The 57239-nt window shown below is 59.2% G+C and carries 55 protein-coding genes and 1 tRNA gene (2 of these 56 running past the window's edge); 17 read left to right on the top strand and 39 right to left on the bottom strand.

The annotated features are described in order from the left end of the window. From ASC74_RS19260 to treP, 3 genes are all read right to left on the bottom strand, one after another. Positions 1–472, bottom strand: the beginning of a protein-coding gene (locus ASC74_RS19260; RefSeq protein WP_156400832.1) for a maltoporin. Its footprint begins 752 nt before the window's first position; only the first 472 of its 1224 coding nucleotides appear in the window; the start codon lies at positions 470–472; its stop codon lies off the left edge, out of view. 95 nt (positions 473–567) lie between these two features. Then, positions 568–2217, bottom strand: coding sequence for an alpha,alpha-phosphotrehalase (gene treC / locus ASC74_RS19255; RefSeq protein WP_056743222.1), 1650 nt, complete (start codon positions 2215–2217; stop codon positions 568–570). A 119-nt stretch (positions 2218–2336) separates the two neighbouring features. Then, positions 2337–3779 carry a PTS system trehalose-specific EIIBC component gene (gene treP, locus ASC74_RS19250; RefSeq protein ID WP_056743220.1) on the bottom strand — a complete coding sequence of 481 codons (1443 nt, stop codon included), beginning with the start codon at positions 3777–3779 and terminating at the stop codon, positions 2337–2339. A gap of 237 nt (positions 3780–4016) precedes the next feature. Here treP and treR point away from each other — a divergent pair, with 237 nt between their 5' ends. Then, a complete protein-coding gene (treR, locus tag ASC74_RS19245) occupies positions 4017–4721 on the top strand; it encodes a trehalose operon repressor (RefSeq protein WP_056743218.1) in 705 nt (234 codons plus the stop codon). Between the two features lie 137 nt (positions 4722–4858). Then, positions 4859–7948: a membrane-targeted effector domain-containing toxin gene (locus ASC74_RS19240; RefSeq protein ID WP_056743216.1), complete on the top strand. Its 3090-nt coding sequence runs from the start codon at positions 4859–4861 to the stop codon at positions 7946–7948. A gap of 79 nt (positions 7949–8027) precedes the next feature. Here ASC74_RS19240 and guaA read toward each other — a convergent pair whose 3' ends face one another. The 4 genes from guaA to ASC74_RS19220 form a co-directional block, all read right to left on the bottom strand. Continuing rightward, positions 8028–9605, bottom strand: coding sequence for a glutamine-hydrolyzing GMP synthase (gene guaA / locus ASC74_RS19235; protein WP_046046047.1), 1578 nt, complete (start codon positions 9603–9605; stop codon positions 8028–8030). Positions 9606–9698: 93 nt separating this feature from the next. Then, the gene (gene guaB, locus ASC74_RS19230) at positions 9699–11168 is read right to left on the bottom strand and encodes an IMP dehydrogenase (protein ID WP_056743214.1); all 1470 of its coding nucleotides are present in this window, start codon (positions 11166–11168) and stop codon (positions 9699–9701) included. Positions 11169–11285: 117 nt separating this feature from the next. Beyond that, entirely contained in the window at positions 11286–11834 is a 549-nt protein-coding gene (locus ASC74_RS19225) for a hypothetical protein (protein ID WP_056743212.1), read from the bottom strand. Positions 11835–11894: 60 nt separating this feature from the next. Then, positions 11895–12662: a sulfite exporter TauE/SafE family protein gene (locus tag ASC74_RS19220; protein ID WP_056743210.1), complete on the bottom strand. Its 768-nt coding sequence runs from the start codon at positions 12660–12662 to the stop codon at positions 11895–11897. A gap of 184 nt (positions 12663–12846) precedes the next feature. On the opposite strand from ASC74_RS19220, the gene xseA reads away from it, so the two are divergent. Both xseA and ASC74_RS19210 read left to right on the top strand, forming a co-directional pair. Further along, entirely contained in the window at positions 12847–14226 is a 1380-nt protein-coding gene (gene xseA / locus ASC74_RS19215) for an exodeoxyribonuclease VII large subunit (protein WP_033061484.1), read from the top strand. A gap of 3 nt (positions 14227–14229) precedes the next feature. After that, positions 14230–15051 carry a peptidoglycan DD-metalloendopeptidase family protein gene (locus ASC74_RS19210; RefSeq protein ID WP_056743208.1) on the top strand — a complete coding sequence of 274 codons (822 nt, stop codon included), beginning with the start codon at positions 14230–14232 and terminating at the stop codon, positions 15049–15051. A 135-nt stretch (positions 15052–15186) separates the two neighbouring features. Here the strand turns inward: ASC74_RS19210 and ASC74_RS19205 are convergent, their stop codons facing one another. After that, positions 15187–15543 carry a hypothetical protein gene (locus ASC74_RS19205; protein ID WP_056743205.1) on the bottom strand — a complete coding sequence of 119 codons (357 nt, stop codon included), beginning with the start codon at positions 15541–15543 and terminating at the stop codon, positions 15187–15189. A gap of 398 nt (positions 15544–15941) precedes the next feature. Between ASC74_RS19205 and leuA the strand changes: the two genes are divergently transcribed. Then, a complete protein-coding gene (gene leuA, locus ASC74_RS19200; protein WP_008147766.1) occupies positions 15942–17621 on the top strand; it encodes a 2-isopropylmalate synthase in 1680 nt (559 codons plus the stop codon). Between the two features lie 204 nt (positions 17622–17825). On the opposite strand, the gene ASC74_RS19195 is transcribed toward leuA, so the two are convergent. The 21 genes from ASC74_RS19195 to trmJ form a co-directional block, all read right to left on the bottom strand. Continuing rightward, positions 17826–18617 carry an amidohydrolase gene (locus ASC74_RS19195; protein ID WP_056743248.1) on the bottom strand — a complete coding sequence of 264 codons (792 nt, stop codon included), beginning with the start codon at positions 18615–18617 and terminating at the stop codon, positions 17826–17828. Further along, positions 18605–19753 (bottom strand): pyridoxal phosphate-dependent aminotransferase, encoded by a 1149-nt coding sequence (locus ASC74_RS19190; protein ID WP_056743204.1) that lies wholly within the window; start codon positions 19751–19753, stop codon positions 18605–18607. The genes ASC74_RS19195 and ASC74_RS19190 overlap by 13 nt, the downstream gene beginning before the upstream one ends. 170 nt (positions 19754–19923) lie before the next feature. After that, on the bottom strand, positions 19924–21393 hold the full coding sequence (gene der / locus ASC74_RS19185) for a ribosome biogenesis GTPase Der (protein WP_056743201.1): 1470 nt from the start codon (positions 21391–21393) through the stop codon (positions 19924–19926). A gap of 139 nt (positions 21394–21532) precedes the next feature. Further along, positions 21533–22684, bottom strand: a complete 1152-nt coding sequence (bamB, locus tag ASC74_RS19180) for an outer membrane protein assembly factor BamB (protein ID WP_056743199.1) — start codon at positions 22682–22684, stop codon at positions 21533–21535. After that, positions 22677–23318, bottom strand: coding sequence for a tetratricopeptide repeat protein (locus tag ASC74_RS19175; protein WP_056743197.1), 642 nt, complete (start codon positions 23316–23318; stop codon positions 22677–22679). The genes bamB and ASC74_RS19175 overlap by 8 nt, the downstream gene beginning before the upstream one ends. A 40-nt stretch (positions 23319–23358) precedes the next feature. Further along, complete coding sequence (hisS, locus tag ASC74_RS19170; protein WP_056743194.1) at positions 23359–24648, bottom strand: histidine--tRNA ligase; 1290 nt, start codon at positions 24646–24648, stop codon at positions 23359–23361. Positions 24649–24672: 24 nt separating this feature from the next. Further along, entirely contained in the window at positions 24673–25782 is a 1110-nt protein-coding gene (ispG, locus tag ASC74_RS19165; protein WP_046046035.1) for a flavodoxin-dependent (E)-4-hydroxy-3-methylbut-2-enyl-diphosphate synthase, read from the bottom strand. Between the two features lie 3 nt (positions 25783–25785). Beyond that, positions 25786–26796: a RodZ domain-containing protein gene (locus tag ASC74_RS19160; RefSeq protein ID WP_056743192.1), complete on the bottom strand. Its 1011-nt coding sequence runs from the start codon at positions 26794–26796 to the stop codon at positions 25786–25788. Continuing rightward, positions 26796–27554: a type IV pilus biogenesis/stability protein PilW gene (gene pilW / locus ASC74_RS19155; protein ID WP_056743190.1), complete on the bottom strand. Its 759-nt coding sequence runs from the start codon at positions 27552–27554 to the stop codon at positions 26796–26798. The genes ASC74_RS19160 and pilW overlap by 1 nt, the downstream gene beginning before the upstream one ends. 12 nt (positions 27555–27566) lie before the next feature. Next, a complete protein-coding gene (rlmN, locus tag ASC74_RS19150; RefSeq protein WP_033061468.1) occupies positions 27567–28715 on the bottom strand; it encodes a 23S rRNA (adenine(2503)-C(2))-methyltransferase RlmN in 1149 nt (382 codons plus the stop codon). 28 nt (positions 28716–28743) lie between these two features. Continuing rightward, complete coding sequence (gene ndk, locus ASC74_RS19145) at positions 28744–29169, bottom strand: nucleoside-diphosphate kinase (RefSeq protein WP_007916882.1); 426 nt, start codon at positions 29167–29169, stop codon at positions 28744–28746. A 92-nt stretch (positions 29170–29261) separates the two neighbouring features. Next, the gene (gene iscX / locus ASC74_RS19140) at positions 29262–29462 is read right to left on the bottom strand and encodes a Fe-S cluster assembly protein IscX (protein ID WP_008147746.1); all 201 of its coding nucleotides are present in this window, start codon (positions 29460–29462) and stop codon (positions 29262–29264) included. A 14-nt stretch (positions 29463–29476) separates the two neighbouring features. Beyond that, positions 29477–29818, bottom strand: a complete 342-nt coding sequence (gene fdx / locus ASC74_RS19135; RefSeq protein WP_046046032.1) for an ISC system 2Fe-2S type ferredoxin — start codon at positions 29816–29818, stop codon at positions 29477–29479. A 2-nt stretch (positions 29819–29820) separates the two neighbouring features. Then, the gene (gene hscA / locus ASC74_RS19130; RefSeq protein WP_056743188.1) at positions 29821–31683 is read right to left on the bottom strand and encodes a Fe-S protein assembly chaperone HscA; all 1863 of its coding nucleotides are present in this window, start codon (positions 31681–31683) and stop codon (positions 29821–29823) included. A gap of 51 nt (positions 31684–31734) precedes the next feature. Further along, positions 31735–32256, bottom strand: a complete 522-nt coding sequence (gene hscB, locus ASC74_RS19125) for a co-chaperone HscB (RefSeq protein WP_008070981.1) — start codon at positions 32254–32256, stop codon at positions 31735–31737. Between the two features lie 8 nt (positions 32257–32264). Next, positions 32265–32588: an iron-sulfur cluster assembly protein IscA gene (iscA, locus tag ASC74_RS19120; RefSeq protein ID WP_007903589.1), complete on the bottom strand. Its 324-nt coding sequence runs from the start codon at positions 32586–32588 to the stop codon at positions 32265–32267. A gap of 34 nt (positions 32589–32622) precedes the next feature. Further along, a complete protein-coding gene (iscU, locus tag ASC74_RS19115) occupies positions 32623–33009 on the bottom strand; it encodes a Fe-S cluster assembly scaffold IscU (RefSeq protein WP_003443374.1) in 387 nt (128 codons plus the stop codon). A gap of 84 nt (positions 33010–33093) precedes the next feature. Continuing rightward, positions 33094–34308, bottom strand: a complete 1215-nt coding sequence (locus ASC74_RS19110; protein WP_046046030.1) for an IscS subfamily cysteine desulfurase — start codon at positions 34306–34308, stop codon at positions 33094–33096. 50 nt (positions 34309–34358) lie between these two features. Then, a complete protein-coding gene (iscR, locus tag ASC74_RS19105; RefSeq protein WP_007903581.1) occupies positions 34359–34850 on the bottom strand; it encodes a Fe-S cluster assembly transcriptional regulator IscR in 492 nt (163 codons plus the stop codon). 265 nt (positions 34851–35115) lie between these two features. Then, positions 35116–35892 (bottom strand): serine O-acetyltransferase, encoded by a 777-nt coding sequence (gene cysE / locus ASC74_RS19100; protein WP_056743187.1) that lies wholly within the window; start codon positions 35890–35892, stop codon positions 35116–35118. A 2-nt stretch (positions 35893–35894) separates the two neighbouring features. Continuing rightward, positions 35895–36665: a tRNA (cytosine(32)/uridine(32)-2'-O)-methyltransferase TrmJ gene (gene trmJ / locus ASC74_RS19095; protein WP_056743185.1), complete on the bottom strand. Its 771-nt coding sequence runs from the start codon at positions 36663–36665 to the stop codon at positions 35895–35897. A gap of 145 nt (positions 36666–36810) precedes the next feature. On the opposite strand from trmJ, the gene suhB reads away from it, so the two are divergent. Further along, positions 36811–37626: a type III secretion system regulator SuhB gene (gene suhB, locus ASC74_RS19090; RefSeq protein ID WP_033061458.1), complete on the top strand. Its 816-nt coding sequence runs from the start codon at positions 36811–36813 to the stop codon at positions 37624–37626. A 253-nt stretch (positions 37627–37879) separates the two neighbouring features. Here the strand turns inward: suhB and ASC74_RS19085 are convergent, their stop codons facing one another. The 6 genes from ASC74_RS19085 to queA all read right to left on the bottom strand — a co-directional run bounded on the left by ASC74_RS19085 (position 37880) and on the right by queA (position 43966). After that, positions 37880–38431, bottom strand: a complete 552-nt coding sequence (locus ASC74_RS19085; RefSeq protein WP_046046026.1) for a glycine zipper 2TM domain-containing protein — start codon at positions 38429–38431, stop codon at positions 37880–37882. A gap of 120 nt (positions 38432–38551) precedes the next feature. Beyond that, on the bottom strand, positions 38552–39466 hold the full coding sequence (secF, locus tag ASC74_RS19080) for a protein translocase subunit SecF (protein ID WP_056743183.1): 915 nt from the start codon (positions 39464–39466) through the stop codon (positions 38552–38554). A gap of 9 nt (positions 39467–39475) precedes the next feature. Next, a complete protein-coding gene (gene secD, locus ASC74_RS19075) occupies positions 39476–41344 on the bottom strand; it encodes a protein translocase subunit SecD (RefSeq protein ID WP_056743181.1) in 1869 nt (622 codons plus the stop codon). Positions 41345–41407: 63 nt separating this feature from the next. Further along, positions 41408–41743 (bottom strand): preprotein translocase subunit YajC, encoded by a 336-nt coding sequence (gene yajC, locus ASC74_RS19070; protein ID WP_046046023.1) that lies wholly within the window; start codon positions 41741–41743, stop codon positions 41408–41410. A gap of 43 nt (positions 41744–41786) precedes the next feature. After that, positions 41787–42902 carry a tRNA guanosine(34) transglycosylase Tgt gene (gene tgt / locus ASC74_RS19065; protein ID WP_161990833.1) on the bottom strand — a complete coding sequence of 372 codons (1116 nt, stop codon included), beginning with the start codon at positions 42900–42902 and terminating at the stop codon, positions 41787–41789. A 14-nt stretch (positions 42903–42916) separates the two neighbouring features. After that, on the bottom strand, positions 42917–43966 hold the full coding sequence (queA, locus tag ASC74_RS19060) for a tRNA preQ1(34) S-adenosylmethionine ribosyltransferase-isomerase QueA (protein ID WP_046046021.1): 1050 nt from the start codon (positions 43964–43966) through the stop codon (positions 42917–42919). Positions 43967–44073: 107 nt separating this feature from the next. Between queA and ASC74_RS19055 the strand changes: the two genes are divergently transcribed. Together ASC74_RS19055 and ASC74_RS19050 are read left to right on the top strand one after the other, a co-directional pair. Next, positions 44074–44158, top strand: a tRNA-Leu gene (locus tag ASC74_RS19055). 162 nt (positions 44159–44320) lie between these two features. Continuing rightward, positions 44321–44650: a hypothetical protein gene (locus tag ASC74_RS19050; protein WP_056743176.1), complete on the top strand. Its 330-nt coding sequence runs from the start codon at positions 44321–44323 to the stop codon at positions 44648–44650. Between the two features lie 90 nt (positions 44651–44740). Here the strand turns inward: ASC74_RS19050 and ASC74_RS19045 are convergent, their stop codons facing one another. Continuing rightward, the gene (locus ASC74_RS19045; RefSeq protein ID WP_056743174.1) at positions 44741–45100 is read right to left on the bottom strand and encodes a potassium channel family protein; all 360 of its coding nucleotides are present in this window, start codon (positions 45098–45100) and stop codon (positions 44741–44743) included. Between the two features lie 377 nt (positions 45101–45477). Between ASC74_RS19045 and ASC74_RS19040 the strand changes: the two genes are divergently transcribed. From ASC74_RS19040 to ASC74_RS19025, 4 genes are read left to right on the top strand one after another with little or no spacing between them, the layout of a single operon-like run. Then, positions 45478–45954 carry a formate dehydrogenase subunit gamma gene (locus ASC74_RS19040; protein WP_056743172.1) on the top strand — a complete coding sequence of 159 codons (477 nt, stop codon included), beginning with the start codon at positions 45478–45480 and terminating at the stop codon, positions 45952–45954. Next, a complete protein-coding gene (locus ASC74_RS19035; RefSeq protein ID WP_082555849.1) occupies positions 45951–47513 on the top strand; it encodes a formate dehydrogenase beta subunit in 1563 nt (520 codons plus the stop codon). Before ASC74_RS19040 ends, ASC74_RS19035 begins: the two co-directional genes overlap by 4 nt. Beyond that, the gene (fdhF, locus tag ASC74_RS19030) at positions 47510–50392 is read left to right on the top strand and encodes a formate dehydrogenase subunit alpha (RefSeq protein ID WP_056743170.1); all 2883 of its coding nucleotides are present in this window, start codon (positions 47510–47512) and stop codon (positions 50390–50392) included. The genes ASC74_RS19035 and fdhF overlap by 4 nt, the downstream gene beginning before the upstream one ends. Continuing rightward, a complete protein-coding gene (locus tag ASC74_RS19025) occupies positions 50389–50610 on the top strand; it encodes a formate dehydrogenase subunit delta (protein ID WP_046045986.1) in 222 nt (73 codons plus the stop codon). Before fdhF ends, ASC74_RS19025 begins: the two co-directional genes overlap by 4 nt. 189 nt (positions 50611–50799) lie before the next feature. Here the strand turns inward: ASC74_RS19025 and ASC74_RS19020 are convergent, their stop codons facing one another. Both ASC74_RS19020 and ASC74_RS19015 read right to left on the bottom strand, forming a co-directional pair. After that, the gene (locus tag ASC74_RS19020; RefSeq protein WP_056743168.1) at positions 50800–52170 is read right to left on the bottom strand and encodes a sensor histidine kinase; all 1371 of its coding nucleotides are present in this window, start codon (positions 52168–52170) and stop codon (positions 50800–50802) included. Then, complete coding sequence (locus ASC74_RS19015; protein ID WP_033061436.1) at positions 52167–52877, bottom strand: response regulator; 711 nt, start codon at positions 52875–52877, stop codon at positions 52167–52169. Before ASC74_RS19015 ends, ASC74_RS19020 begins: the two co-directional genes overlap by 4 nt. A 166-nt stretch (positions 52878–53043) precedes the next feature. Between ASC74_RS19015 and ASC74_RS19010 the strand changes: the two genes are divergently transcribed. From ASC74_RS19010 to ASC74_RS31640, 5 genes are all read left to right on the top strand, one after another. After that, positions 53044–53835 carry an MlaA family lipoprotein gene (locus ASC74_RS19010; RefSeq protein WP_056743166.1) on the top strand — a complete coding sequence of 264 codons (792 nt, stop codon included), beginning with the start codon at positions 53044–53046 and terminating at the stop codon, positions 53833–53835. After that, entirely contained in the window at positions 53825–54088 is a 264-nt protein-coding gene (locus ASC74_RS19005) for a hypothetical protein (protein ID WP_056743164.1), read from the top strand. The genes ASC74_RS19010 and ASC74_RS19005 overlap by 11 nt, the downstream gene beginning before the upstream one ends. 78 nt (positions 54089–54166) lie before the next feature. Continuing rightward, positions 54167–56089, top strand: coding sequence for an alkaline phosphatase D family protein (locus ASC74_RS19000; RefSeq protein WP_056743162.1), 1923 nt, complete (start codon positions 54167–54169; stop codon positions 56087–56089). Between the two features lie 74 nt (positions 56090–56163). Beyond that, positions 56164–56673: an adenylate kinase gene (locus ASC74_RS18995; protein ID WP_056743160.1), complete on the top strand. Its 510-nt coding sequence runs from the start codon at positions 56164–56166 to the stop codon at positions 56671–56673. Between the two features lie 102 nt (positions 56674–56775). Beyond that, positions 56776–56973: a hypothetical protein gene (locus ASC74_RS31640; RefSeq protein WP_156400831.1), complete on the top strand. Its 198-nt coding sequence runs from the start codon at positions 56776–56778 to the stop codon at positions 56971–56973. 119 nt (positions 56974–57092) lie between these two features. Here ASC74_RS31640 and ASC74_RS18985 read toward each other — a convergent pair whose 3' ends face one another. Then, positions 57093–57239, bottom strand: the final stretch of a protein-coding gene (locus ASC74_RS18985; protein WP_056743156.1) for an aspartate aminotransferase family protein. It continues 1029 nt past the right edge of the window; the window shows 147 of its 1176 coding nt (coding positions 1030–1176); its start codon lies beyond the right edge, outside the window; the stop codon is at positions 57093–57095.

The raw sequence follows: 57239 nt of genomic DNA, 5'->3' as shown, positions 1-57239 counted from the left end.
CGATACCGCCGCCGGTGGCGCTCTGGTTCCAATAGTAGAAGTCGGAAATGTGGATATCGTTCCGTTTGTAGTAGCGCCGGCCAGCCCACAGTGAACCGCCATTAAGGCTGGGCATGTTCGACCATTGCGCGTACATCTGCGGCATTCGCACCGAACCGTTGTCACCGTTGAAGGTCAGGTCCTTGTCGTACTGGTTATACAGCGACGCCATGCCATCGACGCTCAGCACCGAGCCGTCATCCAGGGTGTACAAATCCTGCCGTAGTTCCAGCTCCGCGTACTGCTCACATTCGTTGCCCAAGCGGTATTTGGTCTGCGCGCCCGGTAGCTGGAAACACTGCTGTTTACCGCTGTTGACCGAGGTCCCGACGCCGCTGCGCAAGTAACCGGCGAACTCCAGCGCCTGGGCCGAAAGAGGTAAAGCCAGGCACACGCCCGCCATTAAAAGGCTGCGATTTATTGTTATGTTCAAGAGCTACCCCATTATTTTTATTGTGTGCAGCGGCAAAATCGGCGCGCAAAACTCTCCCGCGCAGCGTTCTGCGTGTTGTTTTAAAACAGTGTTTTTTAGTGGTTGCTCAGGTGCAGAACGAACGACTCAAAGGGCCGTAAAAACACCTGCCGATTGCGCGGCGGACAGTCCGGGTAGTTGCTGATCACCAACCGCTGCGTCATCGCTTCGCCGATTACTTCATTCGGCAATACGACTTCACAAGTTGTGCCGTAGAAGTTGTTCAACACCAGTAACCGTTCGCCATTGCCCTCACGCACGTACGCCCAGATTTGCGTGTGCTCGGGCAACAGTTGCCGGTAAACGCCGTCGGACATCAACGCTTCACTGCGGCGCAGAGCGATCAGTTGCCGGTAGTGATGAAGCACCGAATCCGGGTCATCAAGTTGGGCGGCAACGTTGATCTGCGCGGCATTGGCCGGCACCCCGATCCACGGCTCACCAGCGCTGAAGCCCGCGTTAGGCTCGGCATTCCAGTGCATCGGCGTACGGCCGTTGTCCCGGGACTTCTGCATGATCGCCGCCATGTTGTCGGCGTCGCTCGCACCCGCCTCGCGCTTGAGCCGGAAGATGTTCAGCGTCTCGACATCGCGGTACTGATCGATGTGATCGAAGCCCGGATTGGTCATGCCCAGTTCCTCGCCCTGGTACACGAACGGCGTGCCCTGGAGGAAATGCAGCGCCGTGCCGAGCATCTTCGCCGAGATCTCTCGATATTCGCCGTCATGCCCAAAACGCGAGACCACCCGTGGCTGGTCATGGTTACACCAGAACAGCGCGTTCCAGCCACCGCCGGCCTGCATGCCGGTTTGCCAGTCGGAGAGGATGCGCTTGAGTTCCAAAAAGTCGAAGTCGGCGCGGACCCACTTCTGCAGGTTCGGATAATCGACCTTCAGGTGATGGAAGTTGAAGGTCATCGACAGCTCTTTCGACTCTGGCCGCGAGTAACGAATGCAGTGTTCGAGGCTGGTGGAGGACATCTCGCCGACGTTGATCAGGTCATGACCTTCGAAGACTTCGCGGTGCATTTGCTGCAAGTATTCGTGGACGTTCGGGCCATCGGTGTAGAAGCGTCGACCGTCGGTGTTGTCCTCAGGGAAGTCCGCCGGTTTGGAGATCAGATTGATCACGTCCAGACGGAACCCGCCTACGCCCTTGTCGCGCCAGAAACGCATCATCTTGAAGACTTCGGCGCGCACCTTGGGGTTGTCCCAGTTCAGGTCGGCCTGAGTGTGGTCGAACAGGTGCAGGTAATACTGACCGGTTTGGGCTTCGTACTCCCAGGCCGAGCCACCGAACTTGGATTCCCAGTTGTTCGGCTGGTCGCGCCAGATGTAGAAATCCCGGTACGGGCTGTCGAGGCTGCTGCGGGCCTGCTGGAACCAGGTGTGCTCGATGGAGGTGTGGTTGACCACAATATCGAGCATCAGCTTGATCCCGCGCTTGCCGGCCTCGGCGATCAGCAACTCGCAATCGGCCATGGTCCCGTAACTCGGGTCGATGGCGTAGTAATCACTGATGTCGTAGCCGTTGTCGCGCTGGGGCGAACGCAGGAACGGCGTGATCCACAGGCAATCGACACCCAGCCAGTGCAGGTAATCGAGCTTGGCCACAACGCCAAGCAAATCACCCGTGGGGTTGCCGGCGTGGCTGTGAAAACTCTTCGGGTAGATCTGGTAGATCACCGAACGTTGCCAGTCTTGCATGGCGGATTCCTTCAATTAGTTGATGCAGTGACCGTAATGGCCCCTTCGCGAGCAAGCCCGCTCCCACATTTGGAATGCGGTCAACCTGTGGGAGCGAGCTTGCTCGCGAATGCGATCTGTCAGGCAACCCGATACCCAGGCCGAACAATCTTCATGCTCAACCCGCAGGTCAGAACAAACGGCACGACCATGGCAATGACCATCCCGATCACGAACATCGGAATGAACTGTGGAATGATCGAGATAAAACCGGGCAAGCCACCGACGCCGATTGCCGAGGCCTGGACCTTGTTCAGCGACAGGAAAATGCAGCCCAGGGCCGAACCGATCAGGGCTGCGTAGAACGGAAATTTGTAGCGCAGGTTGACCCCGAACATGGCCGGTTCGGTGATGCCGAAGTAAGCGGAAATCGCCGAGGTCGAGGCCATGCTTTTATCCCGCACGTTACGGGTCATGTAGAACACCGCCAGTGCCGCACTGCCCTGGGCCAGGTTGGACATGACGATCATCGGCCAGATGAAGGTGCCGCCCTGGGTGGAGATCAGCTGCAAGTCGACCGCGAGGAACATGTGGTGCATGCCGGTAATCACCAGCGGCGCGTAGAGCAAACCGAAAATCGCCCCGCCGACCATTGGCGCCAGGTCAAACAGCATGACCACGCCTTCGGTGATAAGAATCCCCAGATGCCGGGTCACCGGGCCGATCACTGCCAGCGCCAGTACGCCGGTGACGACAATGGTGGTGATCGGTACGACCAGCAATTGAATCGCGTTCGGCACCCGCGCCCGCAGCCATTTTTCGATGACGCTCATCACGTAGGCCGCCAGCAGGATCGGCAAGATCTGCCCCTGATAGCCGACCTTCTCGATCTGGAACAAGCCAAGAATGTCGAAGTACGGCAGGCTCTGCCCGTCCAGCCCGGCCACCGCTTTGCCATAGTTCCAGGCATTGAGCAGATCGGGGTGCACCAGCATCAGGCCGAGCACGATGCCGAGGATTTCGCTACCGCCAAACCGCTTGGCCGCCGACCAGCCCACCAGCGCCGGCAGGAACACAAACGAGGTGTTGGCCATGAGGTTGATCAGGCTCCAGAGCCCGTCAAGCTTCGGATAGGCGTCCAGCAGGGTCTTGCCCTCGATGAACATGCCCTTGGCGCCAATCAGGTTGTTAATGCCCATCAGCAGGCCGGCAATGATCAACGCCGGGAGGATTGGCATGAAGACGTCGGAAAACACCCGCACCAGACGCTGCATGGCGTTGATCTTGTCAGCGCTTTTCTGTTTGACGTCGGCGATGGTCGAGGCGGCGAGACCGGTTTGACGACGCAGTTCGGCGTAGACCTTTTCAACCTCGCCAGGGCCGATAACCACCTGGAACAGGCCGCCGGTGAAGAACGAGCCTTTGACCAGATCAATCTGGTTCAGCGTGGCGCTGTCGACCAGGCTCGGGTCCTTGAGGGCCAGGCGCAGGCGGGTGACGCAGTGCGCGGCCTGCTCGAGGTTGTCGCTGCCACCGAGGCTTTGCAGCAGCTCGCTGGCGATATTCGGATAGTCGTGGCTCATGATTGTCCTTGCGCTGTAGTTTTTTGTTATTGGCAGCACGCCGAAGCGAAAAGTACTCGTCTGTACGAGTTAAAGCAACAACTCGTACAGACGAGTTTGAATTTGTTTATCCTGAACCCGACCGGCGGCGACATTTCCCACCTCAAAAGTCAAAGAAACCTAACGCCGCATGGACAAACCCCTACCCTGCCCTTAAGGTTCGAAACCTTGAGCACAGCGCGGCACAGAGCCATCCCCATGAGTAAATACAACCAGATCTACAGTGATCTGCTTGCCAGCATCACGACCGAACGTCTGGAACGCGGCGCCCGGTTGCCTTCCGAAACCGAACTGATGGACAGCTACCAGGCCAGTCGCGGCACCGTGCGCAAGGCCATCGAGCAACTGCAGGAGCGCGGTTTCGCCCAGAAAGTCCACGGCAAAGGCACGTTCGTGCTGTCGACCAACCCGATCGAATTTCAGCTGGGTGGCATCGTCAGCTTCCAGGAGACCTACCCGAGCCTGGGCAACGATGTCAGCACCGACGTGGTCGAGTTCAGCCAGATCCCCCTCGAAGGTTCTCTGCTCGAACACATCCAGGCTGAAGAAGGCAGCCTCATTACCCGGATCAAGCGAGTGCGGCGGATCGACGGCAAACGCGTGATCCTCGACATCAACCATTTCGTCAGCGACGTGATTCCCGGCCTGTCCCGAGACATCGCCGAGCACTCGATCTACGCCTTCATCGAGCAGACCTTGCAACTGCAAATCGCCTACGCCCAGCGCACCATCGAAGCGGTGCCGCGGAGCAAGGATGACCAGCAACACCTGGACCTCGACGGCCAGAGCCATGTGATCGTGGTCAGCAACCAGACGTTTTTGCAGGACGGACGGCAGTTCGAATACACCGAGTCGCGGCACACCCTGGACAAGTTTTACTTTTCTGACGTTGCACGGCGCTGAGCCTGACTCAGACCTTCGTCATGTCCTACTTCTTCTATCAACAACAGACCACCACCAGATACCCAGTAGCTTACAGATGGAATCGATGCCCCTTGAGATAGTGAGCGCCCCCTCAGCAACCTCTCAAGGCGAGCATCATGGACGACACTCAAGACATAACCCTGCCCGACGCTACCGATGCGCAGGCCCTCCGGGCCCTGATCCCTGATCTGGTAACCGATTGCCCCGACATGTACGCCATGGCGTACCAGGTCGCCAAAGACATTCTCATCCAGCACAACATCACGGATATCGAACCCGACAAGGTCTACTGGCATCGGTTTAATGCCGCTCAAAGCAGTTCGAAGACCTTTACCGGCTGGCAGCATGTATTCGAAAAACCCAGGGAGTCGATGACCTTCCCGCAACTGGTCATGCAGCGTTTCAGTGTCCACGACCAGGACAACGGGGACCTGCTGGACGTTGACAGCGGTTTCTACCGTGCCGACGGCAATGCCGGAAACTACGATGAAACCAACGAAATTCGCCTGCATGCCAGGGATGTGTTGAAAACCTTCTGGGATACCGATTTCGCTGACCGTTGCAAAACGGCCATCGCGACGTTCTGGGAAAAGCACAGCGACAACTTCCGTGCGCTGGCCAAGTGCACGTTCATCGCCAAAGCCATTGAAGACTACGAGAAGGGATACCTGACCCGCGAACACTTCACCCTGGTGCTCAGGGCGGCCACCGCAAATGTGAGCAGGCCACTCACCCGGCAAATGCTGCTGGACGAGGCGCCAGCAGGCAGCGGTTTATCAATCCGCAAGTTTTGCATTGATCAGTACGTGTCGACGGACATTTTCAGTATCACCGACGACCGTGACCTGAACATTCTCTACGTTCCGGGTGAGCCCAGAGGTTTTCACTGCTTCACCAGCGTCGAGCAATTGCACGAATGGCTGGCCAATGAAGTCAAGGATGCCGAAGGCCGTGAGCGCATGCTCATGCACTTCAAGCAGCAAGAGCGCGACATTATTCAGGACAAACCCACTTCACTGGGGCACAAGCTCGCCAACTTCACCGGCATTGGTTTGATCGTTCATGCGTTTGAGGAGACGGAAACCGAAAATATCGGCCTCACCCATGCCTATGACGTATTGCCCGGTGAATATGCAGTCGCGGACCATCATTTGCTCCACTACCGTGGCGAGAAAATTGCCGGTGATGCGTTCACCCATCTGAACCGGTCCACTCATGAGCGCATGCTCAGCGACGCCAATTACCTGCTGCACTCCAACGGCGAGATCAGGAAAAAGCTGTGGATAGGCTATCTCAATGCCTTCAACCACACCTTCGGGCCCATGGCCGCCCTTGCATGGCCGGCAGCGTTTGTCGTCATCGGCGCTGGCATCGCCAATGTCGGGCTTCACATCGACCAGGCCATCAACGGCCACACCCCGGCGGAACGCAAGGCCGCAGTGACTGGCGCCATCCTTGGCAGCGTGGATGTGCTGTTCAACCTGCCTTTCCTGAGGGGGGCGGCAGAACTTGCAGAGGCCTCCGATTTCGCAGAAATCACGGAGACAGAAGAGACCCTTGCGACCGGGCCGGAACCGAAGTCAGAAGCTGAACTGCCCCCACCACCCACTCCGTCTTTCGAGACCGTCATGGCCACGCCTGCCGACGCCGACATTCTCGCCCCTTTTGAAACCAATGAGGTCCTCGACGGCGACTTCCCGGTCAGTGACGAAGGCAAATTCCAGGGCATTTACCAACCCCGGACTGGAGGTAACTACATCGCAGTCGGTGACAGTTTCTACCTGGTGCGCTACAGCAACGAACTGAAAACCTGGGTAATCATTGACCCGGTCAATCCTTACTCCTTTTACCGCAACATACCGGTACGCCTGAATGAAATGGGTGAATGGGTGCCCCTCACGCGTCCCGGCCTGGTGGGCGGGGGCAAGTTTGCCGATCTGTTTGCCGATCTGTTTGCCAGGGCCGAGCCGCCACTCCCGGACTTCGATGCCCCGGCGACGGCATACGATGTTCCGCAGGACATCAAGCCAGCCCTCAAACAGGCGGCCAAGGGTATGGCCCCTAAGGGGGATTTGAAGGACGGCTTTGTCAATCCAAACAATCCGGACCTTGAGCTGGGAGCCTTCAAGAGACTGCGCCGAACACTGCACGACGACGCCGTGACCTTCTATTCGCAACCGCCGCTGCGACCCAGACCGACCATTCCATCGTTCATTGCGAATGCGAAGCTCCAGGACATCATCAAGACCCTTTTCAAGCGGTCACAGAGCCTGGTCATCGGTGAAAGCCACGACAGCGTGGGCAGTAAACAGTTTCTGGTCGAGAACATGAGCGTGCTGCGCAAACAAAAGGTCAAAACCCTGTACATGGAGCATCTGCTGACCGATTTCCATCAGACTGACCTGGATGTGTTCAACCGCACTGGAGTGATGTCCGAGGATCTGGAAAGCTACCTCAAGGACCTTGATGCAGGTTTTTCGACTGACCCCAGCGAACAATTCACCTTTGAGCAGGTGGTCAGGACGGCGCAAAAAAACCATATCCGCGTTCAGGCCATCGACTGCCTGGCCAGTTACCGCAGCGCTGGCATTGAGAGGGCAAACATCAATTTTCGGCAAAAAATGATGAATTTCTTCGCCCGCCAAGTCATCGACGCCGACCAAACGGCCAGAGGCGCGCATCGCTGGGTGGCGCTGGTCGGGAACAGCCACGCCAATACCTATGCCGGCGTGGCGGGTGTCAGCGAACTTGAAGGCGGCATCGGGCTGCGTATTGAAAGCGTCGGCCCGGATGAGCTCGGCGGTATCAAGGTCGACCCGGGGGTGGCCGACGAGCCGCGCCCGGGGCAAGCGGCCGGTTTTGCCAAAAATGACTTGTTGCTGCAAATCCCGACGCCGAAAAGCGTGATCCTGGCGCAAAGGCTGGAGGATGGGCTACCCATGCCGGGCACGTACACCCTCAGCACCAGTACCGGTGAACCCTTTCTGGTTCACCGCAGCAGAACCCTCACCAACAGAGTCATCACCAGTAACGGCATCCTCACCCGTGGCAAACTCGTTCGAACGCCCATCAAGCATGATGCAGATGGGTACTACGTCGAACGGGATTCCTGGCAGATCAATGGTCGACGCTTTCAAAACCCCGACGCCTTGAGTTCAGCGCTGCACAGAATGGGCATGACCCCCGTCCGACTACCAGGCGTCTAAAACGCAAAAAGGCCGTGTGAACAGTGTTCACACGGCCTTTTCAGTTACCTGCGATCAAGCCATCAAGGCTAGCGCGGGATTATTCCCACTCAATGGTCGCTGGCGGCTTGCTCGACACGTCGTAAGTAACGCGGGAGATGCCTTCGATTTCGTTGATGATCCGGCCGGAAACAGTTTCCAGCAGTTCGTAAGGCAGGTGTGCCCAACGCGCGGTCATGAAGTCGATGGTTTCCACGGCACGCAGGGCAACCACCCAGGCGTAACGACGGCCATCGCCGACAACGCCAACCGATTTCACCGGCTGGAACACCACGAATGCCTGGCTGACCTTGTGGTACCAATCGGCCTTGCGCAGTTCTTCGATGAAGATGTGGTCGGCGCGACGCAGCAGGTCCGCGTATTCCTTCTTCACTTCACCGAGGATCCGCACGCCCAGGCCCGGGCCCGGGAACGGGTGACGGTAGACCATGTCGTACGGCAGGCCGAGTTCCAGGCCCAGACGACGGACTTCATCCTTGAACAGCTCGCGCAGGGGTTCAACCAGCTTGAGGTTCATTTCTTCCGGCAGGCCACCCACGTTGTGGTGCGACTTGATCACGTGAGCCTTGCCGCTTTTGGCGCCAGCCGACTCGATCACGTCCGGGTAGATGGTGCCTTGGGCGAGGTACTTGATGTTGTCCAGTTTGTTGGACTGGGCATCGAAGACGTCGATGAAGGTACGGCCGATGATCTTGCGCTTCTTCTCTGGGTCGCTTTCGCCAGCCAGGTTGTTCAGGAACTGATCTTCAGCGTTGGCGCGGATCACCTTGACGCCCATGTTCTCGGCGAACATGGCCATCACTTGCTCACCTTCGTGCAGACGCAGCAGGCCGTTGTCGACAAAGACGCAAGTCAGCTGATCGCCGATGGCTTTGTGCAGCAGCGCAGCAACGACCGAGGAGTCCACACCGCCGGACAGGCCGAGCAGTACGTTGTCAGTACCGACCTGGGCGCGAATGTTGGCGATGGCGTCTTCAGCAATCTTCGAAGGCGTCCACAAGGCTTCGCAGCCGCAGATATCAAGGATGAAACGCGAGAGGATGCGACCGCCCTGCTTGGTGTGGGTCACTTCCGGGTGGAACTGCACGCCGTAGTAGCCACGAGCATCGTCGAACATGCCGGCGATCGGGCAGCTTGGGGTGCTGGCCAGGATGTGGAATTCCTGAGGCATCTTGGTGACCTTGTCACCGTGGCTCATCCACACGTCGAGGCCGAACAGGCCGTCGGCGTCGATGTGGTCTTCGATGCCGTCGAGCAGGCGGCTCTTGCCGACCACGTCAACACGGGCGTAACCGAACTCACGCAGTTCGGAACCTTCGACCTTGCCACCCAGCTGTTCAGCCATGGTCTGCATGCCGTAGCAGATACCGAAGACCGGTACGCCCAGGTCCCAGACGGCTTGCGGTGCGCGCGGGCTGTCGGCGACGTGTACGGACTCGGGGCCGCCGGCGAGGATGATCCCTTTCGGCGCGAATTCGCGAATCGCTTCGTCGTCCATGTCGAACGGATGCAGTTCGCAGTACACGCCAATTTCACGCACGCGGCGGGCAATCAGTTGGGTGTACTGGGAACCGAAGTCGAGGATCAGGATGCGGTGAGCGTGAATGTCGAGGGCCATGTGGTCAGTCTCGTCTATGCAATTCGGTGAAGAAAATCAGAAACAACTCGGGGCTGAAAACAGCCCCGGTTACTTAACTTTTTGCTGGAAGGCTCAACCTACGCGGTAGTTTGGCGCTTCTTTGGTGATCTGCACGTCGTGAACGTGGGATTCGGCCATGCCGGCACCGGTGATCCGCACGAACTCAGGCTTGGTGCGCATTTCTTCGATGTCGGCGCTGCCGGTGTAACCCATCGAGGAACGCAGGCCGCCCATCAGTTGATGGATGATGGCGCTCAGTGTGCCCTTGTAAGGAACACGCCCTTCGATACCTTCCGGAACCAGTTTCTCGGCGCCTGCCGAGGAGTCCTGGAAGTAGCGGTCGGAGGAGCCTTGAGCCTGGGACATGGCGCCCAGCGAACCCATGCCGCGGTAAGCCTTGTACGAACGACCCTGGAACAGTTCGATCTCGCCCGGCGCTTCTTCAGTACCGGCGAACATCGAGCCCATCATCACGCAGGAAGCACCGGCAACGATGGCCTTGGACAGGTCACCGGAGAAACGGATGCCGCCGTCGGCGATCAACGGAACGCCAGTGCCTTCAAGGGCAGCGGCGACGTTGGCGATGGCGCTGATTTGCGGGACGCCGACACCGGCGACGATACGGGTGGTGCAGATCGAGCCTGGGCCGATACCGACCTTGACTGCATCGGCGCCTGCTTCGGCCAAAGCCTTGGCGGCAGCGCCGGTGGCGATGTTGCCGCCGATGACCTGCACTTCAGGGAAATTCTGTTTGACCCAGCGAACGCGGTCGATCACGCCTTTGGAGTGACCGTGAGCGGTGTCGACCACCACCACGTCAACGCCGGCATTGACCAGGGCAGCTACGCGATCACCGGTGTCTTTACCGGTACCGACTGCAGCACCAACGCGCAGACGACCTTGGTCGTCCTTGCTGGCCAGCGGGTAAGCCTTGGCTTTTTCGATGTCGTTGACGGTCATCATGCCTTTGAGGGCGAATTTTTCGTCGACGATCAGCACGCGTTCAATGCGGTGTTTGTGCAACAGCTCGCGGACGTCGTTCTTGTCGGCGCCTTCCTTGACCGTGACCAGACGCTCTTTAGGCGTCATCACTTGACGGACGGTGGCGTCCAGACGGTTTTCGAAACGTACGTCACGGGAAGTGACGATGCCGACCAGGTCGCCATCGTGCAGGACCGGAACGCCGGAGATGTTGTGCATGCGGGTCAGTTCGAACAGTTCACGAACCGTGGCGTCAGCCTCGATGGTGATCGGGTCCTTGACCACGCCGGCCTCATAACGCTTGACCTTGCGCACTTCGGCAGCTTGCTGCTCGATGGTCATGTTCTTGTGGATAATGCCGATGCCACCTTCCTGAGCCATGGCAATTGCCAGACGGGCTTCAGTAACGGTGTCCATGGCGGCAGAAACCAGAGGAATATTCAGCTCGATGCCACGGGTTAGGCGGGTCTTGAGACTGACTTCGTTAGGAAGCACCTCGGAATAACCAGGCACTAGGAGAATGTCGTCGAATGTCAGAGCTTCTTGGCTGATACGCAGCATCGCGGGGGCTCCCGAGCGGGAAAATGGAAGCGCGCCATTATAGTCAGACACCCCCTCGGGTTCAATGTAAAACTCTGTCTATTATTAGCATTACTGATATACGGGGATTCTCGTCTCCTACAGCTCGACTTTCACCCAACTGACAGGCTGATCCAGCCAATCGGCAAATTCGTCGATAAAGCTCTGCTTGAACCCGGCCTCGGCCCAGTTGTTGAAGATAAAACCCAGGTTGGAAAAACCGCATTCCTGCAGGAAAAGAAAGCCATTGATGTCATCTTCATGCCCGCACTCCGGACACGTGAAGTTATCGGTGCGCCCCGGCATCCAGTCTTCCAGGCTGTCGAACAGCGCTTCGCCGACTTCCTTGCGGCACTCGGCGCAGCCCGCCTCTTCAAGGAAACCCTTGGCCGGCGTATAGATGCAGCGTTTGGTGATGATCTCCAGGCCATTGATCGGTTCGCCGAACGGCAACGCTTCAGGATGCAGCACGACAGCGCGGGCGCCGTCGCCGATGGCATGAGCCATGCGGTTGCCAGTGCGGCCACAAGTGGTCAGTTCTTCTTTAATGATGTTCTTGCGCACCAGCCAACGCACGACCGCCCGGGCCCGGGGTTCGTGCACCGGCAGTGTGGAGATTTTCGGGACAATAATGCTTTGCGAATTCATGGTGCGGCCTGCTGCAACGCTTTAACGAAGCCCGGCAGCATAAGCACCCAGCTTCAGAGGTCAAGCACTCAAATAGCGTCCGATCAAGGCGATTCCGCTGGCCAGCACCAACCAGGTCACCAGCCGCACAAACGCCTCGCGGGACAATCTCATGGTCAACCGCCGGCCGATCCACAGCCCCAATGCCATGGCCGGCAATAAACACAGCGCCAATACCAACAAGGGTAGCTCGGCGTACACGCCCGCGACAGCAAACAGGCTCAAGCGCACCACGGTGCTGCAACTGATCAGTGCACTCTGAGTCGCCCGGGCTGCCTCTTTGGGCAGGCGACTGTTCAAATAGATCGCATATAAAAAGCCGCCACTGCCAAACAATGCCCCGAACATCCCGCCCACCGTGCCCATTGGCACGGCCCAAGCAGCGGACAATTGCGTCGGACGGGTTTTGACCCACAGGCTATAAATCGCATAAGCGCTGATAAACAGCCCCATCAACAGCAACAACACATCGGATTTCAGGTTCAGTAGGAAAATAACCCCCAGCGTGCATCCGACAGCCATGCACGGCAGCAGGCGCAGCAATTCCGGCTTCGCCACATCCCGTCGCGAAGGCAGCAAATTACCGAACGCCGCGACGAAATCCAGCAGTACCAACAGCGGCACGATCTTCGACAGCGGCATGAACAGGATCAGAATCGGCCCCGCCACCAACGCGGTGCCGAAGCCGGCGATGCCGAACACGATGTAGGCCAGGGCAATGCCCAACGCGATTACCAGCCAGTCCGTAGCGCCGAATGGCCATTGGTGCAACAACTCAAGTACATTCATTCCATGCCTTCCCTGAATCCCGGAGCTGACTTTAAACCTGTGGGAGCGAGCTTGCTCGCGATAGCGATTTAACATTCAACATCACCGTCGACTGAAACACCGCTATCGCGAGCAAGCTCGCTCCCACAGGGGATTTTCGTTGGTGCATGGAGATTCAGCGCCGAATGCCTTTATCATGCGCCCCATGATTAAAGATCCCTTTGCAAGACTCGGCCTGGACCGTGAAGTCCTGACTGTCAGCCAGCTCAACGGCCGCGCGCGGGTGTTGCTCGAAGACGTGTTCAGCAACATTTGGGTCGAAGGTGAAATATCCAACCTCGCCCGTCCGGCGTCCGGCCACGTGTACTTCACCCTCAAGGACAGCGGTGCCCAGGTGCGTTGCGCACTGTTCCGGCAGAACGCGGCGCGAGTGCGTCAGGCATTGAAGGATGGCCTGGCGGTCAAGGTCCGCGGCAAGGTTTCGCTGTTCGAGGGCCGTGGCGACTATCAGTTGATCCTCGATACCGTGGAGCCGGCCGGTGACGGTGCGCTGCGTCTGGCCTTCGATGCGTTGAAGGAAAAACTCAGCGCCGAAGGCCTGTTCAGCGCCGAGCGCAAAGTGCCGCTGCCAGCGCATCCACAACGCATCGGCATCATCAGCTCGCCCACCGGCGCGGTGATCCGCGACATCATCAGCGTATTCCGCCGCCGTGCGCCGCAGATCCAACTGACGTTGATCCCCACTGCCGTGCAGGGCCGCGAAGCCACGGCGCAGATTGTCCGCGCATTGAAACTGGCGGACGCCCGTGGTTTCGATGCGCTGATCCTGGCCCGTGGCGGCGGTTCGCTGGAAGACCTCTGGTGCTTCAACGAAGAAGCCGTGGCCCGCGCCGTGGATGCCTGCGTGACGCCGATTGTCAGCGCCGTCGGCCATGAAACCGACGTGTCGATCAGCGACTTCGTGGCCGACGTCCGCGCCCCGACGCCGTCCGCCGCCGCCGAACTACTCGCGCCGGACTCCAGTGACCTGGTCCGTCGGGTCGAAAGCCTGCATCGACGCCTGGTGATGCGCATCCGCGACCGCTTGATGCGTGACCGTCTGCGCCTGGAAGGCATGTCTCGCCGCTTGCGCCATCCCGGCGAACGTCTGCGCCAGCAAGCGCAGCGCCTGGACGATCTGGACATGCGCATGCGCCGCGCCTTCGAACGCAGCCTCAATACCCGTCGCGAACGGTTGATCCGCCTGGAAACCCGCCTCGCCGGGCAACATCCGGGACGGCAACTGGCGATGCTCCGTCAGCGCCTAGACAGTCTTGCCGAACGCCTGCCCCGTGCCATGCGCGAAGGGCTAAAATCACGTCGCCTGCAACTGCAAAGCCAGATGCAGACGCTGCATGTGGTCAGCCCTTTGGCGACCCTCGGCCGTGGCTACAGCATTTTGCTGGACGAACGCGGCAACGCGATCCGCAACGCCGCGCAAACCCACAATGGTCAGCGCCTGAAAGCCAGACTTGGCGAAGGCGAACTGCAAGTGCGGGTCGAAGACAATCACCTGACGCCTGTCACCCTTTCTTTACTGGATTGATCCATGCCGCGTTTTTTAGCTCCGCTGCTGTTGCTGTGCCTGACCTTCAACGCCCACGCCGACAGCTACATCACCCGCCTGTTGAACAAACCGGTGCCGGGCGGCGTGGCCGTGGTGGATCTGGGTGCCTCTGCGCAGGCGCCGAAGGCCAGTTATCAAGGCAAACCCGTATTGGTGGTCAAGGAACAGAACAACTGGCTGGCGATTGTCGGTGTGCCGCTGACGGTTAAACCGGGCACGCAGCAGGTCAGCAGTGACGGTCGCACTCTGAATTTCAACGTGGGTAACAAGAAATACCCGGAACAGCACATCACCCTGAAGAACACGCAGCAGGTCAATCCGAACCCGGAGAATCTCAAGCGCATCGAGGGTGAGTTGGCCGAACAGATCCAGGCTTACCGCAGCTTCAGCCCGAACACCCCGAGCAACCTGTTGCTGGACAAACCGGTCAACGGCCCGCTGTCGAGCAAGTTCGGCGTGCGCCGCTTCTTCAATGGTGAAGAGCGTAATCCTCACGCCGGCCTGGACTTCGCCGTGCCTGCCGGTACGCCGATCAAGACCCCGGCGGCCGGTAAGGTGATTCTGATCGGCAACTACTTTTTCAACGGCAACACGGTGTTTGTCGACCATGGGCAGGGCTTTATCAGCATGTTCTGCCACATGTCGAAAATCGACGTGCAGGTTGGCCAGCAATTGGCCCGTGGTGGAGTGGTCGGGAAAGTGGGTGCCACCGGGCGCGCGACCGGGCCGCATATGCACTGGAACGTCAGCCTGAATGATGCGCGGGTGGATCCGGCGATTTTTATTGGGGCATTTCAGCCTTAAATAGTTGTTGAGGCTGATGGCCTCTTCGCGAGCAAGCCCGCTCCCACATTTGATCGGCGTGAACACATATTTTGTGTGCACCGAAAATCTAATGTGGGAGCGGGCTTGCTCGCGAAGGCGGCCTCATTGACGCCGCTATTCAGCCTCCAGATCCTCAATCCCATGGACTTCCCGGTCTGCCAGGCAGTGTTTGATCCAGGTTTGAGTTTCCTCCGAGAAGCCGGTCAACTCTTCAGGTGTGATCAACTCACGGGCACATAGCCCCAGCAAGTGAGAGCGGGCCTCATGTCGTGAAAACCTGAAAACTCCAAACGCCCAATAAATCTCTTTTTGCCCGGCTTTCAGCAGTTCTTCACTGGCTTCAATACGCTCGTAAGGTGCAATACTTTTATCCAGCACTGTGCGCTCGACCTCCTCCATGATCCGGATGCACAACCGCTCATGGGCCAACGGACGCAGCGCACTGTAAAGCTTCCAATCCGACTCGTTCATTGCCGACTCCTGCCTGCCAGTAGTCCTTGGTGAGGCTTTAAGAATAGCCGCGCTGACTCGCTCCATCACCGAAAGCCTTCAATTGCGCATCGCTCAAACCTCGCGCAAACATAAAAACAATCACCACCCTTCACCGCAATAAAATCTCGATAACCACGACTTTTCGAGGATTCCTCTCAATTTTTTTCGACCGCTTGCCATCCTTCACCCTCGCGGTTAGGGTTGAAGGCATGAAAACCTCTCACACCCTCATTCAGCTTCGCCAGCACCGCAGCCTGTGCCTTGTCAGTGCACGACTGCCAGGCTGAATCGCGGTGCCTCGTCCTACGCTTTATCCCCAGAACATTTGATCCACCGGCAGGCCGCCTTTTTTCGGCCCACACAATAAGGATTCCCCGATGAGCATGCTCAAAGACCCGTCTTCGAAATACCGCGCGTTCCCGACCATCGACATCCCGGACCGCACCTGGCCGTCGAAGACCATTACCGCCGCGCCGATCTGGTGCAGCTCCGACCTTCGTGATGGTAACCAGTCGTTGATCGAGCCAATGGACGCGGTCAAGAAGCTGCGTTTCTGGAAAACCCTGGTGTCGGTCGGTGTGAAAGAAATCGAAGCATCGTTCCCGGCGGCTTCGCAAACCGATTTCGACTTCGTGCGCACCCTGATCGAAGGCAACCACATTCCGGACGACACCACCATTCAGGTGCTGACCCAGGGCCGTGAAGACTTGATCGAGCGCACCTTCGAATCCCTGCGCGGGGCGAAGAAAGCCATCGTTCACCTGTACAACGCGACCTCCCCTTCCTTCCGCCGCATTGTCTTCAACCAGGACAAGGAAGGGGTCAAGGCCATCGCCGTGAACGCGGCCAAGCTGTTCGTCAAATATGCCGCCCAGCAGCCAAACACCGAATGGACCTTCGAATACTCGCCAGAAACCTTCAGCGCCACCGAGCTCGAGTTCGCCAAAGAAGTCTGCGACGCAGTCATCGAAGTCTGGAACCCGACGCCTGAGCACAAGGTGATTCTCAACCTGCCAGCCACCGTCGAATGCGCGACCCCGAACATCTATGCCGACCAGATCGAATGGTTCGGCCGTCACATCAACCGTCGTGACAGCGTGATCATCAGCCTGCACACCCACAACGACCGTGGCACTGGCGTTGCGGCTACCGAACTGGGCCTGATGGCCGGCGCCGACCGTGTCGAAGGCTGCCTGTTCGGCAACGGCGAACGTACCGGTAACGTCGACCTGGTGACCGTGGCGCTGAACCTCTACACCCAGGGCATTCACCCTGAACTGGACTTCTCCGACATCGACGGCGTGCGCAAAGTCGTCGAAGAATGCAACCAGATCCAGGTGCACCCACGTCACCCGTACGTCGGCGACCTGGTTCACACCGCGTTCTCCGGCTCCCACCAGGACGCCATCCGCAAGGGCTTCGCCCAGCAGAAACCGGACGCCCTGTGGGAAGTACCGTACTTGCCGATCGACCCGGCCGACATCGGCCGCAGCTACGAGGCGGTGATCCGCGTCAACAGCCAGTCGGGCAAGGGCGGTATCGCTTACCTGCTGGAACAGGAATACGGCATCAGCTTGCCGCGTCGCATGCAGATCGAGTTCAGCCAGGTTGTGCAGCGTGAAACCGACCGTCTGGGCCTCGAGATGACGGCTCAGCAGATCCACGCGCTGCTGCACAGCGAGTACTTGCAGGCCAACACCCCGTATGCGCTGGTCAGCCATCGCCTGCAGGAAGAAAACGGCCACAGCGCCGTCGAAGTGGAAGTTTCGGGCAAAGGTCAGGGTGAAACCAACCTGCACTGGCGTGGCAAGGGCAACGGTGCCCTGGAAGCGCTGGTGGCCGGTCTGCCGATTCCGGTTGAAATCATGGACTACAACGAACACGCCATCGGTTCGGGCACCAATGCCAAGGCGGCGGCCTACATCGAGCTGCGTGTGAACGGTGAACGTGCGGTGCACGGCGTCGGTATCGATGAAAACATCACCACCGCCAGCTTCAAGGCCCTGTTCAGCGCACTTAACCGCTCCCTGAGCCAGCCGGAAGCGAAAGCGGCGTAAGCCTTCGCTGAATTGCAAAAGGCCCCTAGGTGCGAACCTCGGGGCCTTTTTGTTTGCCTGGGGTTTTTGTATTGCCTGACAGGGCCTCTTCGCGAGCAAGCCCGCTCCCACAGTTGATCGATGTGAACACAGATTATGTGTAAACCCAAATCCACTGTGGGAGCGGGCTTGCTCGCGAAGAGGCCCTGTCAGGCAGCGACGATATCAGGTGAACTCAAACGTATCGGCATCCAGATTCGCCGGAAAGCGTGTCCGATAAGCCTGAAGATCTGCAGCGTTCAGAACGACCTGAAACACGCCATCTGCTTCGCCCGCACTGAGTAACGTCTCACCCTGGAAGTCCAGCACCTGACTGTCGCCGGTATACGCGAAACCTTTGCCGTCAGTACCAATGCGATTCACCGCCGCCACGTAGCAGAGGTTTTCAATCGCCCGTGCTGGCAGCAAACGGTTCCAGTGCTGACGCCGTGCCCCCGGCCAGTTGGCGGTGTACAGCAGCAAATCGGTGTCCTGAGCGTCGCGGCTCCAGACCGGAAAGCGCAGGTCGTAGCAAATCAGCGGACGCACTCGCCAGCCCTTGAGTTCGAACTGCACCTGACGTTCGCCGGGGGTGAAGTGGTTGTGTTCGCCGGCCATGCGGAACAGATGACGCTTGTCGTAGTACCACACCTCCCCGTCCGGCCGCGCCCACAACAGGCGATTGCGATGGCTGCCGTCAGCTGCCTGGACGATCACGCTGCCGGTGATCACCGCATCCAGTTTCGCTGCCTGGACCCGCAGCCATTTGCTGGTCGGACCATTTTCCGACTCGGCGAGGGTCTCGGACTCCATCGAGAAACCGGTGGTGAACATTTCCGGAAGAATGATCAGATCCGCCCCGCGAGCCTGTTCCAGCAACGGCTCGAAATGCTCCAGATTAGCCTGACGATCATGCCAGGCCAGGGTGGTCTGGATCAGCGCGATGTTCAGATTGGGTAGCGCACTCAGATCACGCATAGTTTTGCCGCTGCTTCACGCAGGGTCTCCTCGCGTTTGGCGAAGCACAAGCGCACCAGGCGTTGGCCTTCGGGCGGAGTCTGGTAGAACACCGAGATCGGGATGCTCGCCACGCCATGTTCGCGGGTCATCCACAACGCCATCTCGACGTCATTGAGGTCCGGGCGGATCTGCGAGTAATCGACCAATTGGAAATACGTGCCGGCCACTCGGGTGAAACTGAAGCGAGACGGCGCCAGCAGATCGCAGAACAGATCGCGCTTGGCCTGATAGAAAGCCGGCAGTTCTTCGACGTGTTCCGGGTGCTCGGCCATGAAGTCGGCCAAGGCGTATTGCAGCGGCGTTACACCGCAGAAACTGACGTATTGGTGAACCTTGCGCAGCTCGGCGGTGAGGGCCGGCGGTGCGACGACGTAGCCGGTTTTCCAGCCTGTGACGTGATAGGTCTTGCCGAAGGAGCTGACCACGAATGCACGCTGATACAGCTCTTGGTGATTCAGCACGCTGACGTGAGGCACACCATCGAACACCAGGTGTTCGTAGACCTCATCGCTGATGACATAGATGTCGCGGTCGCGGATCAACGCCGCCAGCTGATCCAGTTCGGCACGATTGATCAGCGCGCCGCTTGGGTTGTGCGGGGTGTTGAGGATGATCATCCGCGTGCGTGGGGTAATGGCTTCACCCAGCTTCTGGAAGTCGATGGCAAAGTCATTCAGGCCCAACTGCACATGAACGCAGCGACCACCGGCCAGCTCAACCGAAGGTTCATAACTGTCGTAAGCGGGATCGAAGACGATCACTTCGTCGCCGCTGTGGATAACCGCCTGAATGGCGCAAAAGATCGCCTGGGTTGCACCGGGCGTGACTGTCACTTCATGGTCGGCATCCACATTGACGCCGTAGCTGCGAGCGATCTTCGCCGCAATCTGCTGACGCAATGCAGGAAGGCCGGTCATCGGCGAATACTGGTTGTGGCCACTGGCGATATGCCGACCGACCGCATCGCACAGGGCCTGCGGCGCATCGAAATCGGGAAAACCCTGGGACAGGTTCAGCGCCCCGGTTTGCGCCGCGAGCTGAGACATCTGAGTGAAGATAGTGATGCCGACATTCGGCAGCTTACTGGTGATCATCGGTGATTCCCTGCTCTACACCCGGCTCTACGGCGGCACGGGAGAGCCCGAGAATAGCCCAAACGACAGGCATGAAAAAGGGCGCCATTGGCGCCCTCTTTACTTCACCGACTTGGACGCAGAGCGTCCGAGGCTGCATTCCCACGCGGAGCGTGGGAACGATCACTGAATCAGCGCTTGTCGCGGCGCTTCTTGTCGGCCTTTTTGTGGTGCGACATCATGCGACGCTTCTTGTTGACCTGGCGATCGGTCAGCGAGTTCTTGTTGCCTTCGTACGGGTTCTCGCCGCCCTTGAACTCGATGCGGATCGGCGTACCGACCAGCTTCAAGACACGACGGTAAGTGTTTTCCAGGTAACGAACGTAAGACTTCGGCACCTTCTCGATCTGGTTACCGTGAATCACGATGATCGGCGGGTTGGCACCACCCAAGTGGGCGTAACGCAGCTTGATCCGGCGGTTGTTGACCATCGGTGGCGCGTGCTCACCGACCGCATCTTCCAGAATCGTGGTCAGGCGGTTGGTTGGCCAGCGGGTGACCGCAGACTTGAACGAGTTCTGTACGGAGGCGTAGAGGTTGCCCACGCCCGTGCCGTGCAGGGCCGAGATGAAGTGAATGTCGGCGTAGTCAACGAAGAACAGTCGACGTTGCAGCTCGACCTTCACGAAGTCGCGCTCGCTCGGCGTCATGCCGTCCCACTTGTTGATCGCGATCACCAGCGCACGACCCGACTCAATGGCGAAGCCCAGCAGGTTGAGGTCGTGGTCGACCACGCCTTCGCGGGCGTCCATCACAAAGATCACCACGTTGGCATCTTTGATCGCTTGCAGGGTTTTGACCACGGAGAACTTTTCAACTTCTTCGTGGATCTTGCCGCGCTTGCGCACACCGGCGGTGTCGATCAGCGTGTACTTCTCGTCGTTACGCTCGAACGGGATGTAGATACTGTCGCGGGTGGTGCCGGGCTCGTCATAGACGATTACCCGGTCTTCACCGAGCATGCGATTGACCAGGGTCGACTTGCCGACGTTCGGGCGGCCGATGATCGCGATCTTGATCCCGTCTTTTTCGCTAGGGCCAGGAATGCGCTTGGCTTCCTCGCCTTCGGCAACGGTCTCTTCCTCGCCTTCTTCCAGCTCGTCATCGTCTTTCGGGAAGTCGCTCAGGGCGATTTCCAGCATCTGGGTGATGCCACGACCATGAGCACCGGCGATCGGGATCGCGTGGCCCATGCCCAACGGGGCGAATTCAGCGCGGGCCATTTCAGGATCGATGTTGTCGACCTTGTTGGCAACCACGTAAGAACGCTTGTTACGTTTGCGCAAATGCTCGGCGATCATCTGGTCGGCGGCGGTGAAACCGGCCTTGGCATCTACCAGGAACAGAACGACATCCGCTTCTTCAATGGCCAGCAGCGACTGCTCGGCCATTTTTTCGTCCATACCGTGCTCGTCACCGGAGATACCGCCGGTGTCGACCAGAATGTAGGAACGCCCTTGCCACTTGGCCTCACCGTATTGGCGATCACGGGTCAGACCGGACAAGTCACCGACGATGGCGTCGCGAGTCCTGGTCAGGCGGTTGAACAAGGTGGACTTGCCGACGTTCGGTCGGCCCACCAGGGCGATTACGGGAACCATGCGGCTCTCCACTTCGTTATTTCAGAAAATACAAAAGCCGCTGCTAGGCAGCGGCTGGTGCTCGGGGCAGCGCTTGAGGGCGCTGCGAACCCCTTGTTACGGGGCTGCCTGGGGTTTAACCCCAAGCATAGTCAAACCTTTACTTAATGGTCAGGGCTTCCAGTTTGCCGCTGTTGCCATACACATAAATCGTGTCACCCACCACCAGCGGACGGGCACGCAGGCCGTCGCTGTCGATGCGCTCGCGGCCGACGAAACGACCGTCCACCTGGCTCAGCAGATGCAGGTAACCTTCCATATCACCGACTGCAACGTAGCTGGAGAACACTTCTGGAGCCGACAGTTGACGACGGGCCAGCGAATCGTTGCTCCACAAAGCTGTGGTGGAACGCTCGTCGACGCCTTCAACGGTGCCCGAAGACAGGCTCACGTAGACGTTGCCAAAACCCTGGGCGACACCGGCATAGCTGGAAGCATCACGCTGCCAGAGCTGACGACCGCTTTCAAGATCCAGTGCCGCAACGCGACCCTGATAGCTGGCGACATACAGCGTACCGCCGGACAGCAGCAGGCCGCCGTCGATATCGACAACGCGCTCCAGTTCCGAACGACCTTGTGGAATCGCTACACGTTGTTCCCATACCGGCACGCCGTTGGAAATATCGAGAGCGACCACTTTACCGGTCGACAGGCCAGCCACCGCGAGGCGGTTGGTGACGATCGGCGCACTGGTGCCGCGCAGGGTCAATACCGCCGGAGTGCTGTCATACAACCAGCGCTGGGTGCCGGTAGCGGCATCCAGACCGATCAGACGGTCATCCTGAGTCTGAACTACAACGACATCACCGTTGTTGGCCGGCGGTGCGAGGACTTCACTGGACACGCGAGCGCGCCATTTCTCTTCACCGTTGATGGCGTCCAGGGCAACGATTTCACCCTTGATCGTACCGATCAGGAGCAGACCGTAACTGACGCCGACAGCGCCGGAAACAGACAGGTCGAGATCTTTCTTCCATTTGACGTCGCCATTGCTGCGATCCATCGCCATCACCACACCGGTGACGTCGGCGGCATAGATGGTATCGCCATCGATCGCCGGAACCAGCATGTTGTACGATTCGCCCTGACCGTCACCGATCGAACGACTCCACTGCTTTTGCAGAACCACTTCTTCTTTGAAGTCGGTCAACTCGGCTGGTGGCAGTTCTTTTTTGCTGTTGCTGCTGCAACCCGCGGCCAATATGGCCAGAGCCAGCAATGCTGCATGTTTCCAACGAATCACGTCACGCATCCCCTTTGGCCAGGTCGTCCAGCTTGATTTGTAGGCCACCCACTGCCGCTTCATCCGACAGCGCCGCCTTGGCTTTTTGATACGCCGCGTTCGCTTCGTCGGTACGACCCAACTGCACCAGCAGGTCGCCTTTGAGTTCTTCGCGAGTGGCCAGGAATGCTTTATCGGCATCACCTTCGAGCAGTTTCAGGGCTTCATCGGCCTTGTTCTGCGCGGCCAGCACCTGCGCCAGACGCTGACGAGCAATTTCGCCCAGCGCCGGGTTGGCCGGTTTGGCAACAATGGCTTTCAGCTCGCTGGCTGCGTCATCCAGCTTGCCGCTGTCGACCGCGACTTTTGCCACGAACAGGCTGCCGTACTGCGCGTAAGCGCTACCGCCGAACTCGCTGTTGAGCTTACTGGCCAGGTCCGCAACACGGGCGGCATCAGGCTTGCCGTCTGGCGTCAGCGTGGTTTCCAGCAGTTGCTGATAGAGCATCGAGGCGCCTTGCGACTGATTGCTCTGATACTTGTGAAAGGCCTGCCAGCCGAACACGATGACCAGCGCCAACAGGCCGCCAGTGACCAGGGGCTTGCCGTTGCGTGTCCACCAGTCCTTCAAATCCGACAGCTGTTCGTCTTCGGTACTCGACACCCCAATACTCCTTAATCGCTAAATCGGCTGTTTGACAGCTTCAACCCTGCACGACGCAGGTGGCCAGGTGTGCAGCAAGCGCATCCCAGGCAATGCTTTGTTGTTCGCCCTGGCCACGCAGGGGTTTGAAACCTACCACTTGCTGGGCCATTTCGTCGTCACCGAGGATCAGCGCGTACAACGCACCGCTCTTGTCGGCTTTCTTGAACTGGCTTTTGAAGCTGCCGGCGCCGGCATTCACTTGCAGGCGCAGGTTGGGCAATTGATCACGAACACGTTCACTCAGGGCCAGGCCGGCCAGCTCGGCGGCTTCACCGAAGGCGCAGAGGTAGACGTCGACCTGACGGGAGATCTCTTCCGGGATCTGCTCCAGGGTTTCAAGCAACAGCACCAGGCGCTCGATGCCCATGGCGAAACCAACGCCCGGGGTCGGCTTGCCGCCCATCTGCTCCACCAGACCATCGTAACGACCACCGGCACACACGGTGCCTTGAGCGCCCAACTGGTCGGTGACCCATTCGAAAACAGTCTTGCTGTAGTAATCCAGCCCGCGAACCAGCTTCGGGTTGATCACGTAAGGAATGCCGGCGGTGTCCAGGCGAGCCTTGAGGCCCTCGAAGTGCACGCGGGATTCTTCGTCGAGGTAGTCGGCCATTTCCGGCGCGTCGACCAGCACGGCTTGAGTGTCAGCGTTCTTGGTATCCAGGACCCGCAAAGGGTTGGTCTTCAGGCGGCGCTGGCTGTCTTCGTCCAGCTTGTCCAGGCGGGCCGACAGGAACTCGACCAGCGCTTCGCGATAACGACCGCGGGACTCGGCGGTGCCCAGGCTGTTGAGTTCGAGCTTGACCGCATCACGGATGCCCAGCTCGCCCCACAGGCGCCAGGTCAGCACGATCAGCTCGGCATCGATGTCCGGACCGTCAAGGTTGAAGACTTCGCAACCAATCTGGTGGAACTGGCGATAACGGCCTTTCTGCGGACGCTCGTGGCGGAACATCGGGCCGATGTACCAAAGTTTCTGCACCTGGCCACCGCCGGTGATGCCGTGCTCAAGCACCGCACGCACACAGGCCGCCGTGCCTTCAGGGCGCAGGGTCAGGGAGTCGCCGTTGCGGTCGTCGAAGGTGTACATCTCTTTTTCGACGATGTCGGTCACTTCACCGATGGAGCGTTTGAACAGCTCGGTGAACTCGACGATCGGCATACGGATCTGCTTGTAACCGTAGTTATCCAGCAAACGCGAGACGGTGCCTTCGAAATGACGCCACAGGGGAGTCTGCTCGGGCAGGATGTCGTTCATGCCACGTATGGCTTGCAGAGACTTGCTCACTATAAATCCTTAAATTCGTTCGACTTAGCCGCGCGCAATGACTGCTGCGTCAGCTGCGACCTTTTCGGCCGCTTTCTGACGGATCAAGCGTTCAAGCTCATCCACCAGATTGTCATTCGTCAGTTTCTGCGACGGCTTGCCGTCGATGTAAATCAGGTTTGGTGTGCCGCCGGTCAAGCCGATATGGGCTTCCTTGGCCTCGCCCGGCCCGTTGACCACGCAACCGATGACCGCGACATCCAGCGGCACCAGCAGGTCTTCGAGGCGCCCTTCCAGCTCGTTCATGGTTTTGACCACATCGAAGTTCTGCCGCGAGCAACTCGGGCAGGCGATGAAGTTGATGCCACGGGAACGCAGATGCAGGGATTTGAGAATGTCGTAGCCGACTTTCACTTCCTCGACCGGGTCGGCCGCCAACGAGATGCGAATAGTATCGCCAATCCCTTCGGCGAGCAGCATACCGAGGCCCACGGCGGATTTCACCGTGCCTGAACGCAAACCACCGGCTTCGGTGATGCCCAGGTGCAACGGCTGAACGATTTCCTTGGCCAGCAAGCGGTAAGCGGCGACGGCCATGAACACGTCGGAGGCTTTCACGCTGACCTTGAAGTCCTGGAAATTCAGGCGCTCAAGGTGCTCGACGTGACGCAGGGCAGATTCAACCAGCGCAGCCGGAGTCGGCTCGCCGTATTTCTTTTGCAGGTCTTTTTCCAGGGAACCGGCGTTCACGCCGATACGGATCGGAATCCCGCGATCACGGGCGGCATCGACTACCGCACGCACGCGGTCTTCGCGACCGATGTTGCCCGGGTTGATTCGCAGGCAGTCAACGCCCAGTTCGGCTACGCGCAGAGCGATCTTGTAGTCGAAGTGGATGTCGGCAACCAAAGGTACTTTGACCAGCTTCTTGATCTTGCCGAAGGCTTCGGCGGCATCCATATCGGGTACGGAAATTCGCACGATATCGACGCCAGCCGCTTCCAGACGATTGATCTGGGCCACGGTGGCGGCGACGTCATTGGTGTCGCTGTTGGTCATGCTCTGCACAGCGATAGGCGCATCGCCGCCAACAGGCACGTTACCGACCCAGATCTTGCGGGATTCGCGACGTTTGATTGGAGATTCGCCGTGCATGACTTATTGACCCAACTTCAGGCGAGCAGTCTCGCCACTGGTGAACGGAGCGACATCAACCACCTGACCGTTGTAACTGACCTGCGCGCCACGGGCGAAGCCCAGACGCACGGAAAACGGTGGCTTGCCGCTCACGGAAACGTTTTCGCCTTTACGCTTGAGACCACTCAACAGCACCTTGCCGGTGCCATCGGTCACTTGCGTCCAGCAATCGGAAGTGAATTGCAATTGAACCTGGCCCTGACCGGCAGCCGCGGCTGGAGCGGGAATGGTCGGAGTAACCGAAGCGCTCGCAGGCGGGGTCGATACAACGGGAGCAGTCGGGGCTGGCGCGGCCGGAGTTGCGACAACCGGAGCGGCGCTATGCGTCGGTGCAACAGGCGTTGGTGCTGGCGCAGCAGGCACGATCGCTTCAGCTTCGGCCGGTGCTTCAGTGGAGTTCTCGGCTTGCGGCAACGCAAGAGCGGTTGTGCCTTCAGCCTGACCTTCCGCGACGGCCTGGTCTTCCGGCTCGTCCAGCGGATGGATCTGGGTGGTGCCGTCAGCGCCTTCGACTTCAACGTGTTCCGGGCTCAGGCTCGTCAGGTCTTTGGTGCGCAATGAGGTTTGATCCTGCCACCAGACAAAACCACCACCAATCACTGCGATCAGCAACAGCAGGCTGACAATTCGCAAAATGGTGTGGGAAACCCGAACTGGCTCTTCGATACGCCCCAGGCTATGAACGTTGCTGCCCTGGGAGTCGGTGCCGGTGGATTGGTCGAACTGTTGGACCAGTACGGTTTGATCCATGCCGAGCAGTTTCGCGTAGGCGCGAATATAACCGCGAGCAAAGGTATGCCCAGGCAGCTTGTCGAAAGCGCCGGCTTCCAGATTGCTCAGGGAGTTGACGGTGAGGTTGAGCTTGAGGGCCACTTCGGCCAGCGACCAGCCATTGCTTTCGCGAGCCTGGCGCAAAGTCTCACCGGGATTAACGCGATTCGCTGCTACAACTTCGGGATGCGCCGCTTTCATCATTGCTCCGACAGGTATTGCTGATATTCCGGCGTACCGGGATAGAGTCGTTTTAGTTGCAGGCCAAAACTGGCGGCCTTGTCGCGATCATCAAACACTTTTGCCAGCCGAACGCCGAGCAATAGACTACGTGCATTTTGCTCGGTGAGCTGGCTAAAACGATCGTAATAGTCACGCGCGGGCACATAATGCCTGTCTTCGAAGGACAACTCAGCCATTTCCAGCAATGCACGTGGCTGTTGGCGATTCAAACGCAGGGCTTTTTCAAGCTGCTGCTGGGCCAGATCACGCTGCCCCAGCTTCGAAGCGGTCATTCCGAGGTTCTCGAACACCCGCGAACGCTCAGGATACAAGGTATCGGCGGCGGCCTGTTCAAAGCGCTCGTACGCCTCTTTGTAGCGTTTCTCTTCGAAAAGAAAACTGCCGTAGTTGTTCAGGATTCGCGCATCGTTGGGGCGGGAAGACAGCGCCTTGCGAAAATGCTGATCCGCCAGCTCCGGCTCCATCTCGGCCTGGAATACAAGACCCAGCGCAGCGTTGGCATCCGGATCCGAGTCATCCAGATCCAGCGCTTTCTTCAACGGTACTTTCGCCCGTTCGGTCATGCCCTGCTGCAAGTACCCCAAGCCCAGCTGCACATAGGCAACGCGCGCTTCATCGCGGCCCTTGCTGGTCTTCATCGGGTTGAAATCGCCCGACAGGACACAGCCAGCACACAGGCTGGCCAACAGCAAAAGCAGCGCTAAGCGCAGGGACATAGAGATCCTCTCTTAATTATTGTTCGCAGCGTTCTGTGCGATATCGTTTTCGGCGCTTAACTCACGCACGGCGATATAACGCTCGCTGCGACGGGTGCGATCCAGCACCTGTCCTACCAATTGGCCACACGCGGCATCGATGTCTTCACCGCGGGTGGTGCGTACGGTGACATTGAAGCCGGCATGGTGAAGCTGATCCTGGAAACGACGAATCGCGTTGTTGCTCGGGCGCTCGTAACCGGAATGCGGGAACGGGTTGAACGGAATCAGGTTGATCTTGCACGGGATGTTCTTGAGCAACTCGATCATTTCGACCGCGTGTTCGACCTTGTCGTTGATGTCCTTGAGCAACGTGTACTCAATGGTCAGCACGCGCTTCTCGCCCAAGGACGACATGTAGCGCTGGCACGACTCGAGCAGCATCTTAAGCGGATACTTCTTGTTGATCGGCACCAATTGGTTACGCAATGCGTCGTTCGGTGCGTGCAGGGACAACGCCAGGGAGACGTCGATGTGCTTGGACAGCTCATCGATCATCGGCACCACACCCGATGTAGACAGGGTTACGCGGCGCTTGGAGATCCCGTAGCCCAGGTCATCCATCATCAGATGCATGGCAGCCACGACGTTGTCGAAGTTCAGCAGCGGCTCACCCATGCCCATCATCACCACGTTGGTGATGGCACGGTCGGCGGTTGCCGGGATGCTGCCGAACGATTTATTCGCGATCCACACCTGGCCGATGACTTCGGCGGCGGTGAGGTTGCTATTGAAACCTTGCTTGCCGGTGGAGCAGAAACTGCAATCCAGGGCACAGCCTGCCTGGGACGAAACGCACAAAGTGCCGCGTTTGCCCTGGGGAATGTACACGGTCTCGACGCAGCTGCCGGACGCCACGCGCACCACCCACTTACGGGTGCCGTCGGTGGAGATGTCCTCGCTGACAACTTCAGGACCACGAACCTCGGCAATAACCTTGAGCTTGTCGCGCAAGGCCTTGCTGACGTTCGTCATGGCGTCGAAATCATCGACGCCAAGGTGGTGAATCCATTTCATTACCTGACCGGCACGGAAACGCTTCTCCCCGATTGAGTCGAAGAATTTTTCCATTTCCAGCTGAGTCAGACCCAGCAGGTTGGTTTTTACAGTCGATGTAGTCATGGATTCACCTTCACTCTTAAGCCAATGCTTAGCGAGTGGTTACTTCAGTAGCTGCGAAGAAGTACGAGATTTCGCGAGCAGCAGCGGCTTCGGAGTCCGAACCGTGTACAGCGTTGGCGTCGATCGAATCAGCGAAGTCAGCGCGGATGGTACCGGCAGCAGCTTCTTTAGGGTTGGTAGCGCCCATCAGCTCACGGTTCAGAGCGATAGCGTTTTCGCCTTCCAGAACCTGAACGACAACCGGACCGGAGATCATGAAAGCAACCAGGTCGCCGAAGAAACCACGAGCGCTGTGCTCAGCGTAGAAGCCTTCAGCTTCAGCTTTGGACAGTTGCTTCAGTTTCGAAGCTACAACGCGCAGGCCAGCTTTTTCGAAACGAGTGGTGATCTCGCCGATAACGTTTTTTGCAACAGCGTCAGGCTTGATGATGGAGAAAGTACGTTGAACAGCCATGGTGTAACTCCAGAAACGGTAATTTGCGAAAAATTAAACCCGCGAATTATACGCGGGTTCTTTGGTATTGCCTAACTGCGTACGGCGCAGACTCAGTCTGCTTCTTCGATCCAGGCGGCCTGAATGGCTTCAAGCACCTTCTCGCCACCGCGGGTCGGATCATCACTGAACTCCGGCAATGCCAGCACCCATTTGTGCAGATCGACGAAGTTCACGTAGCGCGGGTCCACATCCGGCTTGGATTCAGCCAGCTGGATCGCGATTTCCAGCACATCAACCCATTTCAGACTCATTTCAGTTCCTTGAATCAGTGCGCCGCTTCGGCCGCATGGTTGAGCGAGTATTTCGGAATTTCGACAGTCAGGTCTTCATTTCCGACGATCGCCTGACAGCCTAGACGCGATTGCGCCTCCAGACCCCAGGCACGATCAAGAAAGTCTTCTTCCAGCTCATCCGCTTCTTCCAGCGAGTCGAAACCTTCGCGGATGATGCAGTGGCAGGTGGTGCAGGCGCAGACGCCGCCACAGGCGCTTTCCATCTCGATATGGTGTTCGTGGGCCAGTTCGAGAATGGATGTGCCAGGCTCAGCCTCCACAACCATACCTTCCGGGCAGAACTTCTCGTGTGGCAGAAAAATGACCTGCGGCATCGTTATTCCTCAATCTCATTCAGGTTGCGCCCCGCCAGCGCGGCTTTCACCGTCGAGTCCAGGCGGCGGGCAGCAAAGGCGTCGGTCACTTGCGACAGACGTTTGGTCTGCTGCTCGATGGCGTAACCATCAGTACCTTTCATCAGTTCGGTCAGTTCCTGCATCTGCAATTCGATGACCATGCGCTCTTCGGCGTCGAGCAAGCGCTCGCCATCGACATCGAGGGCGCCCTGCACCGCTTCGATCAGGCGCTGGGCATCGACCTGCTGCTCACGCAACACGCGAGCGACCTTGTCGTCGTTGGCGTGCTGGAACGAGTCTTTGAGCATCTTGGCAATTTCACCATCCGTCAGACCGTAGGACGGTTTGACCTGGATGCTGGCCTCAATGCCCGAGCCCAGCTCGCGGGCAGAAACGCTGAGCAGACCGTCGGCATCGACCTGGAAGGTCACGCGAATCTTCGCCGCACCGGCCACCATCGCCGGAATGCCGCGCAATTCGAAGCGTGCCAGGGAACGGCAGTCGCTGATCAGCTCGCGCTCACCCTGCAATACATGGATCGCCATGGCCGACTGGCCATCTTTATAAGTCGTGAAGTCCTGAGCCCGGGCGACAGGGATGGTGGTGTTGCGTGGAATCACCTTCTCCATCAGGCCGCCCATGGTTTCCAGCCCCAGGGACAACGGAATCACGTCAAGCAACAGCAGTTCATCGCCATCGCGCTTGTTGCCAGCCAGGGTATCGGCCTGGATCGCGGCACCGATGGCCACCACTTGATCCGGATCGATTTCAGTCAGCGGTTCGCGGCCGAAGGCTTCAGCGACGGCTTCACGGACGCGAGGCACACGGGTCGAACCGCCGACCATGACCACGGCATGCACTTCGTCCAACTCGATGCCGGAATCACGCACAGCGCGGCGACAGGCTTTCAGGCTGCGAGCAACCATCGGCTCGATCAGCGCATTGAAGGCTTCCCGGGTCAGCTCGGCTTTCCAGTCGCCATAAGCGACTTCAACGGTCGAGGTATTGGTCAGGGCTTCTTTGGCCGCACAAGCGGTTTGCAGCAGATGGCGTTGCGCACCCGGATCGAGGTCGGCGGACAGACCGGCGCTCTCGATGATCCAGCCAGCAATTGCGTGATCAAAGTCATCGCCGCCCAGCGCGCTGTCGCCGCCAGTAGCCAAAACCTCAAACACACCGCCGGTCAGGCGCAGAATCGAAATATCAAAGGTGCCGCCACCCAAGTCATAAATAGCGACCAGGCCTTCAGCGTGCTGATCCAGACCGTAAGCTACAGCGGCGGCGGTCGGCTCATTGAGCAGACGCAGCACGTTCAGACCGGCCAATTTGGCCGCATCCTTGGTGGCTTGACGCTGAGCATCGTCGAAATAGGCCGGAACGGTGATCACCGCACCTACCAGTTCGCCACCCAATGTCGCTTCGGCGCGCTGACGCAGCACTTTCAGGATATCGGCGGAGACTTCGACCGGGCTTTTCGGGCCCTGAATCGTGTCGATGAACGGCATGTGCGACTCGCCGCCGACAAAGCGGTACGGCAGTTGATCGCCCAATTGCTTGACGTCGGACAGACCACGACCCATCAAGCGCTTGACCGACAGCACGGTGTTCAAAGGGTCGGTAGCGGCGGCCAGCTTGGCCGACTCGCCGACCTCAACACGATCGGCGTGGTAGCGCACGGCAGACGGCAGAATGACCTGCCCGTCAGCGTCAGCCAGAGGTTCGGAAAGACCACTGCGCAACGCAGCGACCAGCGAATTGGTAGTGCCCAAGTCGATCCCCACAGCCAGACGACGCTGGTGCGGTTGAGGACTTTGGCCGGGTTCGGCGATCTGCAGTAGGGCCATCGTTATCAGGACTTATCTGTATATCAGGCGTGCGACCGGAGCGGCACTGGGTTAATCGTCGAGGCGCTCTTCTAACTGGCGCACTTCGTAGGTGAGCTTGTCGAGGAACTGCATGCGCCGCATCAGGCGTTCGGCCTGTTCACGTTGCGCGGCATCATCCCAACAGGCTGCGAAGCTTTCGTTCAGTTCATCCTGCGCAGTCTTCAGGCGACGCTTGAACACTGCAACACCCGCCAGGTCGGCGCTGTCTTGCAGGTCTTCGAGCTCTTCACGCAGCTCCATCTGCTGCAGAAGAAACTCCGGATCATGCACCGTGACCTCCAGCGGCAGCTCGCGACCGCCCATGGCGAGCAAGTAACGCGCGCGCTTTGGGGGACTTTTGAGCGTCTGGTAGGCCTCGTTGAGGCTCGCGGATTGCTCTAGCGCCAGCCGCTGCTCGCGCTCGGAAGCGTCTGCAAAGCGGTCCGGATGAACACCGCGCGCCAACTCACGATAGCGCGTGGCCAACTGATCGAGATCCAGACGGAAGCTCGGTTTCAGCTCAAATAAAGCGAAATGACAAGGAGTACCCACGCGCAGCCTCAGATGTTGAAGCTTTCGCCGCAGCCACATTCACCGCGCACGTTGGGGTTGTTGAACTTGAAGCCTTCGTTCAACCCTTCCTTGACGAAATCGAGTTCGGTGCCGTCCAGGTAGGCCAGGCTTTTCGGGTCGATGATCACTTTCTCGCCGTGACTTTCGAACACCTGATCCTCTGCAACCACCTCGTCGACAAACTCCAGCACGTAGGCAAGGCCGGAACAGCCCGTGGTGCGAACACCCAGACGAATCCCTTCACCTTTGCCGCGCCCGTTGAGGGAGCGTCGCACGTGTTGAGCAGCCGCTTCTGTCATGCTGATAGCCATCGGTGACTCCTTACTCGTCGCCAAAACTTGAAAGTCAGATCAAGCCTTTCTTCTGCTTGTAGTCGCGAACGGCCGCTTTGATAGCGTCTTCAGCAAGTACGGAGCAGTGAATTTTTACTGGCGGCAGAGCCAGTTCTTCAGCCAGCTGAGTGTTTTTGATGGTCTCTGCTTCATCCAGAGTCTTGCCTTTCATCCACTCGGTCGCCAGGGAGCTGGAGGCGATAGCCGAACCGCAACCGTAGGTCTTGAACTTGGCGTCTTCGATGATGCCTTGCTCGTTAACCTTGATCTGCAGACGCATCACGTCGCCGCACGCTGGGGCGCCGACCATGCCGGTGCCGACATCAGGGTCTTCCGCGTCCATCTTGCCGACGTTGCGCGGGTTCTCGTAGTGGTCGATGACCTTTTCGCTGTAAGCCATGATTCTTAATCCTCACTCATCAGAGAGTCGCTCTTAAGCCCTGAAAACCTGCGTCTTACAGGGCCGGTTTGCGGCGACTTGAAATCAGTGTGCCGCCCACTCGATTTTCGAAATGTCGACACCGTCTTTGTACATGTCCCACAGCGGCGACAGAGTGCGCAGCTTGGTAACGGCCTCGCAGACTTTCTGCGCGGCGTAGTCGATCTCTTCTTCGGTGGTGAAACGGCCGAAGGTGAAGCGAATCGAGCTGTGTGCCAGTTCGTCGTTGCGGCCCAGGGCGCGCAGTACGTACGAAGGCTCAAGGGAAGCCGAGGTGCAGGCCGAACCGGACGAAACCGCCAGATCCTTGAGCGCCATGATCAGCGACTCGCCTTCAACGTAGTTGAAGCTCAGGTTCAGGTTGTGCGGAACGCGAGCGGTCATGCTGCCGTTGATGTACAGCTCTTCCAGGCCTTCGACCTGCTTGAAGAAACGGTCGCTCAAGGCCTTGATGCGGATGTTCTCGGCAACCATGTCTTCCTTGGCCACGCGGAAGGCTTCGCCCATGCCGACGATCTGGTGGGTCGCCAGGGTGCCCGAACGCATACCGCGTTCGTGACCGCCGCCGTGCATGGTCGCTTCGATGCGAACACGCGGCTTGCGGCTCACGTACAGTGCGCCGATGCCTTTAGGGCCGTAGGTTTTGTGGGCAGAGAACGACATCATGTCGACTTTCAGCTTCGACAGGTCGATATCGACCTTGCCGGTGGACTGAGCAGCGTCAACGTGGAACAGGATGCCCTTGGAGCGGGTCAGTTCGCCGATGGCTTCGATGTCGTTGATGGTGCCGATCTCGTTGTTCACGTGCATGACCGAAACCAGGATGGTGTCGTCGCGCAGGGCAGCTTCGATCATCTCTGGAGTGACCAGACCATCAGTGCGAGGCTCGATGTAGGTAACTTCGAAGCCTTCACGCTCCAGTTGGCGCATGGTGTCGAGGACAGCCTTGTGCTCAATCTTGGTGGTGATCAGGTGTTTGCCTTTGGTGGCATAGAAATGCGCCGCACCCTTGATTGCCAGGTTGTCGGACTCGGTGGCACCGGAGGTCCAGACGATTTCACGCGGGTCGGCGTTGACCAGGTCAGCGACCTGACGACGAGCGTTTTCGACGGACTCTTCAGCTTTCCAGCCGAACACGTGGGAACGGGACGCCGGGTTACCGAAGTTTCCGTCAACCAGCAGGCACTCACTCATCTTTTGCGCTACACGCGGATCAACCGGGGTGGTCGCAGAGTAATCAAGGTAAATCGGCAATTTCATGGACTATCTCCTAAATCAGGCTGGCTGGCGTGCCGCTAGCTCTTTGGCTGTCATTCGACGGCGGACGCTTCAATCTTGTCCAGGCGCGGCGCTTTGCTGTTGCAACGGCGCTGATCCTGACGCTGGGCTACTTCTTGTACCTCACGGCGAGTGACAAGGTCAGCCAAGCTGATACCGCTGAGAAATTCGTGAATCTGCAGGCTCAGATCGCACCACAAGTGGTGGGTCAGACAGGTGTCGCCTTGATGGCAATCGCCTTGGCCCTGGCATTTGGTGGCATCGACCGATTCGTTCACCGCATCGATCACCTGAGCAACCTGGATACCCTGCATGTCGCGCGACAGCTGATAGCCGCCGCCTGGACCACGGACGCTGGACACCAGATTGCTGCGGCGCAATTTGGCGAAGAGCTGTTCGAGGTAGGACAGGGAGATGCCTTGGCGCTCGGAGATATCGGCCAGGGACACCGGCCCGTGCTGCGCGTGCAACGCCAGGTCAAGCATGGCAGTCACGGCGTATCGGCCTTTTGTAGTCAGTCGCATGGACAATTACCACGGAGTTCGGAATGGGGCGAGTATGCAATTCCCGAGTATTTAAGTCAACTATAAGACCTAGTACTTTAGTCAGGATTACCCGCAAAAGAGCGGGCGCATCATAGCAAAGGCTGACCGTGTATCACCAGCAAATGCGCGTCATCGTTCTTCGCGAGCAAGCCCGCTCCCACATTTGATCTGTGCCGAACACAAATCCGTGCCCGCTGAAGATCTAATGTGAGAGCGGGCTTGCTCGCGAAGAGGTCGGTGCGGTTTAACTGGCCTTGCTTTCATCCTTATCCTTGACACAGGCGAAGTCTTCTTCGCGCAGCTCAGGCAGATCTTTCGCACAGTAATTACTGCCCAGATCCTTCAGCGCCCCGCACATACCCTCCAGACGCCCATCAACTGCCTGCAGATGATCGAGCAACTGATTGATGGCCCGCGCCACCGGGTCCGGCATGTCTTCGCCAACACCGTAGGCGTCAAAACCGATCTTCTCGGCCATGGCCTTGCGTTTGGCGTCCTGCTCTTCATCGGGCTTGACGATGATCCGACCCGGAATCCCGACTACTGTCGCACCCGCCGGAACCGCCTTGGTGACCACGGCATTGGAGCCGACCTTGGCTCCGGCGCCGACCGTAAACGGACCCAGTACCTTGGCCCCCGCCCCGACCACCACGCCATCTTCAAGCGTCGGGTGACGCTTACCCTTGTTCCAACTGGTGCCACCCAGGGTCACGCCCTGATAAAGGGTGACGTCATTGCCGATCTCAGCAGTCTCGCCGATGACGATGCCCATGCCATGGTCAATAAAGAAGCGACGACCGACCTTGGCACCCGGATGAATCTCAATCCCGGTCAACCAGCGACCGAAGTTCGAGACCAGTCGCGCCAGCCACTTCCAGCCCATGCCCCACAGGGCTGACGACAGGCGATGGATCCAAATGGCGTGCATGCCCGGGTAGCACGTCAGAACTTCAAAGGCGTTGCGCGCTGCCGGATCACGATGGAAAACACTCTGGATATCTTCACGCAAACGCTCGAACATTTTTAATCCTTCCGCTTAAGAAGCTCGCCACGGGCCGCTTTCTGGGTTTCCGTGAGGATGCCACGCAATATATTCATTTCCGCCCGGCTGACCGAGCTGCGTCCGTACAACCGGCGCAGGCGCGCCATCAAGTGCCGCGGCTTTTCCGGATCGAGAAATTCAATGGCCACCAGGGTTTGCTCCAGGTGCTCATAGAATCGCTCCAGCTCATCCATGGTCGCCAGCTCACCACTTTTGGTGGACGCCACTTCATCCTTCTCGACCTTGCTCGGCTGACCCTGGGCCGCGAGCCAGGACATACGCACTTCATAGCTCAACACCTGCACCGCCGCCCCAAGGTTCAGCGAGCTGAACTCAGGGTCTGATGGGATGTGCACGTGATAATGACATCGCTGCAGCTCCTCATTGGTCAGGCCGGAATCTTCACGACCGAAGACCAAGGCAATCTCGGCACCCTGCGCTGCCTCCTCGACCACTTTCACGCCGCATTCGCGGGGATCGAGCAACGGCCAGGGAATGCGACGGTCACGGGCGCTGGTGCCAAGCACCAGATTGCAGCCGACCAAGGCATCTTCCAAGGTGGCGACGACTTGCGCGTTTTCAAGGATGTCACCGGCACCGGAAGCACGAGCATCGGCTTCGTGATGCGGGAACAACCGCGGTTCGACCAGCACCAGCCGCGACAGGCCCATGTTCTTCATGGCACGCGCAGCCCCGCCGATATTCCCGGGATGGCTGGTATTGACCAGGACGACACGAATGTTTTGCAGCAAGGGAGGCGCTCTCGAACACTTTAATGGGAGCAGAATCTTACAGCTCAACCTACCGTTAAGCTATGAAAGCGAACACTGACCTTCACCTGTAGAAAAGTTCTGATAGAATGCCCGGCTTTCTTTAACAACCTTAGGTGACACATCCATGCAGCCCATGCTGAATATCGCGCTGCGCGCCGCCCGCAGCGCCAGTGAATTGATCTTCCGCTCCATCGAGCGCCTGGATACCATCAAGGTCGACGAAAAAGACGCCAAGGATTACGTATCCGAGGTGGATCGCGCCGCCGAACAGAAAATCATCGACGCGCTGCGCAAGGCCTACCCCACCCACGGCATTCTCGGTGAAGAAACCGGCATGCACCCGGGTAGCGGCGAAGGCGAAGACTACCTGTGGATCATCGACCCACTGGACGGCACCACCAACTTCCTGCGCGGCATTCCTCACTTCGCCGTCAGCATTGCCTGCAAATACCGCGGTCGCCTGGAACACGCTGTTGTTCTGGACCCGGTTCGCCAGGAAGAATTCACCGCCAGCCGTGGTCGCGGCGCCCAACTGAACGGTCGTCGTCTGCGCGTCAGCGGCCGCACCAGCCTGGACGGCGCCCTGCTGGGTACCGGCTTCCCGTTCCGCGATGACCAGATGGACAACCTCGACAACTACCTGGGCATGTTCCGCGCCCTGGTTGGCCAGACTGCCGGCATCCGCCGCGCTGGCTCGGCGAGCCTGGATCTGGCTTACGTAGCGGCCGGCCGTTTCGACGCATTCTGGGAGTCGGGCCTGTCCGAGTGGGACATGGCTGCAGGCGCACTGCTGATCCAGGAAGCAGGCGGCCTGGTGAGCGACTTCACCGGCGGTCACGACTTCCTTGAGAAAGGCCACGTCGTTGCCGGTAACACCAAATGCTTCAAGGCAGTTCTGACGGCCATCCAGCCGCACCTGCCGGCCTCGCTGAAGCGCTAAGCTTCCCGCGACAGAAAAAGCACCCTTCGGGGTGCTTTTTTTATGCCCGAAATTTGTGCCTCACCACCAACCCCTTGTGGGAGCGGGCTTGCTCGCGAACGCGGTCTAACATTCAGCATTTATAGCGAATGACACACCGCTTTCGCGAGCAAGCCCGCTCCCACATTGGGTTTTGGGTGTTTCCGAGACCGGATTTCAGGCACAAAAAAAGCACCCCAAAGGGTGCTTCTTTTTGAATCTCAAACCTGAGTATTTAGCGATTCTCTTCGTTCTGCCCCAGGATCAGCTTGCCTTCCTTGTCGACCGGAATCTGGTTGCCCGGATCACGATCCATCCGCACTTTGCCTTCCTTGCCGTCCAGCGAATAACGGACGTCGTAACCTACAACCTTGTCACTGATGTCATTCACGGTATTACACCGCGTCTGAGTCGTGGTGTAGGTGTCGCGCTCCTGCATACCTTCCTGAACCTTGTTGCCGGCGTAACCACCACCGACAGCGCCTGCAACCGTAGCAATCTTCTTGCCGGTGCCGCCGCCGATCTGATTACCCAGCAGACCACCTGCCAACGCACCGACCACGGTACCGGCGATCTGATGTTGATCTTTCACCGGCGCTTGCCGGGTTACTGCAACGTCCTTGCATACTTCACGTGGTGTCTTGATTTGTGTCTTGACCGGCTCAACGGCCAGAACTTGCGCATACTCAGGGCCGCTTTTTTTGACCAGGCTGTAGGTGGCAACAGCACCCCCGGCCGTCACACCAACAGCACCCAATACTGCACCAACCAGCATCGACTTGTTCACATGAACCTCCTGACCATCACATGCGGGACATGCCCGCGCTTCTCCCAGCCTTGGAGCATAAAAAAAGGCGCGAGTTCAACACTCGCGCCTTTTCGGTCGACAGCTGGAAAACGATAGCCGTTATGGGCGGTCGTCGACTTCCTTATCGGTAGCCACTGCAGGAATCAGATCCTCAGTGCTCAGGTTCAGCCAGATCAGCACGACGTTGGCGATGTAGATCGACGAGTAAGTACCCGCCAACACACCGATAAACAGCGCGATGGAGAAGCCGAACAGGTTGTCGCCACCAAAGAACAACAGGGCCGCGATCGCCAGCAACGTGGAGATCGACGTTGCCATGGTCCGCAGCAGGGTCTGGGTAGTCGAGATGTTGATGTTCTCGATCAAGGACGCCTTGCGCAGCACACGGAAGTTCTCACGAACCCGGTCGAATACCACGATGGTGTCGTTGAGCGAGTAACCAATGATCGCCAGTACCGCCGCCAACACCGTCAGGTCGAAGGTGATCTGGAAGAACGACAGGATACCGATGGTCACGATCACGTCGTGGATCAGCGAAACGATGGCACCGACCGCAAACTTCCACTGAAAGCGGAAAGCCAGGTAGATCAGGATGCCGCCCAGCGCCATCAGCATGCCGAGGCCGCCCTGGTCGCGCAGCTCTTCACCGACCTGCGGGCCGACGAACTCGACGCGTTTGACCGTCGCCGGGTTGTCGCCGCCGACTTTCAGCAGCGCTTCTGCCACTTGATGACCCAGCTGCGGGTCTTCACCCGGCATACGCACCAGCAAATCGGTAGTCGCACCGAAGCTCTGCACGATGGCCTCGTGATAACCGGATGTAACCAGCTGCTCACGCACCTTGGTGACATCGGCCGGACGCTCGTAGGTCAGCTCGATGAGCGTACCGCCGGTGAAGTCCAGGCCCCAGTTCATGCCCTTGGTAGCGACGCTGAACAAAGCCAGCGCGGTAAGGAACAATGTGACGCCGAACGCAAAGTTGCGAACGCCCATGAAGTTGATTGTACGTAACATGGCAGCCCCTTAAATCCACAACTTCTTGAAGTCACGACCGCCGAAGATCAGGTTGACCATCGCGCGGGTCACCATGATGGCCGTGAACATCGAGGTAAAGATCCCGAGGGACATGGTCACTGCGAAACCTTTGACCGGGCCGGTGCCCATCGCAAAGAGAATCCCGCCGACCAACAAGGTTGTCAGGTTGGCGTCGAGAATCGCGGTGAATGCCCGGCCGAAGCCTTCGTTGATTGCCCGTTGTACGGTCATGCCCGCCGCGATCTCTTCACGAATCCGCGAGAAAATCAGAACGTTGGCGTCGACCGCCATACCCATGGTCAATACGATACCGGCGATACCCGGCAGGGTCAGCGTTGCACCCAGCAGCGACATCAAGGCCAGCAGCAGCACCATGTTCACCGCCAGCGCGACGGTGGCGATGATGCCGAAGAAACGGTAGATGGCCATGATGAACAGCGAGACAAACAGCATGCCCCACAGCGATGCATCGATACCCTTGACGATGTTGTCGGCACCCAGGCTCGGGCCAATGGTGCGCTCTTCAGCGAAGTACATCGGTGCAGCCAGACCACCGGCACGCAGCAGCAGCGCCAGTTCGGACGACTCGCCCTGACCGTTCAGGCCAGTGATGCGGAACTGAGCACCCAGCGGCGACTGAATGGTCGCCAGGCTGATGATCTTCTTCTCTTCCTTGAACGTCTGAACCGGCACGTCTTTCTCGACGCCGTTAACCACTTGCTTGACGTAAGTCGTAACCGGACGCTGCTCGATAAAGATCACCGCCATGCTGCGACCGACGTTGCTGCGAGTCGCACGACTCATCAGCTCGCCACCGTGGCCATCCAGACGGATGTTCACTTCTGGTGTGCCGTGCTCGCCGAAGCCAGCCTTGGCGTCAGTCACCTGGTCGCCAGTGATGATCAGGCCACGCTCGATCTGTGCTGGCGGACGCTTGCCTTCACGGAACTCGAAGGTTTCGGAAGTGGCTTTCGAAGCGCCAGGCTCAGCGGCCAGACGGAACTCAAGGTTGGCCGTCTTGCCGAGGATACGCTTGGCTTCGGCGGTGTCCTGCACGCCTGGCAGCTCAACCACGATGCGGTTGGCGCCCTGACGCTGGACGATTGGCTCGGCAACACCCAGCTCGTTGACGCGGTTACGTACCGTGGTCAAGTTCTGCTTGATGGAGTATTCACGGATTTCCGCCAGCTTGGCCGGGGTCATCGCCAGACGCAGCACCGGTTGGCCATTGAGGTCGGCCGGAACAATGTCGAAATCGTTGAAGCTCTTGCGGATCAGCGTACGGGCTTGTTCGCGGGCTGCTTCATCAGTGAAGCCCAGCTGAATGGCACCGTTGAGTTGCGGCAGGCTGCGATAGCGCAGTTTCTCTTTACGCAACAGGCTCTTGACGTCGCCTTCGTAGACTTTCAGGCGCGCATCGAGCGCTTTGTCCATGTCCACTTCGAGCAGGAAGTGCACACCACCGGACAAGTCCAGACCCAGCTTCATCGGGTGCGCGGCCAGGCTGCGCAGCCATTGCGGGGTGGTTTGTGCCAGGTTCAGTGCAACGACGTAGTCATCACCCAATGCCTTGCGCACGACGTCCTTGGCAGGTAGCTGATCTTCAGCCTTGGTCAGACGAATCAAACCGCCCTTGCCGTTTGCTGCCAGGGTGGCAGCCTTGACGTTGATCCCGGATTCCTTGAGCGCTGCGCTCACACGATCCAGATCAGCCTGATTGACTTGCAGCGCAGTGCTTGCACCGCTGACCTGAATGGCCGGGTCATCAGGATATAGATTGGGAGCGGAATAAATCAGACCGACCGCCAGCACCGCCAGGATCAGAATGTATTTCCACAGAGGGTATTTGTTCAGCATCACGCCGCCCGCTTATGACGCGGGGCGCCTTGCGCGCCCCGTCGATTGAGTAGAAGTTGAAACTTAGATCGCTTTCAGCGTGCCTTTTGGCAGCGTGGCGGCGATGGCGCCTTTCTGGAATTTCATTTCGATGGTGTCGGAAACTTCCAGAACAACGAAATCGTCTGCCACTTTAGTGATCTTGCCGGCGATACCACCGGTGGTCACAACTTCGTCGCCTTTCTGCAGGCTGCCCAGCAGGTTCTTCTGCTCTTTGGCGCGCTTGGCCTGTGGACGCCAGATCATCAGGTAGAAGATGACCAGGAAACCGACCAGGAAAATCCACTCAAAGCCGCCGCCCATTGGGCCTGCAGCAGGTGCAGCAGCGTCAGCCATGGCGTTAGAGATAAAAAAGCTCATTTAGCACTCCAGTTGCAAATGTTGAATCTTGGGGTCAGAAAACTCAGTCCAAAGGCGGAACAGGTAACCCGCGTTTGGCGTAGAAGGCATCGACAAAGGCGGCCAATGTACCCTGTTGAATAGCCTCGCGCAAACCAGCCATAAGCACCTGGTAATGGCGCAAATTGTGGATGGTATTCAACATGCTACCCAGCATTTCGCCACACTTGTCCAGATGGTGCAGATAAGCACGGGAGAAGTTCTGGCAGGTGTAGCAATCGCAGGTCGGATCCAGCGGCGAATCATCATGGCGATGGAACGCGTTACGGATCTTCAGCACGCCTGTATCAATGAACAGATGCCCATTGCGGGCATTACGGGTTGGCATCACGCAATCGAACATGTCCACACCGCGGCGCACACCCTCAACCAGATCTTCCGGTTTGCCAACGCCCATAAGGTAACGAGGTTTGTCAGCCGGCATCTGACCCGGCAGGTAGTCGAGCACCTTGATCATCTCGTGTTTCGGCTCGCCCACCGACAGACCGCCAATAGCCAGACCGTCGAAGCCGATATTGTCGAGACCTTCCAGGGAGCGCATGCGCAGATCCTGGTGCATACCGCCCTGAACAATGCCGAACAACGCCGCCGTGTTGTCGCCATGAGCTTCTTTCGAACGCTTGGCCCAACGCAACGACAGCTCCATCGATACCCGCGCGACGTCTTCGTCAGCCGGGTACGGGGTGCATTCGTCGAAAATCATCACGATGTCCGAGCCCAGATCGCGCTGGACCTGCATCGACTCTTCCGGGCCCATGAACACTTTGGCGCCGTCAACAGGAGAGGCGAAGGTCACGCCCTCCTCCTTGATCTTGCGCATCGCGCCCAGGCTGAACACCTGGAAACCGCCTGAGTCTGTAAGAATCGGGCCTTTCCACTGCATGAAATCGTGCAGATCGCCGTGCTTCTTGATCACTTCGGTGCCAGGACGCAGCCACAAGTGGAAGGTGTTACCCAGAATGATTTCCGCGCCCGTGGCGGTGATATCCCGCGGCAACATGCCCTTGACCGTGCCGTACGTGCCCACCGGCATGAACGCCGGGGTCTCGACGGTACCGCGCGGGAAGGTCAAACGACCGCGACGAGCCTTGCCGTCGGTGGCAAGAAGCTCAAAAGACATGCGACTGGTGCGACTCATTCTGTTTCCTCAGGGCCACGTGGTGCGGGATTACGGGTGATAAACATCGCATCACCGTAGCTGAAAAAGCGGTAACCATGCTCGACGGCGGCTTTATAAGCGGCCATGGCTTCGGGATAACCGGCGAACGCCGAAACCAGCATCAACAGCGTGGATTCGGGCAAATGGAAGTTGGTGACCAGGGCATCGACCACATGAAACGGCCGGCCCGGGTAGATAAAGATGTCGGTGTCGCCACTGAACGGCTTGAGCACGCCATCGCGCGCGGCACTTTCCAGGGATCGCACGCTGGTCGTCCCCACCGCCACCACGCGACCACCGCGAGCGCGGCAGGCTTCGACGGCATCGACCACGTCCTGACCGACTTCCAGCCACTCGCTGTGCATGTGGTGGTCTTCAATCTTCTCGACGCGCACCGGCTGGAACGTGCCCGCGCCGACGTGCAAGGTCACGAATGCGGTCTCGACGCCCTTGGCGGCAATCGCCTCCATCAGCGGCTGATCGAAATGCAGCCCCGCCGTCGGCGCCGCTACCGCGCCCAAACGTTCGGCGTAGACAGTCTGATAACGCTCGCGGTCCGAGCCTTCATCCGGACGGTCTATATAAGGAGGCAACGGCATGTGACCGACGCGATCAAGCAGCGGCAACACCTCTTCGGCGAACCCCAACTCAAACAACGCATCGTGACGCGCCAGCATCTCGGCTTCGCCACCGCCATCGATCAGGATCTTCGAACCCGGCTTCGGCGACTTGCTGGAGCGCACATGGGCCAGCACGCGATGACTGTCGAGCACCCGCTCCACCAGGATTTCCAGCTTGCCGCCGGAAGCCTTCTGGCCAAACAGCCGCGCCGGAATCACCCGGGTATTGTTGAACACCATCAAATCGCCCGGGCGCAAATGCTCGAGCAAATCAGTGAATTGACGGTGCGCCAGGGCGCCGCTGACCCCATCAAGGGTCAACAGGCGACTGTTGCGACGCTCGGCCAAAGGATGGCGAGCGATCAGCGAATCAGGGAGTTCGAAAGTAAAGTCAGCAACGCGCATGATGGGGTTCGTCTAGCAGGGGCCGGAAGTCTAGCCGAAATAGTGAAAATTCTCTATGTACCTGATTGACCGACGGTAATCTCATCTCTATACTTCGCCGCCATTGAGCCCTGATGGCGGAATTGGTAGACGCGGCGGATTCAAAATCCGTTTTCGCAAGAAGTGGGAGTTCGAGTCTCCCTCGGGGCACCAAAATTAAGAAAGGTCTTGCTTTGCAAGGCCTTTTTTTTCGCCTAAAGAAAAGTGAGCTAACCCCGCTGCCCTGTAGGAGCTGCCGAAGGCTGCGATCTTTTGATTTTGTCTTTTCGGTGCTACAGCTCCAAACCGCTCGCTAACGAATCAAGGATTCACACAATGGAATTGCCACTGGAAACCGTTGCCCTTTTCGCCCTCAAGCTGGCTTATGAGCGGGAAGGAGAAAGTCCGATTCTGCGGGATGATCCGATCATGAGTGATTATGAGCGGGAGGTGTTTGGGTTGCTGGTGCGCAGGGGCGATATCGACGCGATCCAGTTTAGAGTGGCGCACTGTTTGGGTTTGGCGATGGAAGCTTTAGGCGGTGCTGAAACGCCACTTGGACGTGAGCTGAACAGGTTGGCAGTTGATTTCAGCAATGCGCGGACGATGGAGCATCTTGATGCCCCGCTCATCGCGCTTAAGGATTACTTGAAAGATATTCAGTGAATGATCGGGTTAGGGCAAGTTTGGCCCCCCTTTTACACCGACTGGTACTGGGTAGGGCTTTGGCTGATATGGAAATGCGCCAGCATGACTTCACGCCGTCGGCTTATCCGGCTCTTCCTGCCCCGCCGCCCGCACTGCAACCTCAATCGCCCGAACACTGATCGCCGCAAATATCGCTGTCATCAGCACCCCGTTGAACCCCAGAAAAATCGCCAGAACCCGCGAGACGCCAAGTTTCGGCACGAGTTCTCCATAGCCAATGGTCAAACCGGTCACGAAGCCGAAATAGATGCCGTCAAAAGGATCCCAGCCCTCCAGATAGCTGATGATGAGGCCGAACAGCACGATCAGAAAAAGCAGTATGGAAAAGATCGGCCAGACAACGCGAAAGTAGAACCCGACTGCTTTGTAGAATTCTCGACGGACGTGCGATGCATGAGTGGGCTTCATGTCATGGGCTTCCTGAGGTTTGCCTGAGCTGATGGCGTATTAACACTCCATCAGCTTGGCACAAGCGCTGGAAACTGGCCCCGACCATTCAGGGACGACGCCTCGGGCCGCACTCTTCTAGACTCAATAGAAGGTCGTAGAAAGAACCGAACACGTCGCTTTGGTGCAGATGAATCAAAAGCAGCGTGGCAAGCTGCCTTAATGCCCTTATAGAGGTGCGGCGAAGACCGCGCCGGGCACAACAAGATGCCCGCACAGGGTGCCCTGGCCAACGGCCTGAAATTGCCACGATACCGTGACGTGGTGTGAGTGCCGCAGCCGACACTTTCGGACGACCGACAACCCTCTGGTTTGTCCGTGACCGTGAGGAATGCTGAATGCCTGATGAGATGTTGCAATTGCCTATGGTCAACAGCGTGCTGGAGCGCCACAAGGGCTCTGCGGGTGCACTGTTGCCGATTCTTCATGAGATTCAGGAGGGCATCGGTTATATCCCCGATGCCGCCATCCCCGAGATTGCCCACGCGCTGAACCTGAGTCAGGCCGAGGTTCGCGGGGTGATCAGCTTTTACCATGACTTCCGCACCGCGCCTCCGGCCCGGCATATCCTGCGTCTGTGCCGGGCCGAGTCCTGCAAGAGTCGCGGTGCCGAACAGCTCGCCGCGCAATTGCGCGAACGCCTGCTACTGGACGACCACGGCAGCAGTGCCGACGGCAACATCAGCCTGCGCCCGGTGTATTGCCTCGGCGCCTGTGCCTGCTCGCCCGCCCTTGAGCTGGATGGTCAGGTGCATGCGCGGCTCAGCGCCGAGCGTCTGGATGCTTTGCTTGATGCTTGCCGGGAGGATGCATGATGCCGACTTTCTATCTGTCCGGTGATTCGCTGGCCCGTGCCGTGGGTGCCGAAGAGGTTGCGGTGGCCCTTATCGTCCACGCCCGGGGACGCGTTGTGCCCCTGGAGTTGCAACGCACCAGCTCGCGCGGCCTGTACTGGCTGGAACCGCTGCTGGAAGTGGACAGCCCGCAAGGCCGTATCGGCTTCGGCCCGTTAACGGCTGCTGATGTGCCGTCTGTGCTCGAATCGCTCCAAAGCGAGCCGTCTTCTCATCCTCTGGCCTTGGGCCTGGTGGAAGAGTTGCCCTATCTGAAGACGCAACAACGCCTGCTGTTTGCCCGTGCCGGTATCACCCGGCCGCTGTACCTCGACGATTACCGAGATAATGGCGGTTTCGAGGGTTTGAAAAGAGCCGTTACCATCGGTGGCGAACAGACCGCGACTGAGGTGTTCGATTCAGGCCTGCGTGGCCGTGGCGGCGCAGCGTTCCCGGCCGGGATCAAATGGCGCACGGTGCGCGCCACCCAGGCTGCGCAGAAATACATTGTGTGCAACGCCGACGAAGGCGACTCCGGCACTTTCGCCGACCGTATGCTGATGGAAGGCGACCCCTTCCTGCTGATCGAAGGCATGGCCATTGCCGGCATCACCGTCGGCGCCAGTTACGGCTACATCTATGTGCGCTCGGAATATCCACAAGCCGTGGCCACCCTGCGCGCGGCGCTGGACATCGCCCGGACCGCCGGTTACCTCGGCGCCAATGTCGGCGGCAGCGGCCAGGCCTTCGATATGGAAGTGCGCGTCGGTGCTGGCGCTTACATCTGCGGTGAGGAAACCGCGCTGCTGGACTCGCTCGAAGGCAAGCGCGGGATTGTCCGCGCCAAGCCGCCGATCCCCGCTTTGAAGGGTTTGTTTGGCCTGCCGACGCTGGTGCACAACGTGCTGACCCTGGCCTCGGTGCCGCTGATTCTGGCCAAGGGCGCGCAGTTCTATCGCGATTACGGCATGGGCCGTTCCCTGGGCACCATGCCTTTCCAGCTGGCGGGCAATATTCGTCACGGCGGCCTGGTGGAACGGGCCTTTGGCCTGACCCTGCGCGAATTGGTGGAAGACTACGGCGGTGGTACCGCGAGTGGCCGACCGCTGAAAGCCGCTCAGGTGGGCGGCCCGCTCGGCACGTGGGTGCCGCCGTCGCAATTCGACACGCCGCTGGATTACGAAGCGTTTGCTGCCATGGGCGCGATGCTCGGTCACGGTGGTGTGGTGGTGGCTGACGACAGCCTGGACATGGCCCACATGGCGCGCTTCGCCATGCAGTTTTGTGCCGAGGAATCCTGTGGCAAATGCACGCCATGCCGCATCGGCTCGACCCGGGGCGTGGAGGTGATCGACCGTCTGCTGGCCGCACCTGACCAGAACGGTCGCGATGAGCAGGTGATCATCCTCAAGGACCTGTGCGACACCCTGCAATACGGTTCGCTGTGCGCGCTGGGCGGCATGGTCTCTTTTCCGGTAGCCAGCGCCCTCAAGTACTTCCCCGCCGACTTCGGTCTGCAATCTTCGGAGGCCGACCAATGATCACTCTCTTCGACCCGAACACCGATATCGATCTTGGCACCCCGGCCCGCGACAGCGAGGTGCAGGTCACCCTGAACATCGACGGCCGCAGCATCAGCGTGCCCGAAGGCACCTCGGTGATGCGCGCCGCCGCGCTGCTGGGCACCACCATTCCCAAACTGTGCGCCACCGACAGCCTGGAAGCCTTTGGCTCCTGCCGCATGTGCCTGGTTGAAATCGACGGCATGCGCGGCTACCCGGCGTCCTGCACCACGCCGGTCACCGAAGGCATGAGCGTGCACACCCAGACGCCGAAGCTCGCGACTCTGCGCCGCAATGTCATGGAGCTGTACATCTCCGATCACCCGCTGGATTGCCTGACCTGCTCGGCCAACGGCAACTGCGAGCTGCAAACCGTCGCCGGTCAGGTCGGCCTGCGAGAAGTGCGTTACGGCTATGAAGGCGACAACCATCTGGCCGACGTGAAGGACACCTCCAACCCTTACTTCGACTACGACCCAAGCAAGTGCATCGTCTGCAACCGCTGCGTGCGTGCCTGCGAAGAAACCCAGGGCACGTTTGCCCTGACCATTACCGGGCGCGGTTTCGAATCCCGGGTCGAGGCCGCCGGTGGCGAGAACTTCCTCGACTCGGAATGCGTGTCCTGCGGCGCCTGTGTGCAAGCCTGCCCCACCGCGACCCTGATGGAAAAAAGCGTGGTCGAACTGGGTCAGCCTGAACGCAGCGTGATCACCACGTGTGCCTATTGCGGCGTGGGCTGCTCGTTCCGCGCCGAGATGAAAGGCGACAAGCTGGTGCGCATGGTTCCAGACAAGAATGGCCAGGCCAACCACGGCCACTCCTGCGTCAAAGGACGCTTTGCCTGGGGCTACGCCACCCACCCGGATCGCATCACCAAACCGATGATCCGTAAAAACATCAACGATCCCTGGCAGGAAGTCAGCTGGGATGAAGCGGTGACCTACGCCGCCAGCGAATTCCGCCGACTGCAGCAAAAATACGGCCGCGACTCCATTGGTGGCATCACCTCCAGCCGCTGCACCAACGAAGAAACCTACCTGGTGCAAAAACTGGTGCGCGCCGCGTTCGGCAACAACAACGTCGACACCTGTGCGCGGGTCTGCCATTCGCCGACCGGTTATGGCCTGAAACAAACCCTTGGCGAGTCCGCCGGCACCCAGAGTTTCGACTCGGTGATGCAGGCTGACGTGATCCTGGTGATGGGCGCCAACCCCAGCGACGCCCACCCGGTGTTCGCCTCCCAGCTCAAACGCCGCTTGCGTGAAGGCGCACGGCTGATCGTCATCGATCCACGACGCATTGATCTGGTGGATTCGGTGCATGCCCGCGCCGAACTGCACCTGGCCCTGCGTCCGGGCACCAACGTCGCCATGCTCAACGCCCTGGCCCACGTCATCGTCACCGAAGGCCTGCTCAATCAGGCCTTCATCGACGCCCGTTGCGAGGGAACGGATTTCGCCCACTGGAGCGAGTTCGTGAGCCGCGCGGAAAACTCGCCGGAAGTCCTCGGCGCCATCTGCGGCGTAGAGCCTGCCGACATCCGCGCCGCCGCCCGCCTGTATGCAACCGGTGGCAACGCCGCGATCTATTACGGTCTGGGCGTCACCGAACACAGTCAGGGCAGTACTGCTGTGATGGGCATCGCCAACCTGGCCATGGCCACTGGCAACATCGGCCGTGAAGGCGTGGGCGTGAACCCGCTGCGTGGGCAGAACAACGTTCAGGGCTCCTGCGACATGGGTTCCTTCCCCCACGAGTTGCCTGGCTACCGACACATCTCCAATGAGGTGGTACGGACGCAGTTCGAACAGGCCTGGAATGTCACCCTGCAACCCGATCCGGGCCTGCGCATTCCCAACATGTTCGAAGCCGCCCTCAGCGGCAGCTTCAAGGGCCTGTATTGCCAGGGCGAGGACATCGCCCAGAGCGACCCGAATACCCAACACGTCACCGCAGCCCTGTCCGCCATGGAATGCATCGTGGTGCAGGACATTTTCCTCAACGAAACCGCCAAGTTCGCCCACGTGTTCCTGCCGGGCTGCTCGTTCCTGGAAAAAGACGGCACGTTCACCAACGCCGAGCGACGCATCTCCCGGGTGCGCAAGGTCATGGACCCTCTGGGCGGCAAGGCCGACTGGGAAGGCACGGTGGCCCTGGCCAACGCCCTGGGCTACCCGATGAACTACCAGCACCCATCGGAAATCATGGATGAAATCGCCAGCCTGACGCCGACCTTCACCAACGTCAGCTACGCCGAACTGGATCGCCACGGCAGCCTGCAATGGCCGTGCAACGCCGCGGCGCCGGACGGCACGCCGACCATGCACATCGAGGAATTCGTGCGGGGCAAGGGGCGTTTCATGCTCACCGGCTACGTGCCCACCGAGGAAAAGGTCAACAATCGCTATCCGCTGCTGCTGACCACCGGGCGCATCCTCAGCCAGTACAACGTCGGCGCTCAGACCCGGCGTACCGAAAACGTTGCCTGGCACGACGAAGACCGCCTGGAAATCCACCCGACCGACGCCGAGAGCCGTGGCATCAACGAAGGTGACTGGGTCGGCATCGGCAGCCGCGCCGGCCAGACCGTACTGCGTGCGCGGGTCACCGAACGGGTCGCCCCTGGCGTGGTGTACACCACTTTCCACTTCCCTGAATCGGGAGCCAACGTGATCACCACCGACAACTCCGACTGGGCCACCAACTGTCCGGAGTACAAGGTCACGGCCGTGGAAGTCAGCCGCGTCTACCACCCTTCCGAGTGGCAAAAACGCTATCAGGAGTTCAGCGACAACCAGCACCGACTGCTCGACGAACGCCGCCAGGCACGGGGCACTAAAGCCGAGGTGCGCCGATGAGCACTGAAAATCTAATCAAAATGGTCAACCAGATCGCCCAGTACTTCGCCAGCGAACCGGACCAGCAACAGGCCGTGCTCGGCGTGCGTAATCATCTGCAGATGTACTGGACGCCCGGCATGCGCAAGGAATTGCTGGCCTGGCAGACGGAGCATCAGGGCGCAGACTTGCATCCACTGGCGCAGGCAGCGGTCAGTGGGGCGGGCTGGGAGGCTTAGGTTCACACGATCTTAAGCCTGACCGAAAAAACCTGTGGGAGCGGGCTTGCTCGCGAAAGCGGTGTGTCAGTCAACGATGATGGTGACTGGTATATCGCATTCGCGAGCAAGCCCGCTCCCACAGGAGTTGTGTGTAACTGGCTCGCATCTGGATTAGCCCCAATTTTTTGGGGCGTTTAATCGCTCAGTTCAAAGCAAATGCGGAGAGATCAGCTCTGAACCTGGATGCACCGGCAACACCACCAACGCCTCCAACCCGCCCTTCGACCGATTACGCAGTGTCAGCTCGCCGCCGTGTTCCAGCACAATCGCCCGCGCCGCCGATAACCCCAAACCAACGCCCCCCGTGCTTTTGTTCCGCGAGCCTTCCAGTCTGAAGAACGGTGCAAAAACCTGTTCAAGGCTGGCATCCGGTATACCCGGCCCACGATCCAGTACGTTGATCCTCACCTCCCCAGCTCCGGGGATCAGTTCAATCGCCGGCTCACTCCCGTACTTGATCGCGTTATCCAGCAGATTGGTCATCACCCGCTTAAGCCCCAACGGTCGCCCGAAATACACCCACCGCAGCGGCCCGCTGAAAGCAATTTCGACACCCTGATCCCGGTAATCATCCAGCAGCGTTTGCAGCAGTTCCGCCAGATCAAACTGGGTCGCCGGCTCAAGCCGGGCATCATCACGAAAGAACTCCAACGCCGAGTTGATCATCGCCTGCATTTCATCCACATCACGAAACAACCGCTGCTGTTGCTCGCTGTCTTCGATGAATTCGCCCCGCAAGCGCATCCGCGTCAGGGGTGCGCGCAGGTCGTGGGAGATGGCGGCGAGCATTTGCGTGCGGTCGCGAATGAAGTGTTGCAACTGGGCCTGCATGGCATTGAACGCGAGAATCGCCTGGCGGATTTCCTGCGGGCCCAGCGGTTCGATGGGCGGTGCGCGGAAGTCCACGCCGAAACGTCGGGCACCTTCGGCAAAATGCTGCAAAGGTGTGGCGAGGCGCCGGGTGGCGATCAGCGCGACCAGGGCGGTGGAGATCAGCACCAGCAGGATCACGATCAGGTAGCGTGGCGTTTCGTCGAGCCCCCAACTGCGAGAGGGTGCGGAGAACATCAGCCATGTCGAATCCGATAGCTCGATCAGCAGCGCGTAATGCGCGTCCGCCGTGTGCTCCGTCCAGTCGGCCGGCTCATAGGCTTCGATGCGCCGGTCAGGGGCTCTGAGCATCGGCTGCAGGATGGTCGAGCCGATGTCGGACTTCGGATCTTCCACGGTCGGCAGATTGAGATCGTGCCGGTCCGGGTGCCAACTGACAGTGAAGCCGTTCTCGCCGGCAGCTTGCGCCAATGAGTTGCGCAGTGGCGCCGGCGCGGCCTCGATGACGCGGCTGATGGCGGCGGCTTTTTCCAGCAGGCCGGTTTCGGTCAGTGGCGGACGCGCCCAGACGCCGGCCAGTTGGATAAACAGCCCGTTGAGTGCCAATGAAATGAGCATGGCCAGGATGATCGTCAACGCGATCCAGCGCGCCACCGTATCCCGGCGAATCCGCTTCAACCAGCTCATCGCCGCGTCACGCTGGGCGTGAACAGGTAACCGCCATTGCGCACGGTGCGAATCATCGCCGGGCGCTTGGTGTCGGACTCGAGTTTGCGCCGCAGGCGGCTGACCTGAACGTCGATGCTGCGATCGAACGCCTCGTGACAATGCCCGCGCGCCAGGTCCAGCAATTGCTCGCGGGTGAGAATGCGCTGCGGGTGTTCGACGAAGACCAGCAGCAAGTCAAACTCACCGGCCGACAGCGGAATCATCACGTTGTCCGGCGAGCGTAGTTCACGACGAGTGACGTCCAGGTGCCAGTCGGCGAAGTCGATCAGTGGACGAGGCCGTTCCTGCGATACCGGACGGCGCTCGTCCACGCGGCGCAACACAGCGCGCACCCTGGCCAGCAGTTCACGGGCGTCGAAGGGTTTGGTCAGGTAATCATCGGCTCCCAGCTCCAGGCCGACCACCCGGTCACTGAGTTCACCCATGGCGGTGAGCATAATCACCGGCATGGCGTAGCGAATCCGCAGTTGCTGGCACAGGATCAGCCCGCTGTCCCCCGGCAACATCACGTCAAGAATGATCAGGTCTGGCGGCTGGCGCTCGATGGCCGCCCACAGCGACGCGCCGTCGGTGGCGACCTCGACGCTGTAGCCGTGCTGCACGAAGAATTTTTTCAGTAGATCGAGGACTTCAAGGTCGTCGTCCACAATTAAAAGGCTGTTCACCGAAGGTCACTTAAGGGGCGAATGGAACCGCCATCTAAAACCATTCACGGCAGCGCGTCATATATTTCAATCCTGCAATAAAGCGTCAGCGCCGCAATAAACCAGACATCTTTGCGCAAGGCGCGGGGCTCAGCATCTCGGCGAATTCCTCCCGAGACTTGCGTCCATGCTGCCTTTCAAATGTGCTCCCTGGCTGACCCGCAACACCTCGATTGCCGTGCTGACCGCAGGGCTGGCGGGTTGCAGCAGTCAGCCGCCGTCCACCACCGATGTGAGTTGCGCCGACATCGCCTATTCAGTGTACGACCCGGCGGAACCGTTCAATCGCGGGGTCTTCGCGTTTAACCGGGTGGTCGATGACTACGCCATGGCGCCGGTCGCTCGCGGCTATCGCTACTCGCCGGACTTTTTCCAGACCGGTGTGCATAACTTTGTGGCGAACTTCGGCGAGCCCAAGGTCTTTATCAATGACCTGTTGCAAGGCAACCCGATGCGCTCGGCCAATACGCTGGGGCGCTTTGTGCTCAACACTACGGTCGGTGTAGTGGGCTTGATCGACGTCTCCGGCATGGCCGGCATCCCGCGTCATGACGCGGACTTCGGCCAGACGTTTGGCGTATGGGGCATCGGCAACGGTCCGATCGTCGAACTGCCTTTGCTCGGCACGTCCAACAGCCGCGACGCCGTCGGCCGCGTGCTCGGTTTTGTGGTCGATCCGTTTGGCAGCAACAGCGACACCGTGGACACGCTGTCCACTATCAGCACGGTCGGCGGCTTCGTCGATGGCCGCGCAGAAGCCTTACCGCTGACCGACAGCCTGCAAAAACTGCCGGACTACTACAGCGCGTTACGCAACGTGGTCGCCGAGCATCGTGCCGCCTACGTGGCCGATGGCAAACAAGGCTCGGCGCAGACAACCAAACCTCAATGCACAGGAGCACCGGCCGATGGTTTCTGAAGGCAATAGCCTGATGCTGCAGCAACGGGTCATCCAGCAGGACCCGGCCACTCTGCACTGTCGGGAAATTACCCTGCGCCTGTCAGCGGACTGTCGCCATCTGGTACTCAGCCGCTACACGGAACACTATGGCCCGGCGCTGGTGCGATGGATCGAGCGTAGCCACACGGTGTCCGTGACAGAGCTGGTTCGCTGGCTCGTGGCCAATGGCGAGACGGATGTCATGAAGGCGGACAGCGAGCTGTTGCCTTGACTGTCAGATTCGAGCCACTTGCATTTCATTGACCTCAGCTGCGTTATCATCCCGCGCTTCTCTGTTCCAAAAACCCGGATGTCCATGTCTTTGCCGCTGCCTGACGATCATCAATCCCTGCCTCCTGTCCTGGTCGGGCCGCTGTTGCGGCGTCTGGAGCCCACACGGCTGGTGATGTGGCTGGTGGGGTCGCGGGCGTTGACGATGACGTTGCGTCTGCAAGATCGCGACGCCATCCACCTCGACGCGAGTCAGTGCACGGTCATTGCGGTGGGCACCCAGGCCTTTGTTCATTTGATCGATGTGTCGCTGGACGCCGCCCTGCCCTGCGACACGTTAATCGAATACGACCTGCTGATTGACGACGCGGGCACAGGCATCGCCGATTGGGCCCCGCACTTGCTGTACGGCGACGCCCGTTGCCCAAACTTCGTCCTGCGTAAACGGGCCGATCATCTGCTGCACGGTTCCTGCCGCAAACCTCACCATCCGGCCCCGGACGGTTTGCTGTGCGTCGATCGTTTGCTGGAGGCCGAGCCGGATGCACACAAACGTCCGGCGCTGTTGATGATGAGTGGCGATCAGGTTTATGCCGACGATGTCGCAGGGCCGATGCTGCGAGCCATCCATGCCTTGATCAAGCGCTTGGGGCTGTTCGAAGAGCACCTCGAAGGCGCGGTGGTCAGCGACAGCGCCAAACTCTACGAGCACCCTGCCAGCTACTACCATCGTGCGGATTTGTTACCGGCGCTGGAGAGCAACGAAACCCTGCGCGAGCGATTTTTCGGCGGGGCGCGTAAGCCGATTTTCACCAGCAGCAGTGCCGACAACCATCTGGTGACGTTCGCCGAAGTCATGGCCATGTACCTGCTGGTCTGGTCGCCAACACCTTGGACATTGATCGCCCCGCAACCACCGGCACTGACGCCTGCAAGACGTGAGCGTTATGCGCTTGAGCAGACGCGCATCGATGGCTTCAAGGCCGGCCTTGGAGGCGTCGCCCGAGCACTCGCTCACCTGCCGTGCCTGATGATTTTTGACGACCACGATATTACCGATGACTGGAATCTTTCCGCGCAATGGGAGGAAACGGCCTACGGCCATCCGTTCTCCAGGCGCATCATCGGCAACGCGCTGATTGCTTATATGCTGTGCCAGGGCTGGGGCAACAACCCGGATGCGTTCGGCGCTGTGCTGAAGAAGGCCGGTGGATTGAGCGCGACCGGGCATGACCACTACCTCGACAGTGACATTCAGGATGGGTTGATTGACGAACTGCTGAGATTTCAGAACTGGCATTACGTGCTGCCCACGAGCCCGGCCATCGTCGTGCTCGACACCCGCACCCGACGCTGGCGCAGCGAGATGAACCTCAAGCAGCCCTCGGGTTTGCTGGACTGGGAAGCCCTCAGCGAACTGCAACAGGAACTGCTCGATCACCCTTCGGCCATCATCGTTTCGCCGGCTCCGATCTTCGGCGTCAAACTGATCGAAACCGTGCAGCGCGTTTTCAGTTGGTGCGGTTATCCCCTGCTGGTGGACGCCGAAAACTGGATGGCCCATCGCGGCGCGGCCCAGGTGATCCTGAACATTTTCCGACACTCGCGCACGCCCGGTAACTACGTGGTGCTGTCGGGCGATGTGCATTATTCCTTCGTCTACGAAGTACTGATCCGACACCGCAAGGCCGGCCCGCGCATCTGGCAGATCACCAGCAGCGGCATCAAAAACGAGTTCCCGCCGGCGCTGCTCGAGTGGTTCGATCGCCTCAACCGCTGGCTCTACTCGCCCCGCTCGCCACTGAATTGGCTGACCAAACGCCGACGCATGCGCATTGTTCCGCATGTCCCGGAACATGCTGAAGCGGGGGAACGGTTGTGGAATTCGGCAGGGATCGGGCAGGTGTTCTTTAATGAAAAAGGACAGCCGCAGGAGATCTATCAGCACAACTCGGACGGTTCGCCGAAGACGCGGATGGTTGCACCTGAGAATGACGACTGAAGGCTGAAGGCTGAAGGCTGATCGTTCACACGTTCTGTTCGGATTACGGCTCCCTTACATGATCGGTGTCGCTCATGAACTTCACCCGAACCCTGATCATCGGCAACTCCGGTTCTGGCAAAAGCTGGCTGGCCGAACGAATGGCCGAGCACCTGCAAGTGCCGTGGGTCGATCTCGATTCGATTCACTGGTTGTCCGACGAACACAGCATCGCCCGCCCCCGTGCCGAGGCGTTGGGCATGGCACGGGTGGTGGCCAGTGAAGAGCGCTGGGTGATCGAAGGCGTTTACGGCTGGATCATCAACGAACTCTTGTCCCGGGCGACAGCACTGATCTGGCTGTGTCTTGATGATGAAGAATGTGTCGCCAATATTCGCCAAAGAGAGGCGCAGCGGGATGCGCATGACGAGTTGTTGATTGCATTGCTCGACTGGGCCGGCAGCTATCGTACGCGCGAAGAGTCCAGTGGGTTTGCCGCGCATCAGCGTCTGTTCGATGGGTTCAGCGGTTCGAAACGGCAACTCGTGAGCCGAGCGAAAATGAATGATTTTATCCATTCTCCACCCCGCACCTGGCGCATTTGAGCGCTGGGGATGGCGTGTTAATCGGATCGGGATTACATCGATCACGGAAACGTCTTTTGGGAAGTCGAGGGATACTGAGTGCCGCTCGATGAGGAGAACACGATGCGAACCGTCCAACAATCAGATAGCGATCACTTTGGAAAAGGCTCTGCGGCCACCCCCAAAGCAAGTGATGAAACCGCTTACCTTTTAAGTTCGAAAGCCAATGCGAAACGCTTGCTCAAGTCGATCGCTACTTTGCGGACAGGAACAACCAGCCCTGGCAAGCCAATTACACTGACGGAAACGCCAATCCTGTAGGAGCTGCCGCAGGCTGCGATCTTTTGATCTTCAGCGATTTCAGTTCCGGCCAAAATCAAGATCAAAAGATCGCAGCCTTCGGCAGCTCCTACGAAAGGTTTGCGTGATGTCTAGGGATGTCAGGCGACTTTCAGTGCCCGACACACCCCTCTGACAATCATCTCCACTTCCCGCTCATCAATCGTCAGCGGCGGCAGCAAGCGAATGGTTTTGCCCCGTGTCACGTTGATCAGCAAGCCGTGATCCCGCGCGGCGATGAGGGTCAG

The sequence above is a fragment of the Pseudomonas sp. Root329 genome (assembly GCF_001424925.1).
Lineage (GTDB): Bacteria > Pseudomonadota > Gammaproteobacteria > Pseudomonadales > Pseudomonadaceae > Aquipseudomonas > Aquipseudomonas arabinosi.
The sequence above is the reverse complement of the archived record's forward strand: the minus strand, read 5'-3'. Positions and strand labels throughout refer to the sequence as shown.

Excerpts from the sequence above, each read along its gene's own strand:
- ASC74_RS19205 (WP_056743205.1), bottom strand. The coding sequence starts at position 15,543 with ATGAACGAGTCGGATTGGAAGCTTTACAGTGCGCTGCGTCCGTTGGCC.
- ASC74_RS19240 (WP_056743216.1), top strand. The coding sequence starts at position 4,859 with ATGGACGACACTCAAGACATAACCCTGCCCGACGCTACCGATGCGCAG.
- ASC74_RS31640 (WP_156400831.1), top strand. The coding sequence starts at position 56,776 with ATGCGAACCGTCCAACAATCAGATAGCGATCACTTTGGAAAAGGCTCT.
- ASC74_RS19035 (WP_082555849.1), top strand. The coding sequence starts at position 45,951 with ATGATGCCGACTTTCTATCTGTCCGGTGATTCGCTGGCCCGTGCCGTG.
- guaA (WP_046046047.1), bottom strand. The coding sequence starts at position 9,605 with ATGGCCCTCGACATTCACGCTCACCGCATCCTGATCCTCGACTTCGGT.
- der (WP_056743201.1), bottom strand. The coding sequence starts at position 21,393 with ATGGTTCCCGTAATCGCCCTGGTGGGCCGACCGAACGTCGGCAAGTCC.
- ndk (WP_007916882.1), bottom strand. The coding sequence starts at position 29,169 with ATGGCTGTTCAACGTACTTTCTCCATCATCAAGCCTGACGCTGTTGCA.
- ASC74_RS19010 (WP_056743166.1), top strand. The coding sequence starts at position 53,044 with ATGCTGCCTTTCAAATGTGCTCCCTGGCTGACCCGCAACACCTCGATT.
- pilW (WP_056743190.1), bottom strand. The coding sequence starts at position 27,554 with ATGTCCCTGCGCTTAGCGCTGCTTTTGCTGTTGGCCAGCCTGTGTGCT.
- ASC74_RS19190 (WP_056743204.1), bottom strand. The coding sequence starts at position 19,753 with ATGATCACCAGTAAGCTGCCGAATGTCGGCATCACTATCTTCACTCAG.
- ASC74_RS19220 (WP_056743210.1), bottom strand. The coding sequence starts at position 12,662 with ATGAATGTACTTGAGTTGTTGCACCAATGGCCATTCGGCGCTACGGAC.
- fdhF (WP_056743170.1), top strand. The coding sequence starts at position 47,510 with ATGATCACTCTCTTCGACCCGAACACCGATATCGATCTTGGCACCCCG.
- leuA (WP_008147766.1), top strand. The coding sequence starts at position 15,942 with ATGAGCATGCTCAAAGACCCGTCTTCGAAATACCGCGCGTTCCCGACC.
- fdx (WP_046046032.1), bottom strand. The coding sequence starts at position 29,818 with ATGCCGCAGGTCATTTTTCTGCCACACGAGAAGTTCTGCCCGGAAGGT.
- ASC74_RS19195 (WP_056743248.1), bottom strand. The coding sequence starts at position 18,617 with ATGCGTGATCTGAGTGCGCTACCCAATCTGAACATCGCGCTGATCCAG.
- ispG (WP_046046035.1), bottom strand. The coding sequence starts at position 25,782 with ATGCACGGCGAATCTCCAATCAAACGTCGCGAATCCCGCAAGATCTGG.
- ASC74_RS19160 (WP_056743192.1), bottom strand. The coding sequence starts at position 26,796 with ATGAAAGCGGCGCATCCCGAAGTTGTAGCAGCGAATCGCGTTAATCCC.
- ASC74_RS19000 (WP_056743162.1), top strand. The coding sequence starts at position 54,167 with ATGTCCATGTCTTTGCCGCTGCCTGACGATCATCAATCCCTGCCTCCT.
- ASC74_RS19025 (WP_046045986.1), top strand. The coding sequence starts at position 50,389 with ATGAGCACTGAAAATCTAATCAAAATGGTCAACCAGATCGCCCAGTAC.
- suhB (WP_033061458.1), top strand. The coding sequence starts at position 36,811 with ATGCAGCCCATGCTGAATATCGCGCTGCGCGCCGCCCGCAGCGCCAGT.
- treP (WP_056743220.1), bottom strand. The coding sequence starts at position 3,779 with ATGAGCCACGACTATCCGAATATCGCCAGCGAGCTGCTGCAAAGCCTC.
- guaB (WP_056743214.1), bottom strand. The coding sequence starts at position 11,168 with ATGCTGCGTATCAGCCAAGAAGCTCTGACATTCGACGACATTCTCCTA.
- ASC74_RS19020 (WP_056743168.1), bottom strand. The coding sequence starts at position 52,170 with ATGAGCTGGTTGAAGCGGATTCGCCGGGATACGGTGGCGCGCTGGATC.
- cysE (WP_056743187.1), bottom strand. The coding sequence starts at position 35,892 with ATGTTCGAGCGTTTGCGTGAAGATATCCAGAGTGTTTTCCATCGTGAT.
- iscU (WP_003443374.1), bottom strand. The coding sequence starts at position 33,009 with ATGGCTTACAGCGAAAAGGTCATCGACCACTACGAGAACCCGCGCAAC.
- secD (WP_056743181.1), bottom strand. The coding sequence starts at position 41,344 with ATGCTGAACAAATACCCTCTGTGGAAATACATTCTGATCCTGGCGGTG.
- rlmN (WP_033061468.1), bottom strand. The coding sequence starts at position 28,715 with ATGACTACATCGACTGTAAAAACCAACCTGCTGGGTCTGACTCAGCTG.
- ASC74_RS19045 (WP_056743174.1), bottom strand. The coding sequence starts at position 45,100 with ATGAAGCCCACTCATGCATCGCACGTCCGTCGAGAATTCTACAAAGCA.
- ASC74_RS19050 (WP_056743176.1), top strand. The coding sequence starts at position 44,321 with ATGGAATTGCCACTGGAAACCGTTGCCCTTTTCGCCCTCAAGCTGGCT.
- hscA (WP_056743188.1), bottom strand. The coding sequence starts at position 31,683 with ATGGCCCTACTGCAGATCGCCGAACCCGGCCAAAGTCCTCAACCGCAC.
- iscX (WP_008147746.1), bottom strand. The coding sequence starts at position 29,462 with ATGAGTCTGAAATGGGTTGATGTGCTGGAAATCGCGATCCAGCTGGCT.
- iscA (WP_007903589.1), bottom strand. The coding sequence starts at position 32,588 with ATGGCTATCAGCATGACAGAAGCGGCTGCTCAACACGTGCGACGCTCC.
- ASC74_RS19210 (WP_056743208.1), top strand. The coding sequence starts at position 14,230 with ATGCCGCGTTTTTTAGCTCCGCTGCTGTTGCTGTGCCTGACCTTCAAC.
- bamB (WP_056743199.1), bottom strand. The coding sequence starts at position 22,684 with ATGCGTGACGTGATTCGTTGGAAACATGCAGCATTGCTGGCTCTGGCC.
- xseA (WP_033061484.1), top strand. The coding sequence starts at position 12,847 with ATGATTAAAGATCCCTTTGCAAGACTCGGCCTGGACCGTGAAGTCCTG.
- yajC (WP_046046023.1), bottom strand. The coding sequence starts at position 41,743 with ATGAGCTTTTTTATCTCTAACGCCATGGCTGACGCTGCTGCACCTGCT.
- ASC74_RS19040 (WP_056743172.1), top strand. The coding sequence starts at position 45,478 with ATGCCTGATGAGATGTTGCAATTGCCTATGGTCAACAGCGTGCTGGAG.
- ASC74_RS18995 (WP_056743160.1), top strand. The coding sequence starts at position 56,164 with ATGAACTTCACCCGAACCCTGATCATCGGCAACTCCGGTTCTGGCAAA.
- tgt (WP_161990833.1), bottom strand. The coding sequence starts at position 42,902 with ATGTCTTTTGAGCTTCTTGCCACCGACGGCAAGGCTCGTCGCGGTCGT.
- ASC74_RS19110 (WP_046046030.1), bottom strand. The coding sequence starts at position 34,308 with ATGAAATTGCCGATTTACCTTGATTACTCTGCGACCACCCCGGTTGAT.
- iscR (WP_007903581.1), bottom strand. The coding sequence starts at position 34,850 with ATGCGACTGACTACAAAAGGCCGATACGCCGTGACTGCCATGCTTGAC.
- ASC74_RS19225 (WP_056743212.1), bottom strand. The coding sequence starts at position 11,834 with ATGAATTCGCAAAGCATTATTGTCCCGAAAATCTCCACACTGCCGGTG.
- queA (WP_046046021.1), bottom strand. The coding sequence starts at position 43,966 with ATGCGCGTTGCTGACTTTACTTTCGAACTCCCTGATTCGCTGATCGCT.
- secF (WP_056743183.1), bottom strand. The coding sequence starts at position 39,466 with ATGTTACGTACAATCAACTTCATGGGCGTTCGCAACTTTGCGTTCGGC.
- treC (WP_056743222.1), bottom strand. The coding sequence starts at position 2,217 with ATGCAAGACTGGCAACGTTCGGTGATCTACCAGATCTACCCGAAGAGT.
- treR (WP_056743218.1), top strand. The coding sequence starts at position 4,017 with ATGAGTAAATACAACCAGATCTACAGTGATCTGCTTGCCAGCATCACG.
- ASC74_RS19005 (WP_056743164.1), top strand. The coding sequence starts at position 53,825 with ATGGTTTCTGAAGGCAATAGCCTGATGCTGCAGCAACGGGTCATCCAG.